Source organism: Halorubrum trueperi (genome assembly GCF_042662525.1).
Taxonomy (GTDB): Archaea; Halobacteriota; Halobacteria; order Halobacteriales; family Haloferacaceae; genus Halorubrum; species Halorubrum trueperi.
Map to the genome: position 1 here is coordinate 72067 of NZ_JBHSXI010000023.1, position 55647 is coordinate 127713.

The window sequence follows — 55647 nt, forward strand, 5'->3', positions numbered from 1 at the left end:
CGCGAGGCGGGCGCAGGCGACACAAGCAGGGAGGGACCGGAGGTCCCTCTTGAAGCCGGCGCGAAGCGCCGGCGACACCGCAACGAGGGAGCGAACGGAGTGAGCGAACGAGTGAGGAGTGCAGCGAGCGTGCGCCCGCCTCGCCGGCTGGGGCTTTGTAAGTGTTCGCCGAGCCAGCAACGATCACTTATAAACAATCAACGCCAGAACCACAGCAGTTCACCGCGCCAGCAACGATATATAAACTGCCGACAGCAACACCACTCGATCACGTATAAACGATCTCACTCGCGACGTACTATACCCACTCCCGCTATCGATCGAGAAGTAGTCTTCAGCGACCTGCCGTATCATTCTGCGTCGTGTCTCAAGGGACCCTCGCGGGTCTCGTCGATCGTGAGGTTTCAGACGTCCCTTTTATAGCTCGTCGACCGCGTCGAGCGCCGCCTCGATGTCGGGGACGTCGAACCACTCGCGGCCCGTGTAGGCGTTCGTGCCGGCGGCGTACATCTCGGAAACGGCGTCGACGACTACCTGGGGAAGCTGGTCGGGGTCGCGATCGCAGAGTTCCCGCCAGTCGTCGATCTCGCGGCTCGCGACCGCCGACTTCGCCTCCTTCACGGACTCGACCCACGCGGGGTCGTTCGCCTTGTACCACTGGCGCACGACCTCCTTCGAGACCCCGCGTCCGCCGTACGAAAAGCGGTTCTCGTCGAACGTGCCGACCACGTCGGCGACGCGGAGTTCACCGTCGGCGTACAGACACTCGATCTTCCCGTCTTCGTGGTCGAAGCCGACCGCGTCAGCGCGCTCGGTGACGACGCGGTTCACGTCAATCGCGAGCGATTCGAGGGCGTCGACGTCGGCGGCACCCGCGATTCGGTCGGCCTCGTCGCGGGTCAGATAGCGGTCCTGCTCCTCGTACTTCGTCGAGAACTCCACGACAGGCTGGGGTAGATCGATCGGCCCGTCGGGCCACTCCTCGGCGTCGATACCGGGGTCGTCGTCCAGCCCGAAATCGCTCGGCTCCGCGCGCCGTCGAAGGCTGGAGCCGATCGGGACGCGGTTGCGGAAGACTATCTCCAGCGGGACGAGGAAGTGGTCGCCGCCGGCGGCGTGGAAGGCGTCGTAGTCGTAGCCCGCCTCGGGACCTTCGTACGGCAGATCGGGGACCTGCGTCAGGTCGATAGCCATCTCCGTCGGCGGGGCGGTCGCGTCGGAGAGCGGGACGACCTCATCGCCGTCCTCCGCGGCCGGATCGCGGATCCCCCGGTAGTGGGTTGGAACCCCGTCCGCTTCCAGCAGTTCGAAGTTGAACGCGCCCATCGTACAGAGGCTCGCGCCCTTGCGCGGGATCGCGTCGGGCATCTGCCCCCAGTCGAACACCGAGTAGGCGTCGGTGAAAACGAACCGGCCGCGACCGAGCGCGTCGGCGGTCGCGGGCGTGTCGACGCGGAACTCCTTGACGCTCGTCATACTGCATTCGGCGTCCGCCTCCCCCATGAATCTTTCACTTACGTGGTCACCTTCGAAGTTCGATCGAATGAACGATCCACGTTCGTGGCTATGCTTGTCGGAGCGATCCGCCGCTTCCGCCGGCGCGACCGCATCGAAAGGACCACACCCGTCGCGGCGTACGCTTCCGGTATGCACGAGGAGCGAGAGGTCGTCGTTCTCCGGTACGGTCACCGGCCGGGCCGCGACGACCGCATGACGACGCACGTCGGGCTCACGGCGCGCGCACTCGGCGCGGACCGGGTGATCTTCCCCGACAACGCCGGGCAGTCCGCGGAGACTGTGCGGGACATCACCGACCGCTTCGGCGGCCCATTCGCGGTCGAGCTCCGCGCGGATCAGAAGGCGATCGTCCGGAACTGGGACGGAGTCGTCGTCCACCTCACGATGTACGGCGAGCGCGTCCAGGACGTCGAAGGCGACGTGCGCGAAGACGTCCGCGCCGGCAACGAGGACCTCCTCGTCGTCGTCGGCGGCGAGAAGGTGCCGTGGGCGCTGTACGAGCGCGCCGACTACAACGTGGGCGTGACGAACCAGCCGCACTCGGAGGTCGCCGGTCTCGCCGTCTTCCTGGACCGGCTCTTCGACGGCGAGGAACTGGAACGCGAGTGGACCGACGCCGATCGACGTGTCGTCCCCGAAGCGACCGGGAAAACCGTCGTCGACGCGGACGGAGATGCCGGCGTCGTCGACGCAGACGGTGATGCCGGCTCAGTCCATGCGGACGAGTCGGTGGACTGACTCGTCTATTCGTCCCAGCGCTCGTCCCGACGCTCAACCCGGTCGACGATCTCCGGCGTCCCGCCGAGGATGCCGCGCAGCCCCGTCATCGGCTCCCCGACCTTCACGCCGTCCTCCGTGATGCGGAACTCGCGGATGGTCCGCTCGAAGTCGCTCGTCCGCTTTTTGAGCACACCGATCGCCTTCCGCAGTTCGCCCTGCACCTCGAGGTGGCGCAGGAAGACGATGTTGTCGGCGAGGTAACTGATGTTCTCCACCGTCGCCTGAAACTCCCCCGTGATGTTCTGCGTCTCGTCGATGAAGATCGCCGTCACGCCCATGTTCTTGAGGTAGCGGCCCAGCGCGTGCATCTGCTGCAGCATCATTCCCCCCTCGCCGCGGAGCGTCAGCCGGTAGCCCGCGATCCCGTCGACCATGACGATGTCCGCGCCCCGGTCTTCGACCTCCTCGCGGACCGTCCGGGCGAACTCCTGTGGCGACCGCTCCAACGCCTCGACCTCGTTCACCTGCAGCGTCCCCTTCTCGATCATCTCGTCGACCGGGATGTTGACCGCTCGGGAGCGCGTGAGGAACGTCTCTTCAGTCTCCTCGAAGAGGTAGATGACGGAGCGCTCGCCGCGATCGGCGGCCTCCTTCATGAACTGCGTGCTCAGCGTGGTCTTCCCGACTCCCGTCGGCCCGCTGACGATGCTCACCGTCCCGCGTTCGAGCCCGCCGCTGAGGAGCGCGTCGACCTCGGGAACGCCCGACGAGATCTGCTCAGAGACGAACTCGCCCGTGTGCTTGCCGGGCTGAAGCGCCGGGGAGACCTCGATTCCCGCGTCCGTGATTCGGTAGGCGTGATCGCCGCCCTGGGTCGACGACCCGCGGAACTTCGGGACGTCGATCGTCTTCCCGTACTCTTCGACTCCGAGACGGATCGTCCCGTCGGTGATGAACTCGAGATCGTCCGTCGGCAGCGATTCGGTGTTCTGAACGGTGAACACCACCGTGGCGTCCCGATCTTTCAGAAACCGCATGAATCCGACGACCTGCTTGCGGAACTGGTAGTCGTCGGCCATCAGGAAGCGAAGTTGGGTCAGCGGGTCGACGACGACGCGGTCCGGCTCGACGGCCGTGACGCCCTCGATGATCCGCTCGGTGAGCGATTCCTGTTCGACTTCCGACGGCGAGAACACCTCGTACGACCGGTGTTCGGTGAACACGTCCGCGATCGGGCTCAGATCGAGAAACTCGATCGCGCCCGTGTCTAAGCCGAGCGCAGCCGCGTTCGCCTTGAGGTCTCGCACGTCTTCCTCCAGATTAATGAAAAGCGCCGTCTCGCCCTCGTCGACGCCCTGCTGGAGGAAGTGAAGGCTCAGGATCGTCTTCCCGCTGCCGGCCTGTCCCCGGATCATGTAGCTCCGCTCCGGAATCAGCCCGCCCGACAGAATCTCGTCGAGCCCCGATATCCCGGTGGAGGCGCGTTCGGCGAGTGGCGATGACATGGGGTTCCACTCGGTCACGGAACGGTAATAAGGATTGTTGACACCCTCGTTCGCCGTGGAGTGGTCTACCTTCACGAAGCCGACAACCGTTCTATTCCCGACATCCACAACCCTTAGTGCCAGTGGGCTCTCCTTTCGGTAGATGGGTCCAGGTCCCGATGGGACGGCCGGTGACGCGCCCACCGAGGAGATCACCGGCACTCCCGCCGCCGGCGACGTCGACGACTCGGCACCCGGAGGACCACCTGAACCCGACGACGACGCCCGTGTGCTGCTGTTCATGCGCCCCGGACGAAACCGCGAACTGTTGGTCGAAACCCTGCGAGAGCGGTACGCGGTCGAGACGACCACCGACGTCGAGGCGCTCGAAACGACGTTCGACTGCTGTGTCTTCGACGCCCACGAGTTCAACCGGGTCGCCGGGACGATCCAGTCGAGACGGGAACTGTCGGCTCCCGTCTTCATCCCGTTCGTCCTGCTCGTGAGCGACGAGGCGGTCGGAATGGCGGCCGGGAACGCGTGGGAGTACGTCGACGACATCATCGAACTGCCGGTGCGTAAGGCGGCGCTCAGGTCCCGGATCGCGAACCTCGTCGAGCGTCGACGGACGTCTCTCCGGCTCGCCGAACGCGAGCGGAGGCTCGCGGACACCGTGGAGGACCTCCGACTCAAAGAACAGGCGATGGATCAGGCCCCGGTCGGTATCACGATCGCGGAGTCCGGCGACGACGACAACCCGCTGGTGTACACGAACGACGGGTTCGAGGAGCTCACCGGCTACGGATCGGACGCGTTCGGCACGGACTGTCGGTTCCTCCAAGGCGACGAGACGGACTCGGAGACGAGAGCGGCGCTCCGCAGCGCGATCGACGCCGAGGAACCGATCTCCGTCGATATCCTGAACTACCGGCGGAACGGTCAGACGTTCTGGAACCGCCTCACGGTCGCGCCGCTCCGGGACGAAAACGGGTCCGTCACCAACTACGTCGGGTTCCAGACGGACATCACCGACCGGAAGATCCGCGAGCGACGGCTGGAGGTGATGAGCCGCGTCCTCAACCACAACCTCCGGAACAAGATGAACCTCATCGAGGGGTACACAGCGATGCTCCGGGAGGAGTTACGCGGACACGACGTGGAGGACGAACCGATCCACCACGCGCTCGGCGTGATCGAGGAGACGGCGACCGATCTGATGGGAATCGCGGACGCGGTGCGCAAGATCGACCACACGCTCGCCGAGCCCTCGACGGAGCTCGACATCGATCTGTCCGAACGGCTCCCAGAGCTGGTGAGCCGGATGACCGATCGTTACCCGGCGGCGACGTTCGAGCTGTCGCTTCCCGATCCCGACTCGCCGGATCCGCTGATGGTTCGCGTCGTCGGACTGGTGACCGCGGTCGAGGAGGCCGTCGAGAACGCCGTCAAGCATAACGAGGACCCGGACCCCACCGTGAAGATCCGCGTCGAACGGCGCGGTTCCGACTGGATCGAGATCGAGATCGAAGACGATGGTCCCGGAATCCCGGACCACGAAACCCGCGTGCTCGAACACGGCGAGACCTCGCTGACGCACGCCGATCGGCTCGGGATCTGGCTCATGTACTGGGTCGTCAACAAGGCCGGCGGGGAGTTCTCGGTGTCGACGGGCGACGCCGGAACCACGCTCCGGCTGACCGTTCCGATCGCCCCCTGAAACGGCCGCGCAGAGCGGTTGAAGGTGACACGGTGCGCCCGTCGCCCCCGCCGCCTCGTCTCCCGCGTCTCCTCCGTCTCCTCCGTCTCCCCCGCCGCCTCGTCTCCCGCCGTCTCCCCCGCCGCCTCCTTTCCTCCGTTTCCTCCGCGGTCTCGCCAGACGCTTCGCCTCCTCCGCCGATCAGAGCGCTCGTTTCGATCGAAGTCGAGCGAGCCTGATCCGAGCCTCCTGCCGGCTCGTTCCTCGGACGCGACCGGTCTCGCCGTCGGCCATCGAGACGAGCGAAAGCCGGTCCAGAAGCGGCGGCCAGTCGGCCGCGCCGGCGGCGTCGCTGGCGAACGCGACCGCGTTCCCGAGGCCGCGGCGCTCGGCGCTTCCGACTCCCGCGACCGCGGCGTCCGCGGCTCGACGGCCGCTGGCGACGGCGAGCCGATCGCCGACCGCGGCGGGGATCCACGCGGGGAGCAGCAGGGCCCAGAGCAGTACTCCGCCGAGCGTGTACGCCCACGACGGGATCCGATCGCGGTCCGGCTCGTAGCCGTGGATCCGGTTGACGCGTCGGTCCGCAGCGGTCCGCTCGTCGCGCCGGCCGACCAACAGCGTCGCGAGCAGCGCCACGGTCTCGACGATCGCCAACGTCGGGAGGACGGCCGTCACGAGGAGCGCCTCGCGGGTTCGGACGCGAACGAGCGCGTGCCTGAGCGCAGCGTCTCGGTCGTCCTTCGGAAGCGAGAGCAGCCGCGTCGAAACGACGAGCCTGGAGCCGCGGTAGCCGTCCGCGACGGCCGCGTTTGCGGCGTCCGCGCGAACGACGGTGACCGCCGGCGCGTCGACGCCGACCTCGTCGGAGAGGACTGCGACGCGATCGGCGACGAAGTCGGCGGGTCGGTCGGCCAGTTCGGCCTCGGGGAGCCGCGCGATTCGACGGTCGATGAGGGGCGGTCCGGCGAGGGCGGACCCGCCGAGGCCGACCACGGCCGCGGCGACGAGTCCGCCGACCGCGCCCGGACCGACGACGTCGACTCCGGCGGGACCGAGGAAGGCGGCGAGGGGGACGAGCGGGAGGGCGGCGAGTAGGACCGGAACCGAGAGGAGCGCGAGGGCTCCGAGCGCTCGCCGTCCCCGCCGACCGCCGGTCATGGCCATACGCACGAGTGGTGACACACGCGACCTAAAGCTTTGCCGGAGCCGAGCGTGACGAGTCGATCGATCGGTGATGGGTGACGAATCTGCCGTCCGGCGACGACGAATCTGCCGGCGGTGACGACGCGGCGTTCCGGTTTGTAGGTGACTGCGCGGCGCTCGCGTCGGAACGTCGGCGGCGGATCGTGGGGCTTTCGGAGCTTTTAACCCGATTCCACTACCAATTTTAGGTAATGGCTTTTGAGGATCTACTGAACGACCCCGTCATCCAGAAGTACCTCCACGAGCTGGTGGGGCCGACGGGGATGCCGGTCGCGGCCGCGCCGCCCGACGGCGAGGTTACCGACGAGGAGTTGGCGGAAGAGCTCGGGTTGGAGCTCAACGACGTCCGACGCGCGCTGTTCATCCTGTACGAGAACGACCTCGCTACCTACCGACGGGTGCGCGACGAGGACTCGGGGTGGCTCACGTACCTCTGGACGTTCCACTACGACAACATCCCGGAGAACCTCGAAGAGGAGATGTACCGGCTGCTCGATGCCTTGGAGGAGCGCGAGGAGTACGAGCGCACCCACGAGTTCTACCTCTGTGAGGTGTGTTCGATCCGCTTCGAGTTCGGCGAGGCGATGGACTTCGGCTTCGAGTGTCCCGAGTGCGGGTCACCGGTCGAAGCGATGGACAACGACCGGCTCCGCGAGGCGATGGGCCGTCGCGTCAGGGAACTTCGCGACGAACTCAACGTGGACGTGACGGGCTGATGGTCGTCCTCGCAACCAAGTGTTACGTGGACGGCGACGCTCGCGAACGCGCGCTGGACGGGATGACCTCCCTCGTCGGCAACGACGTCGGCGAACTCGCGGTCGACTGGCAGGTCGGCGTTCGCGACGACGACTTCGTGCAGGTGGACGTGACCGGCGAGGACGCCGAAGTCGCCCGCAACGTCCTCGCGGAGACGTGGGGAGAAATCGTCGCTCACGACGAGGGGCTCGTCGCCGGCGAGACGTACGTCGGCACCCTCAAATCGTGGGACGATGACGGGTTCGTCCTCGACGCCGGCGTCGACGTGCGGATTCCGGCAGACGAGATCGGCCTCGGAAGGGGTTCTCCAGCGCAGGTCGTCGAGCGCTTCGGGCTGGTCCAGCACCTCTCCATACGGTTCGTCTACGGCGGTGACCTGGGCGATCCGGACGCGGAGCCGAGCCGGCTGTCGGACGCCGAGCGCGACCGCCTGTACGACTGGCAGCGAGGAAACGGGCGGGTCAACGTCAACTCGGCGACCCGCGGTGAGGTTCGCGCGACCGTGAACCGCGCGGGCCACGCCCAAGACATCGTTACCGTCGAGCGGCTGGGGCTCCTCGAACAGAGCATCGTCTGCACCGAGAACACCGATCCGCCGGGGCTGCTGGCCGCCATCGGCTCGTACCTTCCGGCCGAGATGCGCTGTGTCGTCTGAAGTGTGGTGACCCCGTGAATCGACGCCTCGCCTTCGCGACGGCTCTCGTCTTGCTCCTGGTCGTGAGCGCCGGCTGTCTCACGTACGTCACCGACGGGGGCGAGGTCGCGAACGAGACGCTCGACGCCGACCCACCCCGCGAGTACGGCTTCGAGACCGACCGCGACGCAGCGTTCGACCTGTCGACCGGGACGCAGTACACCGCGGTGTACGACGTCTCCGAGATAGACGAGCTTCGGTTATACAGACAGACACCGTACGCGGGCGACCAGCCCCTCGAATTCGAGGCGTTCCGCTACCAGTACCCCGGCGGTGAGGTGATAAACGGCAGCGAGTTCCGCGCCCGTGGCGGCGAGGTCGACCGGACCCCGGACGAGACGTGGATCCGCTTCGCCGACGACATGGACGGCGGGAAGGTCGCCTTCTCGGCCGCCGGATCGCCGCGACGGTTCACGACCCTCACGTACGTCGAGGGGTCGTACGCGGTGACGCTGCCGCCCGGATTCAGCACCGACTTCCCGATCGTCGGGCACGTCTCCCCGCGCGACTACGAGATCGAGACGGTCGAGGACCGCGATCGGATCACCTGGGACTCGGTGACGGGCGGGGCCGTCGTGGTCCAGTCGTACCGCGAGACGGACCTCCTCGTCTTCGGCGTGATCCTCCTCGTCGCCGTGATCGCCGCGGCCGTCGGGACCGCCTACTTCCGGCGACAGCTGGTGGAGCTCCGTGAACGTCGTCGGGAGATGGGGCTCGACGTGTCCGACGACGAGTAGCCGAATTCGAGGCGACGGGCCGGTGCCGAATTCGGGACGTCGGACCGACGTCGAGTTGGTCGTCTCGGAGCGGGCCACCGACTGGGGTCCTTTTTCAGTGCGCGCCGCCTTGGACGGGTATGAACGCAGCCATCGTCACCGTCGGGGACGAGCTCCTCGTCGGCGACACCGAGAACACGAACGCGACGTGGCTCTGCGGCCGCCTCACGGCCCGCGGGGTGACCGTCCGTCGGGTGACCGTCGTCCCGGACGAGGTCGCGGAGATCGCTCGCGTCGTCAACGAGTACCACGCCGAGTACGACACTGTGATCGTCACGGGCGGGCTCGGACCGACCCACGACGACGTGACCATGGAGGCCGTCGCGGCCGCGTTCGGTCGCGACCTCGCCGCGAACGAGCAGGCAGCCGAGTGGCTCGCTGAGCGGGGGTACAGCGCGGACAACCTCACCGCGGAGACGACGCACCTCCCTGCGGACTGCCGACCGCTCGCCAACGAGACCGGCGTCGCGCCCGGTGCAGTCGTCGAGTCGGTGTACGTCCTCCCCGGAGTGCCGACGGAGATGAAATCGATGTTCGAATCGATCGCCGACGAGTTCGAAGGGACGCCCACCCACACCGTTACGGTCGACGTCGACGAGCCGGAGAGCGCACTCCTCGATCGTTTCGCGGCCCTTCAGGAGTCGTTCGACGTGAGCGTCGGCTCATACCCCGGCGAGAGCGTCCGCGTCAAAATCACCGCGACGATCCCCGAAGAGGCCGAACGCGCGGCCGAGTGGGTCAGGGAGCGGTCGGAGCTTGTCGGAGCGGACCGAGTCGATCGGGGAGAAGAGCGCTAGCGGTAGAGGTACGCGAGCCACACGGCGGTGACGCCGAGGCTCGCGACGAGCACGGCGGTCGCTGTCGCGTCGATCGGGAGCGGCTCGGTCACGGCGGCTTCGAGGATCATGGTTTCGGGTTACTCTGGGGGCGTCTTAAGTATTGATCTTCGAGCGATTCAACCCCGACCCGCTCGCCGAGTGCGTCGGTCGCCGAACGCGTCTCGCTTAAGGCTCCGGCGACGAACGTCGGGACATGCACGTCGGATTCGTGATGAACCCGGTCGCCGGGATGGGCGGCCGCGTCGGACTCAAGGGAACCGACGGGAAAGTCGCGGAGGCGGTCGCCCTCGGTGCGGAGCCCCGAGCGCCGGACCGGGCGCGTCGAGCGCTTGAGCGACTCGCGACGGTCGCACCAGAGACGGCTATCTCCACCGCAGCCGATCCGATGGGCGAGCGGCTCGTCCGGGAGGCCGGATTCGACCCGGTCCGCGTCGTCGACCCGTTCGGGACCGACGAGAGTGAGAACGTCGGCCGCGAATGCGCCGGCAATCCCTCCGAGCCGACCAAAACGACCGCCGAACACACCGCTCGCGTCGTGGAGGCGTTCGTCGGAGGTGAGGAAGGCGACAAACGCGACGAAGGCGGGGGAGGCGGCAGAGGCAGCGTGCGTGACGGAGACGGCGACACGGACGCCGTGCCTGTCGCTCCCGTCGACCTCGTCATGTTCGTCGGCGGGGACGGGACCGCGACGGACGTGGCGGCGGCGCTCGAACGGACGGGATCCGCGGTTCCGATGCTCGGAGTTCCGGCCGGGGTGAAGGTCTACTCGTCGGTGTTCGGCGTCTCACCGGAGGACGCGGCCGAGATTGCGTCGACGTTCTCGCGGACCGAACGGCGGGAAGTGATGGACATCGACGAGGACGCATACCGGGAGGGCGAGGTCCGTCCCGAACTGCGGGCGGTCGCGCACGTCCCCGTCGCCGACGACCTCCAGTCGTCGAAACAGACCGCCAGCGGGACCGTCGAGTCGCTGGCCGAGGGCGTTGCCGAGGAGATCCTATCCCGCGAGGGCGAGGGCGTCACCTACGTGCTCGGCCCGGGATCGACGGTCGGCGCGATCAAGGCGGAACTCGGGTTCCGACCGTCGCCGATCGGCATCGACGTCTGGCGCGACGGCGAGGTCGTGGTACGGGACGGAACCGAAGACGAGATCCTCGCCGCGCTCGGCGAGGAGAACGTGATCGTCGTCTCCCCGATCGGCGGGCAGGGATTCGTCTTCGGGCGCGGGAACCCGCAGTTGTCGCCCGCGGTGATCCGGCGCTGTGACCTCCACATCGTCGCCTCGCGGGCGAAGCTCGACGACGTGCGCGCGCTCCGCGTCGACACCGACGACCCCGACCTCGACGCCGACCTCGGGGGCTGGGTCCGCGTTCGCGTCGGGAAGTTCGAGACGCGGATGATGAAAATCGTTTGAGGTTCGAATCCCTAAGTCGAGCCGCAGCGCTCACGTTCTGTTCACGACAGCAATGCGGGGGAAGGGATTCGAACCCTCGAACCTCTACAGGAGCGGATCTTAAGTCCGCCGCTTTTGGCCAGGCTCAGCCACCCCCGCGCGGATTCGGATACCGGCGGTAGGGTCAAACCCCTTTCGGATGCCGCGGCCGCGGCGCTCTCGAACGACCCTCGCGGCCCGTTACCAGTCGACCGAGAGCGTACCGTCGCCGTGGGGGTCCGGCGCGATCTCCTCGTCGGTGCGGCGGTCGATCACGTGGATCACGCCGGCGTCCTTCTTGGCGGGACACACCTCCGCCGCCCGAACGTTCTCCTCCAAGTCCTCCTCGTCGATGTAGTACGAGCGCGGCTTCGCCATGCCGCTCCGAACGTCCATCACCCAGTTATCGCCGACCTCGGCGCACTTGCCCGCCCCGAAGCACTTGTTCGCCTCGAAGACGATCTTGTACGGCTTCTCCTCGATCGGCGGGCCCTCGCCGCCGATGTCGCTCGCGCGCACGACCTCGTCGCGATCGGTCTCCGCCTCGTCGCTCATACGCGCCATCGACGCCGGTCGGACTTTCGTCTGTCGGTCGTTCTCGGTGCGTGCTGTTCCTCCCGGCAGACAGGGGGCTCCCCCTACTCCTCCTCGACGTGCTCCGCGAGCAGTCGCTCCGCGTGCTCGTCGGAGTCGGCGAGCTTCCATCGAACCTTGTCAGCGTCCCCGTACGCCAACACCTCCTTCAGTTCGTCGCGGAGGATTCCCGTTCCGAACCCAACCGTTTCACCGTCGTTGTCGCCCAGTTCGTACAGCGCGTGGCGGCGCGGCGCGCTCGCAACCGTCGAGCGGTCGAGGTCGCGCCAGCGTTTCGCGAGGCTCATCGGGTTCGGGCCGTCGAAGTCGACCGCGAGATCATCGGTGTGCGTCGAGCCCGTCTTCGGGCCCCGAGACGATCTCGAAGCTGCCCTCCGTCCAGCCGTCCTCGACGAAGACGAACACGCGACCGCCGGCGATCTCGGGATCCGCGATCACCTCGTTGCGCTGGCCGGTCCGCCCGACGATCACGCCCGGGAACACCTCGTCGCGCTCGCCGTCCTCGACGATGACGCGGCCGACGCCGGAGTCCTCTAGAATCGCGTCGTCGGTGTTGTAGTCGTTGACGTACGTCATCACGCCCTCCGTCTCGGTCGGATCGGTGACGAGCACGTGCGTCTCCTTGCCGGGCCCGGCGGTCACCGACCCCTCGACGGCGTCCGGAACGCCGCGGTAGAGGGTGGTCCGCCCGTCGAGGTACTCGACGACCACGCCCTCCTCGCGGAGGTCGATCCCGATCGACGTCGGCGGAACGTCGCTGCGCGACGGTGCTGACATACGCGTCGTTCCGGGCGCGCGCCTCAAAAGGGGCGCGCTCGCGGTCGGGCGGGGTCGAGAGGGATCGAGAGGGATCGGGAGAGATCGAGCTGTGACATGCGCCGTCTCGCGCTGCATCCCGAGAGACTCGCCGTGATCGCTACCTCTTTGTCCGCGCTCGCGAGCCGTGAGTGCATGGAGGGACGGGCAGCCGCGCTCGGCGCAGGAACGGTGTTGAACGCGCTCGCGACCGGAACCGGTGCGGCCTTCGCCATCGACGTCGAGACGCGCGCGACCGTGACGCTCGACTCCGACGTCGCGGTCGTCGACGGGGTGATCGCCGAGGACGCCGACGCCGACGCCGAGCTGATCGAGCGCTGCGTCGCGCTCGCCACGGACCGCTGGGGCGACGGCGAGGGCGGCGACGTCCGGACCGACAGCGACGTACCGCTCGCGGCGGGCCTGAAGAGCTCCAGTGCGGCCGCTAACGCGACCGTGCTCGCGACCTGCGACGCACTGGGGTTGACGGTGGGAGACGACGACGCGGACCCGTCCGTCGACGTCACCCGCCTCGACGCCTGTCGGCTCGGCGTCCGGGCGGCCCGCGAGGCCGGGGTGACGGTCACCGGCGCGTTCGACGACGCCACCGCCTCGATGCTCGGCGGGGTTACCGTCACCGACAACGAGAACGACGAGCTCCGGGCGCGGGAGGCCGTCGACTGGGACGTCCTCGTGTGGACCCCGCCCGAGCGCGCCTACAGCGCCGACGCGGACGTGGCCCGTTGCGAGGCGGTCGCGCCGATGGCTGACCTCGTCGCGGATCTCGCGCTCGACGGCCGATACGCGGAGGCGATGACGGTCAACGGACTCGCGTTCTCGGCCGCGCTCGGCTTCGACGCCGACCCGGCGGTCGAGGCGATGACCCGCGCGACCGGCGTATCGCTGTCGGGCACCGGACCGAGCGTCGTCGCCGTCGCGGACCCTGACGACGCCGAGGCCGACCTCGACGCGGTCGCCGACGCGTGGAGCGATCGCCCGGGAACGCTGCGGCACACGACCACCAGAAACGACGGCGCGGCCGTCCAGTGACCTATCACGTGATTATCAATGAGTGACACACCGAACTCCGAGGACCGAAGCCTCGACGAACTGCGACGCGAGATCGAGGACATCGACCGCGAGATCGTCGAACTGATCGCCCGCCGGACCTACGTCGCCGACACGGTGGCGGCCGTGAAAGACGACCGCGACCTCCCGACGACCGACGAGGGCCAAGAGGAGCGCGTGATGGAGCGCGCCGGCGACAACGCCGAGCGTTTCGACGTCGACGCCAACCTCGTGAAGGCCATCTTCCGCCTGCTGATAGAACTGAACAAGGTGGAGCAGCGAGAAAACCGATAACGAAAGTGGGTTGGGGCAGATTTGAACTGCCGGCCTCCTCCATGTCAAGGAGGTGTCATAACCGGACTAGACTACCAACCCGATTGGGCTTACTGACGCATTTCGTGGTATCCGGGGGATATAATTGAACCTTTCGCTTCGGACGCCGTCGTCGGGACGCGGTCCGTCGATCGGGAAGCCGATCGAACGACCGTCGTGTGAGCCGATATTTGCGCCCGTGACGGGATACCCGCCCTCCGAGTGCAGCCCATTTTCGACCGATTTTACCCGGTCGACGAGAGCGTCCTCGTATGGTCGACCTCTCCGCCCGCGCCGACAGACTCGACGCGTATCTCGACGAACGCGGGCTCGAATCGGTGTGGTTCGCCAAGCCGAACGGATTCGCGTGGATCACCGGCGGCGATAACGTCGTCGACTCCGACGCCGCTATCGGCGTCGCCGCCGCGGGGTACGACGGCGAGTTCCGCGTGATCACGGACAATATCGAGGCGGGGCGGCTCGCAGACGAGGAACTACCCGACGCGGTCTCCGTCGAGTCGTTCCCGTGGCACGCCCGTTCGCTGGCCGAAGCGGTCGCCGAGCGCTCGCCCGCGCCCGCCGCCGCCGACTTCGACGTTCCGGGGTTCGAGCGCGTCGAGGGGGGCCGACTCCGACAGCCGCTCACCGAGGAGGACGTCGAGCGCTACCGCGATCTCGGCCGCGAAGTCGCCGCCGCCGTCGAGACCGTCTGCCGGAATATCGAACCTGAGGACCCCGAATACGAGGTCGCCGCCGGGATCGACATCTCGCTCGCCTCCCGCGACGTCGACACCCCCGTCGTGCTCGTCGGCGGGGCGGAGCGAGCACAGCGGTACCGTCACTACACCCCGAGCGACGCGGCGCTCGGCGACTATGCGCTGGTCTCCGTCACCGCCGAGCGCGCGGGCCTGTACGCCTCCATGACCCGGACCGTCGCCTTCGACGCCCCCGACTGGTTGGAGGAGCGCCACCGGGCGGCAGCCCGCGTGGAGGCGACCGCGATCGCGGCGACCGAGGCCGCGGCCGCGAGCGATCTCACGGACGGTGCCGGCTCCGACGCCGCGGACGCCGCAAACGCCGCGGACGCCGCCGCTCCAGACACGGCCGGCGACGTGTTCGACGCGATCCGGTCGGCGTACGACGCCGTCGGCTTCGCGGGCGAGTGGCGGAACCACCATCAGGGCGGCGCGGCGGGCTTCGCGGGTCGCGAGTGGATCGCGACCCCGGAGAGCGACGAACCGGTCCGGTCGCCGATGGCCTACGCCTGGAACCCAACCGTACAGGGGGCGAAAAGCGAGGACACTCACCTCGTTGCATCCGACCGGACCGAAACGCTCACGAAGACCGGGCAGTGGCCGACCCACGAGGTGGAGCCCGTCGACCTCGATGGAATCTCGACGGAACCCCGGGAGCTGATCGCGCCGGTCATCCGTTGAGATCGGCGGCCGAGCGCGCGCCGTCTCCCCTCAGTAGACGTACTCGCTCTCGTCGATGCCGACGTAGTCTCGTTTCACGCGCTGCTTGTTCCACTTGTAACCGATCATGAGCTTCACCGACTCCCAGCCCGAGCGATACGGCTGCGAGAGGAGCCCGTCTCCCGCCTCCGCGGCGAGCATCGCGTCGGCCGCGCCGATGATCCGGTTCCAGTCGTCGGGGTCGTAGTCGGCGACCATGTCCGCCATCGTTACGTTGCGGACGACCTCGTCGCCGATCGCCTCCTTCCAGCGTCGGTTGTAGGGGGCGAGGTCCCCGGCGGCGGCCAGTTCCCCTGCGATCGCACCGGTGCGGACCGCGACGTGGTCGCCGCCCTCGTGAAAAGCGGAGGTCGTCCCCATCGCGCCGCCGACGACGGCGATCCCCGCCTCGGTCGGCGAGTCGATCGGGCGCGTCGAGGAGATGGGGTACGTCTCAGTGCCGTTGCGCTTGCCTGCGTCCTCGACGAGCGGGAAGTCCTCCTCGACATCGTACTCGTCGCCGTACTGCCACTCCAAGAGGCGGCGGACGTACTCGCCGCCCTGCGGAATCGATTCGTCGTCCGCGTCGAGCAGCGCGTACGCGTCCCGGTCGAACTCGTCGATGTCGAGGCCGATGGGCATCGTTAGCCCGATCCGACAGACGCGGTCGGCGTTCGGGAAGATCCACGGGTACGCGGTCTCGCCCGGCATCACGCCCCACCAGAAGACGATGGCGTCGTTCACGTCCTCGTACACGGCCTCCGGAACGCGCCGGTACTCCTGGTAGGCGATGTGGTTGGCCGTGCGGGAGGCGAGCCGGTCTGAGGCGGCCGCGTCCTCGGGGAGGTACCCGTCGAGCACGCGGTTCGTTACGGTGCGCTGCGGGCCGTCGGCGAGCACGACGAAGTCCGTCCCGATCGACTCGCCGGACGCGAGTTCGAGGGTGTGGCGGGGATCGGCGGCGTCGTTTCCGGAGGACGGATCGATCGAGAGGTCGGTATCGACGCCGCGGACGGACTCCCCGACGCGGTACTCCGCGCCGGCCGCCTCGGCGCGGTCGCGGAGCCAGTCGTCGAACCGAGCGCGGTGGAAGGTGTAGCCGAACCCGTCGTACGAGGAGTCGATCCCGGTGGAAGTGAGCGTCGCGGCCTCGTCCGGGCCGCGGAACTCCGCTCGATTCAGCTCCCGCTGGACCACCCCCTCGTCGAACTCGTCAGGATGTATCCCCATGATGTCGACCCAGTAGTCGAGGATCCCCGCGGCGTCGGTCGAGTCGGGACCGAGCCGATCCCGGTCCGCCCGAGGGACACCTCGTTCGAGGACGAGAGCGTCAGCGCCGTCGGTCGCGGCCGCGTGCGCTGCGGAGGCACCGGCCGGTCCACCCCCCACGATCGCGACGTCTACGCGTTCCATACCTCGTGAGGTAACCGTCCAGCTATTAAATTCACGGTCCCCCGCCGAACGGAACGCCGCGGTCGCGGTCGCGGCGGCCGTCGTCGTCGCGGGGTCAACTCCATCGCCGTCGCGTGGTCAACTCCATCGCCGTCGCGGGGTCAACTCCATCGCCGTCGCGGGGTCGGCTCCGTTGATCGCAGCGAAATCGTTCAGGGACGTTAATAATGGACTCAGCGCCGGAGAGACACGCTTTTACGCCGCAACGGAATTTCTCCGATACAATGGCACGCGAGACATGGGCGACGCGGGCGGGGTTCATCCTCGCCGCGGTCGGCAGCGCCGTCGGACTCGGGAACATCTGGCGTTTTCCGTTCATCACCGGACAGGAAGGCGGTGGGGCGTTCCTCCTCGTCTACCTGCTGTTCGTCGCGCTGATCGGCTTCCCGGCGATCCTCGTCGAGTTCGTGATCGGGCGGTACACCAACCTGAATCCGGTCGGCGCGATACGGGAGCTCGGCAGCGGAGCGTGGAACTATCTCGGCTGGCTGTTCGTCGTCACCGGCTTCGTCATCCTCTCGTACTACAGCGTCGTCGCCGGCTGGTTCCTTCGGTACACCCTGATCGGCGTTACTGACGGCTACGCGCTGGCGGGCCCGGAGGAGGCGAACGCGCTCTTCGGTACGGTCGCCACCGGGATCGATTCGCTCCTCTTCCACGCCGTGTTCATGGCGCTCGTCATCGGCATCATCGCTGCCGGCGTGCGGAAGGGAATCGAGATCGGCGTGAAGGTGATGGTGCCGGCCATCATCGTCCTGCTGCTAGGGCTGGCGGCGTACGGGTTCACCCTCGACGCCTCGACGGCGGCGTACGGCTACTACCTCTCGCCCGACTTCGGCTACCTCGCGGCGAACTGGACGAGTATCCTGCCGGCCGCCGCCGGTCAGGCGTTCTTCACCCTCTCGCTGGGGATGGGCGTGATGATCACCTACGCCTCTTACCTCGGTGAGGATCGAAACCTCGCCGCTGACGCGGGCGTGATCGTTACGCTCGACACGCTTATCGCCGTGATCGTCGGTTTCGTCGTCTTTCCGTTCCTCTTCGCGGCCGGGATTGAACCCGGTTCGGGCGGACCGGGCGGCATCTTCGTGAGCCTCACGACCGCGTTCGCGGACATTCCCGGCGGCCGACTCCTCGGGATCGTCTTCTTCGGGATGGTCGGTATCGCGGCGCTCTCGTCGGCGATCAGCATCCTCGAAGTGCTGGTTTCCTACCTGATAGACGAGCTCGATGTCGCGCGCGTTCCCGCGTCCGCGGGACTGGGCGTGGCCGTCTTCCTGCTCGGCGTCCCGGTCACGATCGACCTGATATTCCTCGACCTCTTCGACCTGCTGGCGGACGGCGTCCTGCTCGTGTTGGGCTCGCTGCTGCTCGCGCTGTTCGTCGGCTGGGTGATTCCCGACATCGCTCGCGACGAACTCGAAACGGGGATCGGGAACCTCGGCGGATTCGGCGATGCGTGGGTGTGGATCGTCCGGGTCCCGATCGTACTCGTCGTGCTCGTCTCGCTGTACCTCGGGATCGTCGACTACGTCGATTTCCTCACCGGCGACCTCGCCGAGTGGCTGGCGGCGCGATAGTCCGTCTCCACGGATCGATTTTTTCCTGAGCGTCGACCGGCTTCGGCGTTCGCAGAACGCAAATCCCTGCGAACGAGCCTGCCGCGGCGCGACGATGCCGCCGTTCTTCGGTGCGCGCTCAGAATGCGTCGAACACCGCGTCGACGACGACACCGATCGCCTCGGAAATCACGGCCCTAATCCGCGCCACCGGGCCGGACGATGCCGTTCCCTCATCTGTCCCGTCGTCGGGATTCCGGTCCTCGGCGTTCGCTGCGGGTCGTGTCGATTCCGGCGGGTCGTCGTCCGAAGGCGTGTGTCTGTTCATCACAGAGAATGGTGTTCAGCTGTATCGGAGCGTGTTCAGCTGTATCGGAGGGCGTTCAGGCGTATCGGCGAGCGTTCAGACGTGCTCCTCGTACGGCTGCACGACAACGATGCCGTCGGGACCGTCGAACTGCATCTGGTAGCGCTCGCCGGACTCTTGGCCGATCATGTCCGAGAGGCTGCGATTGACCTCGACGGCGGGAGTGGTTCCGCTCCACGCGACGGTGGCGCTCGGGTCCGTTGAGACCGGCGGTTCGAGGACGATCGGATCGCCGTGCGTGGTGAGCGCGACGTAGCCCGGCCCTTCGAGGTAGACGTTGCTGAATCCGCCGGCGAGCGCGCCGGCGAGGCTGTCGATCGTGCTGATCTCGTAGGAGAGCGATTCCTGAAACGCGAGCACGTCCTCGCCGTTGACCGTGATCGACTCGTTCGCGTCGAGTTCGACGACCTGTACCTTCTTTCCGTCGTCGGCGAGGTACGCGTGTCCCTGCCCTTCGACCGACATGATCGGCGTTCCCTCTCCGGTCGTGGCCTCCTTGAGGAATCCCTTGATCCCGCCCTCGGCCGAGGCCTTCCCGGTGAACGAGAGGTCGCCGGTGTACGCGATCATCGAGCCGGCCTTCGCCATCACGGCACCGTCGACGTCGACGTCGAGGGTGTAGCTGTTCTCGCGCTGGAACGGATCGTCGCTCGCGGTCGGTGCGTTCTCGGAGGTGAACTGATCGAGATTCATGTGCGGGGACCGAACCTGTCGGTTCGGCTGGGCGGTGATTCCGCGCGATCGAATATGAATGTGCGGGTCGAAGAACCGGCCGGGCAGATGGTCGCCGCCTCGGACGGTGGGGCTGTGTTGAATTTCTCTTTTCCAGAGGTATTTTCGTCCAAAACAGCCGATCGCTGAAAAGTGCCTCTTGAGCGAGAGAGGGAGTAGGGATCGCAGACCACCGCCGTCGACGTAGTATATAACTGAATGAGCGCGGCAGCGACGGCTGCTTATAAATGAACGTGCGGTACTGTGGCGTGCCTCCGAGCGGCCGGTAGGCCCGAGGAGCCCGCGAGGTCGCCGGCGGCGAAGCCACCGGCTGCCAGAGAATCTTCGATTCTCGCTGGACGCGGCGAACGGAGTGAGCCGCAGCGAGGCGCGAAGCGCCTCTGGCAGCGAGAGACACAGTCCCTCGGGCAACCGGGCTTCGCCCGGTGACAGCCGGACGTAGTCCGGCGACGAGGCTGGGGAGGCGTGAGGTGCGGTGTTGGGTCTTTGGAAGTGTTCACCGCGCCAGCAACCACTTATAAACAATCAACACCCGAGACACGGCAATTCACCGCGCCAACAACGATATATAAACAGTCGTCAGCAACACCACTCTTTCCCATATAAATGCCCATTCCACCGTAATGATACACCTATTCCCGATCTCTATCGCATTTTTGGATGAGTGTCGAACCGGTATCAAACGTGCTCGCTCACTGCGTTCGCTGCGCGCGACTGATAGGGTTCAAGTACGACCAGTGATCTCTCTCACTACGTTCGAGAGATGTACCGTCCGGGATCCCCGCGAGCAACGCGAGCGGGGGTTCGGACGGTGCACGACGAAAAGGAGTGCACCGTCCGGGAAATGAACCAAAATCAGACGTGCTCGCTCACTGCGTTCGCTGCGCGCGACTGATAGGGTTCAATCCCGTCCGATGAGTTCTCTCACTGCGTTCGAGAAATGCACCGTCCGGGATCCCCGCGAGCAACGCGAGCGGGGGTTCGGACGGTGCACGACGAAGAGGAGTGCACCGTCCGGGAATTGAACCCGGGCTATTAGCTTGGGAAGCTAATGTCCTACCACTGGACCAACGGTGCTCGAATCAGGGTATCCGACCGTCCCACTTCAACGTAGCGTTTCCGGTGCCGGGAGCCACACGCTTATCTCGCTACCGGGGAACCCGCAGTCATGCCGACGTCACCGACTCGAACGACCGAATCGGCCGACTCGAAGGCGGTCGAGCGGGTGCGCGAGCGACGCGACGCGCTCGCCCCAGCGATCGCCCGCACGTGGACCGACGACGAACCGTGGCGCTTCCTCACTGATCTCACCGCGCTCGGGAGCCGCATGGCCGGCGGTGAGGGAGAGCGAAGAGCCGCCGAGATCGTCGCCGACGCGTTCGAACGAGCGGGACTGTCCGATGTCGAGGCTGACCCGTTCGAGATCGACGCGTGGGAGCGCGGCAGCGCCGACCTCCGCCTCACGGTTCCGGGACGGGACGGCGAGACCGCGATCCGCGAGTTCGACGCGATCGCGCTCCCGTACTCGCCCGGCGAGTCCGTCGCCGGCGAACTCGTCGACGTCGGGTACGGAACCCCAGCGGAGATCGACGACCGGGACGTCGAGGGCCGGATCGCGGTCGCCTCCACGACCACCCCGCCGGGCGGTCGGTTCGTCCACCGGATGGAGAAGTTCGGGTACGCGATCGAGGCGGGGGCCGTCGGGTTCGTCTTCGTCAACCACCTCGACGGCCAACTCCCACCGACCGGATCGCTGACGTTCGGGGAGGAAGCCGAGTCGGTCGCCGTCGGCGTCTCGAAGGAGACCGGCGCGTGGCTCCGCGAGTACGCGGTCGGCGGCCGCGCCGACGGCGATCTGTCGGTCGGGACAGACGGTGACCGCCCGGCCGATACCGACGCGGTCGACGCCGAACTGACCGTCGAGGCGTCGACCGGCCCCGGCGAGAGTCGGAACGTCGTCGGCCGCGCGGGACCGGACACGGACGAGCGACTGCTCCTGCTCGCGCACTACGACGCCCACGACATCGCTGAGGGCGCTCTCGACAACGGCTGCGGGATCGCGACGGTCGCGACCGCGGCGGGGATCCTGACCGAGGCCGACCTGCCGATCGGGGTCGACGTGGTCGCGGTCGGGGCGGAGGAGGTCGGACTCCTCGGCTCGGAGCACCTCGCCGACCGGCTCGATCTCGACCGAGTCCGGGCCGTGGTCAACGTCGACGGCGCGGGGCGGCATCGCGACCTCGTCGCGCTCACGCACGCCTCGGCGGCCGCCGAGTCGGTCGCCGACGCGGTGTCGACCGCCGTCCGCCAACCGATCGCGGTGACTCCGGAGCTGCACCCGTTCTCCGATCAGTGGCCCTTCGTCCGACGAGGCGTGCCAGCGCTGCAGCTCCACAGCGACTCCGGCGACCGCGGGCGCGGCTGGGGACACACGCACGCGGACACCCGGGACAAGGTCGACGATCGGAACGTCCGCGAACACGCCATTCTCACCGCGCTGCTGCTCGCCGAGTTCGCGGCCTCGGAGCGAGCAGTTCCCCGGCTGGACCGCGAGGACCTCGCCGCGGAGTTCCGTGAGGCCGACTTCGAACCGGGGATGCGGGCAGCCGGGCTGTGGCCCGACGACTGGGCGTAACGAACGAGAGGTCCCGTGATCGACGCGAAGCGCGACGCTATCCGCCGCTTCCGTGAGGAATCGGCGGCGTCGTTCGCTTGTGCGCCGTGGCGCGGTGACGCGAGAGCAGATCGACTATCGTCTCGTCGTCGACGTCGTCCAGGTCCTCGATCCTGGCAGCGATCGCTTCGGGGCCGAATCCACGGTCGACGCCGAGCCGCAACACGCGATCGATCGTCTCGTAGGGCGCGCCGAGGTCGTCCTCGTCGCGCTGTCCCGGGAGGAACCCCGCGGTCGGCGGTTTCTCGACGACGAACTCGGGGACGTCGAGCTCGGCCGCGAGCGCTCGAACGTCCGTCTTGTACAGGTGACCGAGGGGAAACAGATCGGCGGCACCGTCTCCGTGCTTCGTGACGTAGCCGAGCAGCAGCTCGGTCCGGTTGGCCGTCCCGCAGACGAGTCGCTCCATCGCGTTCGCGGCGAGGTACGCCGTCGTCATCCGCAGACGGGCGATCGCGTTGCCGGACCGGACCGGCTCGTCGTGGAGGTCGAACCGGTCCGGCGTGACCGCCCCGAACTGCGCGAACAGCCGCTGGAGGTGGACCGTGTCGTGGTCGATACCGAGCGCGTCGGCGAGCGCCTCCGCGTCCCGAGCGTGCGGTGCCCCAATCTTGTTGCACGGCAGGATCAGCCCGTACACCCGATCCGCGCCGAGCGCCTCGACGGCGAGCGCCGCGGTCACGGTGGAGTCCAGCCCGCCGCTCATGTTGACGACGACCCCGTCGGCGTTGGCTGCGGTCACCTCGTCCGCGAGGAACGACCGGACCCGCTCTCGTTCCGCTCCCGGATCGAGGGCGTCGGACGGTTGAGTTTCCCGCCGCGGCGGTTCCGACGGTGCGTCGGCGTCGGCCGCGGCCGTCGCGCGCTCGTCCAAGGCGTTCGGCCCGAACGCCGGCGGCACCCGATCACCCATCGGCTCTCCCCTCGCTCGGCGGGCCCGAATCGAATTCGGGTACCGTCGGACTCGGATCGAACTCGGGTACCGTCGGACTCGGATCGAACTCGGGTACCGTCGGACTCGGATCGAACTCGGGTACCGTCGGACCCGACTCGATCGACGACCTGCTGGGACGGAACGTGGTTCCGAAGCGGACCGGTCGGGGCTGACCGTCGGTTCGGTTGTTCATGTTCGGTCGCCGCTTCCCGACGAGTGAATAAATATCTGCGGTGTGCGATATTTAAGGTATTACCCATTTACAAACATGTGGTTCCAATTACTAAAGTGAAAACACTACGAACGAACGGTGAATATGACTTATGGGCCAAATTATAAATGTTTATCTCGGATAGGAGCCATTCAGCTGGTATCACACATATTTGGAATATTATTTGTTGAATATCTACCTTTGCGGAATAGACAACATTATTTGATAGTATAAGGGGCGTTATGGACAACGTTTATCCATACACGATTGCTGGTCGTTCGTATGTCGACGCTACAGCTCAGTTCGAGTCAGACGCGAGTGCTCACGTCGCTCGTGAATCTCGCCGAGAACGCGGAGCGGCCGGTGTCCGGGCGGGAGATCGCCGAGGCGATCGACCGCAACGCCGGCACGATTCGGAACCAGATGCAGAGTCTCCGGAACCTTCGGTTGGTGGAGGGCGTGGCCGGACCGAACGGCGGGTACGTTCCGACCGACGAGGCGTACGAGACGCTCGGTGTCGAACGGATGGACGACGCGGAGCGCACTCCGGTCGAACGCGAGGGCGACCCCATCGAGGGGGTGAACGTCGAGGAGATCGATCTCTCCAGCGTCGCAAACCCCGAACTCTGCCGCGCCGAGCTGGTGATCCGCGGACCGGTCACCGATTTCGAGCCCGGCGATCGCGTGGACGTCGGGCCAACTCCCGCGACGGGGCTCCGCCTCTCGGGCGTCGTCGACGCGACGAACGTCGACGGAAACACCCTCATCGTGCGCATCGACGGGATGGAGACGCTGTCGGCGGAGGCGGCCACGTAGTCGCGGGGGCCGCCCGCCACGGCCGATCCCCACTCACTTGTACCCGGCCAGGGACTCACTCGCGGTCGGCGCTCGCTCCGATCCGGTCTCGTATCGCGCCCGTCGCTGCGGCCGCGTGGCGAGCGTCGCGGTGACGCTCACCGAACGCAACTCGCGCGCTCTCGGCCGCCTCCGCGTCGACGTCGAACGTCGGGCCGTCGTACGCCACGTCCCACAGCACCAGCGGCTCCGGCGGCGCGGGGCCGACGCCCAACTCCCCGGGAACGGAGTCGGCGGCGAGGAGGCGATCGGCGAACGACGGCTCCGCGGTCCCGCGTCCGATGGCCCGAACCGCGGCGACGAGTCGGCGGACGAGCGCCCGCGGGAACCCCCCGGCGGACACTTCGATGACGAGAACGTCGCCGTCTCGGGTCGCCGTCGCGTGTAGATTTCGAACCGTGCCGGTCGCGTCGCTCGTGAGGTTGTGAAAGTCGTGCTCGCCGGAGAACTGCGCGAGGACGTCGCGGACGCGGTCGTCGTCGAGGGCGCGGTCGTCGTCGAGGGCGCGGTCGTCGTAGTGGCATTCGGATGCGTCCGCGGTCTCACGTACAGAATTCGACCCGGTCTCGGGCGCATAGAGGTGGTACCGGTACGTCCGGCGGACCGCGTGGTGGGTCGGGTGAAAACCGTCGGCGACGTCGGCGGCGGCCCAGACTCGGATCGAGCCGGGGAGGTGCCCGTTAAACGCCCGCGGGGTGAGCCAGTCGGGCGATTCGAACGCGATCGTCTGTGCCACCGCGGAGACCCCGGCGTCCGTGCGACCCGCTGCTGCGTACCCCGGCGGTGTCGCGTGCGTCGGGCCGTCACCGCGGTCGACGATCCCGTGCTTTGCGAGCGCACGAAGCAGCGTCCCCTCGACGGTCGTCGCGTGGGGCTGACGCTGGAACCCCGCGTACTCGCGACCGTCGTACGCGACGCGGAACGCCCGAGCCCCCGTCGCAGAGGCGTCGGTCACTCCCCGTCGCCGGCTGGCGGTTCGTCGGCGGGTTTGGGCTCGTCCGATTCCGCCCGGTCCGGCTCCGCCTCGACAGATTCCGCCCGGTCCGGCTCCGCGTCGTCCGACTCCGCGATCGGCACGGTGACGACCGGGACGGGCGAGACGCGGACCACCTTCTCCGTGACGCTCCCGAGAAGCATGCGACGGATGCCGCTCCGGGTGTGGCTCGGCATCACGACGATGTCGGCCCCGGTATCGGTGATCGCGTTCCGGATGACGTCGAGGGGTTGGCCGCGGACGACGTTGCCGACGACGTCGACGCCGGCCGCCTCGAGCTCCGCCGTCACCGTCTCCACTCGCTTCTCGGCCGCGTCCTCGACCCGCTCCGCGAACGCGCCGGCCTGCGGACCGCGGAGCGTCTGCGCCACCGTGTCGATAGCGGAGACGACGTAGACGGTTGCGCCGTACCGTTCCGCGAGGCTGCTCGCGTGCGGGACCGCGTCGTTCGCCTCGCCGCCGGGCGCGACGGGGAGGAGGATGGCGTCGTACATGCGACGTACTGCTCCCGCCGGGTGCAAAACGATACCGGCCGCCGGCCGGGCGCGATTGACGTTCGCCGGACGCGACTCGCTCCGTCGGCTACAGCCCGAGCGAGTCGAGCAGGTCGAAGCCGTAGCCGGCGTAGCCGACTGCCTTGAATCCGAGGTATATCCCGACGATCGCAATCACGCCCGGAAGCTCCGGCGGGGCTGGGATGGGGACGCGGAGAAACGCGAACAGCGCGCCGACCGTCACGCCGACGACCAGCGCGGCGACGGTCAGGACGGGCGTCGAACTCATCCCCCGCCTCGGCGTCGGCTATTCATAAGCGCCACGTTCGCGCCCCGCCGACGTTCGGGAGCGGTCGGTCCCGACGCCGCGGATGGGTAGGGTTTTCCGACCGGCAATCCTGTTCGCGGGTATGGGACGAACGGTTCACAACCCCGACAACCCGCAGATAACGCTTCACACGAACCACGGCGACGTGCTGGTCGAGCTGTTCGCCGACCGCGCGCCGAAGACGGTCGAGAACTTCCTCGGGCTCGCGCGTCACGATCCCGCCGCCGACGCAGAACCCGCCCGCGATACCAACACGTGGGAGGATCCCGAATCGGGCGAGACGCGCGGTGACTCGCTGTACGAGGGCAACGTCTTCCACCGCATCATCGACGACTTCATGATCCAAGGCGGCGACCCGCAACAGAACGGCCGCGGCGGCCCCGGCTACCAGTTCGACGACGAGTTCCACGACGACCTCACGCACGACGGCCCGGGCATCCTCTCGATGGCGAACTCCGGCCCGAACACGAACGGCTCGCAGTTCTTCATCACGCTGGACGCGACCCCGCACCTCGACGGCAAGCACGCCGTCTTCGGGCAGGTCGTCGACGGGATGGACGTGGTCGAGGAGATCGGTTCGGTGCCGACCGGCCGCCGCGACGAACCCCGCGATGCGGTCGAGATCGAACGCATCACCGTCGACGAGTAGACCGCGCATTCGCAGCGCGTTGCCTCCGCCCGGGAGCGACGATCGCCGTCGAAGTCTAGCGCTTATCGAAGTTACGAGGGTGAACTACCCTCCAGGACGGAGAGGACGTCACACCGACGACGCCGTTGAAACGCTCCCCGTGAGACATGTTCAGCTTCCGGCGCGGAGGTCACCGACGGTGAGGACGCGGGTGCCGATCGGTCGTTTCACGAACTCGTCGACCTCGCGACCGAGCAGTTCGCTGACGCCGCGCTGTGCCGATACGTCGAGCAGCCGCTGGTCGATCCGCCCGTCGACGACGACCGTGTGCGGCGCGGTCTCGGCCCCCTCGATCGCGTCGAACGCGTCGGCCGCGTCGACCTCCGCGAGCACGCCGCGGTCGTCACCGAGGAGCCGAGCGAGGCCGCTCTCGGCGTCGACGACCTCCTGGACGTGCTCCTCGATGGAGCGCGGCTCGTCGTCGATCGGCGGACCGTCTGAGGGTCCGCCTCCCACGTCGACACCGCCTCGCTCGCTCCCGTCGGGCCCCTCGTCGGCGTCCTCCTCCTCCTGACCGTCGGTCTCCTCGCCGGCGGCTGGCTCGTCGGCGTCCTCTTCCTCCCGACCGTCGGCCTCCTCGCCGCCAACCGTCTCGTCGGCCTCGATCGGCGCGGACGCAGGCGCGTCCTCGATCGCTTCCACGAGGCCGCTAGCCGCCGCACCGCGGTCCGCCCCGGCGACGACGCCGTTCGCGTCGTTCCCGGTGTCTCCGTCGTCGGTGTCATCCGCGTTGCCGGCGGTGGTGGCTCCGACGGTGTCGGCCGCGTCGTCGGCGTCGCTTCCGTCGTCGACTTCCCGACCGTCGTCGACTCCCGGGCCGTCGTCGTCACCGTCGTCGACGACGGGGGTCGACCCGAAGTCCCCGGACTGGTCGGCTCGCGGTTCCGACTCGGCCGCTGCTCGGAGGTTTGGCTCGTCGGCGAGGGTGCTGTACGGCACTTTGCCGCGGAGCGCCTCGAAGACGGCGTTGCGGTCGAGGTCCTCGACGGACTCGCCGGGCGGCGCGAACGCGACGTAGTCGACGTCGCCGACCTGCGCGAGCTCGCGGAGGATCAGCTCGCCGCCGCGATCGCCGTCGAGGAAGGCCGTCACGGTGCGGTCGGCGGTGAGACCGGCGACAGCCTCGGGGACGTTCGTCCCCTCGACCGCGACCGCGTTCTTGATCCCGCAGTCGAGCAGCGTGAGGACGTCCGCGCGGCCTTCGACGACGATGACCGCGTCGGAGTCGCCTACCCGGGGGCCGGCCGGGAGCCCCTCGTACTCGACGATTCCCTCGACGCGGGCGGCCTCGCGAACCTCCGCGAGGATGTCGTCGCTCGCGAGGCGCGTCTCCTCGAAGCCGCCGGCGATCAGCTCCTTGGCCCGCTCGACGACCTCGCGGCGCTTTGCCGCCCGCACGTCCTCGATGCTCGTCACCTCCACCGAGGCGTGGCAGGGACCGATTCGATCGATCGTTTCGAGAGCGGCCGCGAGGATGGCCGTCTCGACCTTGTCGAGGCTCGACGCGACGGTGACCTCGCCGAACGACTGGCCGTTTTCGGATTCGACGGCGACGTCGATCCGACCGACTCGCGACGACTCCTGGAGGTCCCGTAAGTCGAGCTCCTCGCCGAGGAGCCCCTCGGTTTGGCCGAACACCGCGCCGACCACGTCGCTCCGCTCGACGACGCCGTCGGCCGCGATGGTGGCGTGAATCAGGTATTTCTCTGTGTCCTTCATGATGGGTGAATGGTGATGATCGGGCGGCGTCGGCCGCCCGGGCATCGTTGTACCCGTCGGCGAAAATAGTTATCGCACCCGTCTCCGTCGCCGCCCTTTGAAGAAAATATTTCTGCGATATTTCGTATCGAACTCGATCGATAGTATTTACCCGATCAGTTCGGTTATATGTCGACATGAGACGATCCCGAAGCGATCTCGTGTGGATTCCGACGTTCGCGCTCCTCGTCGCGTTTGCGGTGCCGTGGCCGCTGTGGGGCGTCGATACGGTCGTCGCCGGTCTTCCGGTGTGGATCTGGTGGCACGTGGCGTGGCTCGCGTCGTGTTCGGTCCTGTTTTCCCTGTTCGTCCGGAGCGGGGCGTGGGAGCGGGGGATGGGGATCCGCACCGCGGAACGGACCGAGTCACCCGCCACGACCGGAGGTGAACGACGGTGACCCTCGGCCTTTCGCTCGGGATCGTCGTCGGCTACCTCCTCCTCGCGCTCGTCGTCGGCCTCGTCGCGTACCGCGTCTCGGAGACGACCGCGGAGGACTACTACCTCGCGAGCCGGTCCATCGGGACGGCCGTGCTGTTGTTCACGACGTTCGCCACGCTGCTTTCGGCGTTCACCTTCTTCGGCGGCCCGAATCTCGCGTTCGCCGCCGGGCCGGAGTGGCTGATCGTGATGGGGGCGCTCGACGGGGTGCTGTTCGCGGTGCTGTGGTACGCGATCGGCTACAAGCAGTGGCTGATAGGCGACCGGCACGGGTACGTCACGCTCGGGGAGATGCTCGGCGACCGGTTCGGTTCGGTCGGGCTCCGCGCGCTCGTCGCCGGGGTGAGCCTCCTGTGGCTGTTCCCGTACGTCATGCTCCAGCAGATGGGCGCGGGCGAGGCGCTCGTCGGACTCACCGGCGGCGCGGTCCCCTACTGGGGCGGCGCGGCGCTCGTCACCGCGTTCATGATCCTCTACGTCGTTCTCGCCGGGATGCGCGGCGTCGCGTGGACTGACACGATCCAGGGGCTGTTCATGCTCTCCGTCGTCTGGATCGCGGCCGTGTGGGTCGTATCTGCTGTCGGCGGCGTCGGCGCAGCGACGAGCGCGATGCTCGACGCCCGGCCCGAGTTCGGAAGCTTCGGCGGCGGGCTCTACACGCCCGGGTTCATCGTCTCCACCGCGATCACGATCGCGTTCGGCGTGACGATGTTCCCGCAGATCAACCAGCGCTTCTTCGTCGCGAAGTCGGGCGAGACGCTGAAGCGGTCGTTCGTGCTGTGGCCGGTGTTAGTCCTCCTCCTCTTCCTCCCCGCGTTCATGCTCGGCGCGTGGGCGGTCGGGATGCCGATTGACGTGCCCGAGGGCGCGAACGTGTTCCCCGTCGTGTTGAACGAGTACACGCCGACGTGGTTCGCCGCCCTCCTGATCGCGGGCGCGATGGCCGCGATGATGTCCTCCTCGGACTCGATGCTCCTGTCCGGATCGTCGTATTTCACCCGCGACCTCTACCGACCCGTGATCAATGCCGACGCCTCCGCGCGCCGCGAGGCGTGGATCGCCCGGATCGGCGTCGCCGCGTTCGCGATCCTCGCGTTCGTCGCGAGCCTGTTCCGACCGGGCACCCTGATCGAGGTCGGCGACACCGCCTTCTCCGGGTTTGCACTGCTCGCGCTCCCCGTCATCTGCGCGCTCTACTGGGATCGGACGACCCGCACCGGGATGATCGTCGGCGTGTCCGTCCCGCAGGTCGCGTACCTCGCGGTCGTGCTGTCTGCGGTCGTTCCCTTCGTCCCGACGCTCCCACGAACCGTCGGCGGCGGGTGGGACGTGGCGCTCGGGCTGATGGCCCTCTCGGCGGCGCTCACCGTCGGCGTCTCGCTGCTCACCGCGCCGACGGAAGAGAGCGACGCGTCGCGGTTCGCCGTCGCCGGGGACTGATCTCGCGTCGGGTTTGGGTGATCTCTCGCCGGGTTGGGATGATCTCGCGTCGACACCGGCCGATTCCGCGTCGACACCGGCCGATTCCGCGTCGACACCGGCCGATTCCGCGTCGACACCGGCCGATTCCGCGTCGACACCGGCCGATTCCGCGTCGACACCGGCCGATTCCGCGTCAGTTTCGAATCGCCGTCGTCACCGACGGTTCGCGAGGAACTCCTCGACCGCTTCGGCGGTCGGGAGCGCCGTCATCCCGCCGCGTTCCCGCACCGAGAGCGCGGCCGTCGCGTTCGCGAACGCGACAGCGGCGTCGAGGTCGGTCGTCACCGTCGAGAGTCGAGAGAGGAGTCCGGACGTGAACGCGTCCCCCGCGCCGGTCGCGTCGACGGCGTCGACCGGGAAGCCGCCGTGCCGCGCCTCGCGCTCGCCCCACGGCGCAGCCGCCGTGCTGGCGACGAGCGCTCCGTCGGCACCGAGGGTCACCGCGACCGTGTGCGGACCGAGCGACAACAGGTCCCGTGCCAGATCGGCCCCTTCGAGCGAGGAGAGCCCCGCCGCCTCGACGTCCTCGTCGCTACAGAAGACCACGTCGCTGTCGGCGACAATTGAGCGGATCGCGTCGCGGACCGCCTCGCGCTCGTCAGCCGGGACGAGGTCGGGTCGGTAGTTGACGTCGAAGGAGACCGCACACCCGCGATCGCCGGCTCGCTCGGCCAGCTCGCGCATCGCAGCTCGGCCCGACGGGTGCGTCAGCGCGACGCCGCCGAGGTGGACCCACGAGCGCGACTCCAGCGCGGCGGTCGGGACCGACGCCGGATCGAAGCCGAAAGTGACCGCACGCGAGCCGTAGAACCGGAATCGGCGACCGTCGACGCCCGGGGGCGAGACCACCGCGAGCGTCGTGTTTCCGTCGATGCGCTCGATCAGGGTCCCCGAGACCCCTTCGTTCGCGAGCGTCTCCCGCAGGAAGTCGCCGAAGGGGTCGTCTCCGAGTCGCGTCCACAGCGCTGGTTCCGCGCCGAGTCGCGAGAGCCCGACCGCGACGTTGGCCGGCGCGCCGCCCGGGCGGTGCGTGAACCCCTCGACGTCGACGAGCGTCTCGCCGGGTCCGGGGAGCATGTCGACGAGCGTCTCGCCGGCGACGATGATCGCCGACATCCTACTCCCCGTCCGTCCCGTCAGCGTCTTCGCTGTCCTCGCCTTCCGCCGCCTCCGCCGCCGCGACCTCCTCGGCGACCGCTTCGAACGCCGCGAGGATGACCCGGCGACAGGCCTGTCCCTCGGTCGTCCAGTGGTGGGCGTAATCGAGCATGTCGTCGTAGATGTCGGGCTTGCAGCCGGCCGCCTGTGGGTGGCCACCGCCGTTCACCTTTCCGGCGACTTCGTGCGCGTGTTGGAAGTCCTCGGAGCCGCGGATCGACGCGGAGCCCGCGGGCTTCACGATGACGGCCGCGTCCGCGCCCGCCTCGCGGAGGGCCTCCGCGACCTCGTTCTGCGAGCACCGACCGTACGTCACCGCGACCGTCCAGTCCGCGATCTCGTGCGTGACCGCGCGGTCGACGGCGGCGTCGATCCGAGCCTCCTTCTCGACGCGGCGGTCCGCGACGTACCGCAGGACCGTCTCGGGGAGGTCGGCCCCGTACGCGCCGACGACCGTCGCGTACTCCTCGCTGCCGGCCCAGTAGGAGTAGTCGGCGAGGTCGTCGGAGCGGGGGTCCTCCTTCAGCCAGAGGTCGTGATCGCGGGTCACGGCCGCCAGCTCGGCCCAGCGATCGTCGAAGTCGTGATCGAGCGATCGGAGGGTCACGTCCGCGGTGCACTCCTCGTCGGACTCGCCGACCACGAGATCGACGCCGAGTTCGCGGACCGCCGCCGCGGTCGACTCGTCCCACTGGTGGTGGTCGAACCACCGGATCGAGGCGGTCGACTCCGCGAGGGCCGTGAGCGGCTCGGCGATCCACTCGAAGTCGTCGGGACAGAGGTCACAGACGAACAGGTCGACGTCGTCGTCCGCGTACGCGAGGACGCGTTCGAGCGACGTGTCGATCGAGTACGGTCCCGCGGCGACCAGCCCGACGGGAGAGCGGGTGTGGGCGTCCTCGGTCGGATCTGCGTCGTCCTCCGCCTCGACATCCGCCGCCTCGACATCCGCCGCTTCGGCGTTCTCCGTTCCGGCGTCCGTCTCGTCACCGAGCCGCGCGGCGATGGCCGCTTCGAAGTCCTCGATGTCGAGGGCGGCGTCGTACGTCTCTCGGATCATCGCCGCGCAGGCGAGGCCGTCCGCGTCGCCGTCGGCGATCACGACCGCTTCGCTGCCCTCGATCGCCTCCTTCGCTCGCCGCTCGGCTCGCTCCTCGTCCAGCGAGTCCGGGTAGAAGAAGCCCTTGCCCGGCAGTCGCGTGTACCGCGAGCGGGGAACGTCAGCCTCGTCGATGAGATCGTCGTCCATACCGTCGACCCGAGCGGGAGCGTGAAAACTCCGCCGCTCTCGGGCGGCTCGGGTCCCAAGCCGGCGGGTCGTTCGGCTCTTGTTCGCTCGGTCGCCCGGTCGAGATCCGGACCGCCTATCCCTCAAATGGTCGTTCGACGCGGGTCCTCGTCGGTGAGCTGGCGGACGGTCAGGACGGGAACCGGACACGTTCGGACGACGCGTTCCGCGACCGACCCGATGAGGAATCGGTTCTCCCCGTGTCGCCCGCGCGTCCCCATCGCGACGACGTCGGCGTCGACGTCGCGGGCGTATCCGGAGATCTCCGCGGCCGGCCGTCCCTCGCGGACCTCGGCGGTGACGTCGAGGGTCGGGTCGCGGGCCGTCGCGGCGTCGGTCACCGCGTCGAGCGCATCCTCCCCGTGGGCGTCGAGCGCGTCACGGAGGTCGTCGCGCACCTCGTCTGGCGTGGACTCGACCTCGCCGCTGTCGACGACGTAGACGGCGTGTACCTCGGCCTCGAACCGAGCGGCGACGTCGACCGCGACGTCGACGGCCCGCCGGACGCTGTCGGAGCCGTCCGTCGCGATCACGATCGTGTCGAACATAGCCGGTCGTTCGCCGCAACGACACCTAAAACCCCGCGGTCGGTTCCAGCGACGGCGTATATAACTGGGCGACTGCGACGGCGACGATTCCGTATAAATGGACGAGCAGTGCTGTGCGGTACGCTGGCGTCGCCGGCGGCGAGCCGCTGGCTGCCAGGGAACCTTCGATTCTCGCCGGACGCTCCGAGCGAATTTATAAGGCGCGAAGCGGCAGCGAGACGCGCCGGCGACGCCGACAGCGTGACTCAGTTATACGCAGTCGTCGCTCTCGCACCCGCTTTCTTAAATACCACGTCGCCGGCGGCGGTCCGCAGGACCCTCGGAACCGATCAAAGAGCAGACGTGGAGACGGTGTTTCAGGGTAGGATTTCAGATCACGACTCGTCTGAACAAGCCGATTTTAGCCGAACCGCTCGTCTCATTTATCAGCGTTCCATCGGCAAGCTACGAGCCGTGGGTGTAGCCGCGGTCCGGAAGCGAGTCGCCGTCGGCGGTCACCCCGTCAGCGGTGTCCGCGACCGTTCCCACGCGGGTCAATCCGCCGGGACACGCCGCGCGAGCGCGGTCCAGTTTCGGCTCGGGTATCGCACATACAAGTTCGAAGTCCTCGCCGAAGTGCGCGGTCAGTTCGAACCGCTCCCCCGGATCGTCGGCGAGCGCCTCGACCGCAGGGTGTACGGGGACCGCGTCGCGGTCGAGTGCGAAGCCGACGTCGCTCGCCTCCGCGAGCTGGTGAAGCGACCGAGCGAGGCCGTCGGACGAGTCCATCATCGCGGTCGCGCGACCCGCGAGCACGAGCCCGTCCGCGACGCGCGGCGTGAATCTGAATAGGTCGTTGGCGCGCTCGATGTCCCGTCCACGCTTTCCGCCTTCCCGCCCGCGCTCCCCGGCTCCCGCCTCGTCGTCTCTCCCGCGCTCGAACAGCCGAAGCGCCGCCGCCGATCGCCCCCACTCGCCGGTGACACAGAGCGCGTCGCCGGGCGACGCCCCGGAACGGGTCACGACCCCTTCGTCGGTGACGTCGCCGATGGCGGTCGAGGCGGTCGTGAACTCCGTGTGGGTGTCGAGGTCGCCACCGACGTACTCGGCGTCGACCGCCTCGCAGACGTCGACTGCGCCGGCGACGAACCGGTCGAGGTCGTTGCCGTCGAACGACGCGTCGGCGTAGACGGCGACGGCCGCGGTCGCGTCCGCACCCATCGCCGCGACGTCCGAAAGCGACGCCGCGACGGCGCGCCATCCGGCCGTGTACCGCGTCGTCCCGACCGGGAAGTCCGTTCGCTCGTGGAGCATGTCCGTCGTGATGACGGTGTCACCGACGACCGCGGCGTCGTCTCCCGCGTGCGGCAGATCGGCCGCGAGCGTTCGAAGCGCGTCTCGCTCGTTCACAGTGTCGACCGCACGTGCCGGAACGGATTATAAGGGATCGATCCGACGCGGATCGGTGATGATATGACCCACGACAACACGACCCATTTAACCGAATAAAATACATTAACGAATATTATCATTATCAATCATTATGTTTATTACCACCCATCCGGACGTATCGATCGCGATGTCAGTACCCGTACGAGGACACGCCGCAGCACGACGCACCGACCGCACTATCACCAAACGACCGCCGCAACCGCCCACACGACTCGATGACGACACCTAACGACACGACCGACCGCACCGACGACGCGACGAACCGATCGACCGATCACGAGAAGATCGACCGCGAAACGACCCGCCGTGAACCGACGCGGGCCGCCGACGATTCTCCTCGACCGATCCCCGGTCGCATTCCCGTCACCGAAGAAGCGGGTGCGCCGCTCGTCCCGCGCACGACGACCGAACCGACGAAGACGGCGACAGCGCCGGCGACGACGACCGGGACGGGGACGACCGAGACGGGGACGACCGGGACGGAGACGACCGGGACTTCGACGGCGACGGCGACGACCGAACCGGCGACGAACCGGGGCGGGGTCCACCGGCGTCCGAGCCGGCCGCCGACGGACGCCGATCGAGACGCGCCGCTCGTTCCCGACCTGCGTCCGGCGCGGCGACCGCGGACCGACGGGGGCTTGCAATGAACGCGATTCGCACCGGTCGCCGCCCCGCCGCGACGCTCGTTCCGATGTCGGGGACCGGCGACGGTCCGCGACCCGATCAGACGACATTCACGCGACGCGCGATCGACCGATCCGACGACGACACCATCGCTGAGTGACACCTATGCATCCGACAGAACTCGACGACGACACGCTGACGAGAGACATCGACAACGCGGCCGGCCGGAAGCTCCGCGAGCTGTTCGCCGAGCAGGACTACACGTTCGCGCCCGGGATCTATCACGCGCTCGACGCTCGCCTCGCGGAGATGGCGGGCGTCGACGCCGCCTACATGAGCGGCTACTCGACCGTTCTCGGTCAGTTCGGATTCCCCGACCTGGAGATGGTCACGATGACCGAAATGGTCGAGAACGCCAAGCGAATGGTCGAGGCGACGAACCTTCCGGTCGTTGCCGACTGCGACACCGGCTACGGCGGCGTCCACAACGTCCGCCGCGCAGTCCGCGAGTACGAGAAGGCGGGCGTCGCCGCGGTCCACATCGAGGACCAGACCTCGCCGAAGCGCTGCGGCCACATCGCGGGCAAGCAGATCGTCTCCCGCGAGCAGGCGCGCTCGCGGTTCGAGGCCGCCGTCGACGCCAAGCAAAGCGAGGACACGGTCATTATCGCTCGCACCGACGCGTACGGCTCCGCGAACGGCGACTGGGAGGAGCACCTCGAACGCGGCCGGATCTACGCCGACGCCGGCGTCGACCTCGTCTGGCCCGAGATGCCCGACCCGTCCCGCGAGGACGCGGTTCGCTACGCCGAGGAGATCCACGAGACGCACCCGGACCTGGACCTCGCGTTCAACTACTCCTCGTCGTTCGCGTGGAGCGAGCAGGAGGACCCGCTCACCTTCGAGGGGCTCGGTGACCTCGGCTACCAGTACATCTTCATCACGCTGTACGGGCTGCACTCGGGAGCGCACGCCGCCTACGAGGACTTCGCGAACATCGCCGAGAACGACGAGCGGGCCCAGTTCGACCTAGAGGACCAGTACCTCGACCACGAGACGAAGAGCCACCACGAGCTCTCCTTCGTCCCGCGGTATCAGGATATCGAGTCTCGGTTCGACCCGGAAGCGAAGGCTCGACAGGAGGAGTCCGCCGGGTTCACCGAGGACCAGAGCGATCCGATCACGGCCTCGGAGGAGTCCGACGAGGAGGCCGAGCGGGTCGCCGCCGCGGAGAGCGACGACGACTGATCGCGGGACGGCTCGGCGACGAAATCGATCAGAACGCCGGTCCCGTCCGAACGCAGTGCGCCTTTTTCTTCGTGACGGCGGACCGGTGCTTCGGAGTTCGAGCGATCGACGACTGGGACTCTCGATCGCGTCTCAGGCCGGGAGCGTGTCGATCCCGTTGATCTCGACGTAGCCGTACCCACACTCCGGACAGCGCCACTTCGTCTTCTCGCCGAGGTGGAGCGTCATCGCCGCGGTCCGGTAGAACGACTGGGCCTCCCCGCACTTCGGGCAGTCCACGTCCTTTTCGAGCGCCATGTTCGGCGATCCGTCCGGCGCGGGTTTGAAGCTACTGATCCGGTGGCTGTGCGGTCCCGGTGCGAGCCGGTGGGAAACTCCGCCCTTGCGGCGGGAGATCCCCCACGATCGCACTGATATCGTCGATGTCGGCGGAAACGCGTCCGCGAACACCCCGGCGGAAACGCGTCCGCGATCAGTCGTCGCCGGGGATGCCGGCCGCAGGGCCGCCTCCGACCGCGTCCGCCGGCTGCGTGATCGATTTATAAAACATGATCAGCATCGCGACGATGAGCGCGCCGCCCCAGAGGAATCCGGTCGGCATCAGGAAGGCGAGCCCGAACCCTTCGCCGAGCCAGACGATACCGGGAATCCCCCACTGTCCGGCGATGAAGAGCACGGTCACGACGGTCCGTAGGGTTCCGGTGACGCCGAGGGCCGGCACCGCGAACCCCATCACGATCGCGAGGATCGACAGAACGCCGAGGTGGGCGTGGCCGCCGATCATCCACGGCGGGACGGCGCTGCCGCCGGACAAGATCACGAACTGATGCAACCCGACCGCCATCATGACCGCGAGTCCGAGGAAGCCGGACCCCTTAAGCGCTCGTGTCATAGATTCATCACCACTGATCTGGTCGCTGTGTGATAAGGATTGCTGTCGAATTCGTCATACGATCGTCGGGGAGGGGATGGATGTGACCGCCGGAAGGGTGGACGGAACTCCGCACCCGCTGAGGGCACGTGAGCCGGCCCCTAGAAGATGTTCGCCTGTTCGTACACCGAAATCCCGGAGTCGGTGATCTCGTACGGTTTCGTCTCTCGGGAGTGGTTCGCGTCGCGGATCTTCAGAATCTCGACGGCAAGACGCGTCTCGCGGAAGTCGGAGTCGCGGACGTACCGGAGCACGAACACCGCGTCGGTGAGGTACTCGACGATGCCGTGGCGGGACGCGTACGGGTTCCCCTCGCTGGCCTCGGAGGTGAGGAGCGTCGTCACGCCCGCCTCCTTCAGGGACCGTGTGAACCCGAACACCTCGGAGCGCCGCTTCGCCGGGTGGTCGTACATCATCTCCAACAGCGAGACGGAGTCGAGTACCAGCCGATCCGCGTCGTACTCGGCGATGAGCCGCGTGAGGTCGTTTCGTATCGACGCGAGCGAGTTCGCCATCTCGATCGGGTCGATCGCGACGACGGCGAGTCGGCCCTCGTCCGCGTACTCGCGGAACGGCCAACCTCTCTCCTCAGCGGTCGAGACGATCGACTCGCGGGTCTGTTCGAGCGTGATGTACACGCCCTTCCCGTCGGATTCGAGGGTCTCGTTGAGAAACTGCAGCGAGAACGTCGTCTTTCCCGTCCCGGCTCCGCCGATGACGGAGAGCAGCGACCGGCTCGGGACGCCGCCGAGGATCATCTCGTCGAGCCCCTCTATCCCGACGTCGGTCCGGTCGATCGACGACTCGAACTCGTCGGGGTCGACGTCGAACCCGGTGGAGCCGGCGCTACCCTCCCGACCGGCCGCGCCTTCCGAGGGAGGGCTGCCGCGGCGCTCACCGCCCTCCTCCGAGCCGAAGTCGGCGAATCCGAAGTCGTCGTCCCGAGACGGTTCCGTCCCCCTGTACCCGCCGAAGGGGTCGCTGGGCTCGCCGCCCGACGACGACCCGGGGGCTGGGCGTTGGCGACGCTTGGCAGGCTCGTCTGGTCCGTTTCCGACCCCCCCGACGAACGGGTCGTCCTCGCCGAACGATCTGCGGTCGTCGCCGCCAGGGCTGGAGTCGTCGGCCTCGGCGCGTGCTCCGTCGCGGCCGTCGTCGCCGCCGCCGTCGCGGTCATCGTCACCGTCGCGCTCATCGTTGTTGCGGTCGTCGCCGCCACCGTCGCGGTCGTCGTTGTTACGGTCGTCGTCGAGTTCTTCTTTCCGCCCGCTGTTGTCGTCAGCCTCCCCGTTGGCGTCGCTCTCGCCGCCGGCCTCTCCGTCGGAGTCCTCGTCGAGATCCCGCAGTGCGCGCTCGAACCAGTCGTCCTCTTCGCTCATCGTTCCAGCCGGCCGTGGGGGGTCGACATGTGACGGGCAACGCGGGCGTGCGGCTTGAAACTTTCCGGAATTCGAGGCGGGCACGATGGGGGTTCGGCGGCCCGGTCCGGAAGTCGGGCCCGATGTCCGCAGCCTTTTGTCCGGGGGCGCGAATCGGTGGCGCATGGACCTGGGAATCGTGGCGCGAAAGGGGAGCGAGCGAGCGGTGGCCGTCGCCGCGGAGCTCCGCGACGCCGTCGTCGAAGCCGGGGAGTCGGTCTGGGTCGACGCCGAAACCGCGAGCGCGCTCGGCGAGGAATCGCTCGGACGAGGGGTCGAGGCGCTCGTCGACTGCGACCTCGGCGTCGCCGTCGGCGGCGACGGGACGTTCCTCTTCGTCGCGCGCAACGCGGGCGGCACGCCGATCGTGGGCGTCAACCTCGGCGAGGTGGGATTTCTCAACGCCGTCCCGCCCGAGGAGGCGACCGACGCAGTTCTCGCCGAGGTGGACGCGTTCGAACGCGGGGAGATGGACGTCCGCGAAGTGCCGCGGCTCGCCGCACGATCCGACGGGTGGGCGTCCGTCCCCGCCGCGAACGAGATCGTGATCCAGGGCGGCCGCCGCGGTCCGGGCGGCGGGATCGACTACGAGGTCCGGATCGACGGGAACCGGTACTCGAACGGGCACGCCGACGGCGTCCTCGTCGCCACGCCGACCGGTTCGACCGCGTACAACCTCTCCGAGCGCGGGCCGCTCGTTCACCCCGGCGTGAGCGGCCTCGTCGTCAACGAGATGGTCGCCGCGGAGGGGATGCCGCCGCTCGTTGTCGACGTCGATTCGACGGTCACCGTGGCGGTTGATGGCCCCGGCGAGGCGATCGTGGTCAGCGACGGCCGGAACGCGACGACGCTCTCCGCGCCGGTCGAGGTAACCGTCGAGCGAACGACCCCGCCGATGCGGATCGCCGGACCGCCCTCGAACTTCTTCGAGGCGCTCGGGAAGCTCTCCTAAGACGAATCGACGTCGCCTCCCTCGATCGACTCGGACCGACTCGTTCTGCCCCGTTCCGACACCGCGTCGCGTGTGGATGATCCCACGAAGTTTCGACACCGCGCCGCACGCAGACGATCCGCGAAGGGACGACCCACAAAGCGTTTATTACCCGAGCGAAGACGACGGTTCGTGAATCGATGGTCCGTCGCCGCCGGGTACGCCCTCGCCGGGATCGCGCTCGCGGCGCTCGTGACCGTCGCGTGGGTCGCGTCCCCCGACGCCGCGCTCGCGCCGCTGACGTGGCTCGCGGACCATCCCGTTCGATTTGGCGTGGCGCTGCTCGCGCTGACGGCGGTCCGGCCCTTCCTCGCGTGGCCGACCACGCTCCTTTCCGCCGCCGTCGGCTTCGGCTACGGCTGGGCCGGCGTGCCCGTCGGCGTCGCGCTGGTGACGCTGACCGCGCTTCCACCGTACGCCCTGGCTCGCTCGGGTCGAACGCGAGCGCGTGCAGACTTCGGCGTGGCGGACCGGCTTTGCGGCGCTGGCGAGCGGCTGGCCGACGCGGCGGGCGGCATTCGAGCGGTCGCGGCGACGCGGCTGCTCCCGCTCCCGTCGGACGCGGTCTCGCTCGTCGCCGGAGGATCGGGGATCCGCCTCCGGCCGTTCCTCGTCGGAACCGCCGTCGGCGAACTGCCGTGGGTGATCCTCGGTATCGCTGTCGGCGCTTCGCTCGACCGGCTCGCCGGCGGCGACCTCGCCGCGGTCGATCCGACGGTACTCGCCGGGATGGCCGGGGCCGGGGCGCTGCTGCTCGCCGGACCGTTCTATCGTACGTTTGTCGGTGAGAAACCCGCGTCGACGGCGTGACCGTCGCGACTGCGGGCGGGACGAATCGACCGCCCGAACGCAGCGTGCTGCGTCGGAACGGTCGAACCATCGCGTGCCTCTGCTCGGGAACCGGTTGCAAACGTGCATTCCCCTCCGGTCCCCAGATCCCGGGACCGCTCCCAGCCCTTACCCCGAAGCCGCGATCGCGAGGCCGGCCGGACGGTTCCGACCGGTGCGGCTTCAACGGAGGACCGGAGGGGGCTCATCACCGTTCGGAGCGCCGTCGCCCCGGTTAGGTCTCGTCTTCGTCGTTGCCTCCGTCGTCACTGCTCTCTCCGTCGTCGCCGGCTTCCTCGTATGAGACCTCGATTCCGCTCGGTACGGGCCGGAGGAGGTAGGAGCCGGTACCCCGGCGGACGGGGGCGAAGTCGGCGGTGAAACTCGTTCGCGTGTTCTCGCGAACCTCGAACTGCTGGTTGAACGTGAGCGGTGCGTTCCCGGGACGGTCGACGGTCGCCTCGTCGCCGCCGGAGAGCGTTCCGTCGACGTTCGAGACGTCCAGCTGGAGGAACCGGTAGGAACCGACCTCCAGCTCGCGCTCGTCGATCAGCTGCGTCTCTCCGTCCTGTAGCCGGACGAGATTCGCCTCCTGCGGCTCGTCGAACTCGAGGTATTCGCGGCCGGCGGGCTCGTCTCCCGCGTCTTCGTCGTCGTCTGCGGTCGTGTTGTCGCCGCTGCCGTCACCGTCGGCTGTCGCGTTGTCGCCGCTGCCGTCACCGTCGGCCGTCGAGTTACCCGCTTCGGCGTCGGTTCCGTCCTCGTCGTCAGTTCGGTTCCCGTCGGCTCCGCTCTCGGCTCCCTCTGGACCGAGCCAGATCCCGTCGATGGTGACGACGAGCGACTCGAAATCGCCGATATCGGCCGGCTGGTCGGTCACGCTGGTCGCGAGCGTCCCGGTCGCAGTGCCGACGCAGCCGGCGAGGCCGACGGTCGCGAGCGCGGCGGTGCCGGTCGCCCACAGGTAGCTTCGCCTGTCGAGTGCGGCGAGGTCGGTGGATCGGTCGGACACGTTATTCGCTCCCCTCCTCGTCGGTCGCGCCGCCGGCGACATCGCTCACGACCTCACCGAGACCGTCGACATCGCCCGAGATGAAGTCGGTGACGCTCCCGAGGATCTCACCGACGAAGTCCGGCACCTGGTCCGGAAGATCGCTCGGCGGTCCGGCCTCTGCGTTCCCCGGTGCGTCGCCCGCAGCGGGCGCGGCGGCGACGGCACCGGCCGCCGCGGCGCTCCCGATCAATACCGTCGAGGCGAGTGCCACGATCAGCGTCGTCCGGTTCACGTTCATTACGATTTCTGCTCGGGGCGCTACAACCTTCAATACCACAAGCCGTTCAGCCGATTTTACCCGATTAAAGCCGAGTTAACCGCCAGAAGGCGTGCGGATCACCGGCTCGTGAAGAACACCGTCTGTATTCGACAGTTATCGGGGAACGACCGTTCCCGAGGGTCGATCAGAACGTAGCAACGGGGTCAATTCGATACTGTGATGTCACTCGTCGGTCGTCCCGCCGCGCTTCGCGAGCCGCCGCGCGGCGTCGCTCAGCCCCCCCGTGGAACGGCTATCAATCTCAGCGGTCTCCGAAGCGTTGCCGTCGCTGTCGCCGGCGTCCCCCTCGTCGGCGTCGCTGGTACCCGCCACCGCTGGATCCGTCTCGATGCCGACCTCCGCCGGTTCTGCGTCCGGCGGATAGCTCCGCTCGGCGGGGGGAACGAACGCGGTCTCGACGGCGCGAACGACCTCCCGAACGGTGGCCTCGTCCAACCGATCCGCGTACGCCTCGCGGATCAAGTCGGGAACCGCGTACGCGTAGTGGCCGCGGCCGGCGTGACGGATGAGCCCCGCGCGCCGAATCGGTCGATGACGGCTGTAGGCGTGCCCGGAGTCGCCGTCGCCGCCGGCGTCGATGTGGGCCGCGACGGGGTCGCTGACGCCCTCGCGACGGTAGTGGCGGAGCATTCCGCGGGAAAGCTCGGGAAGCGCCCCGATCCGGTCACGTAGCTCCTCGATGACCGCCTCGCGGGTGCCGAGTTCGACCGCGTCGTCGAATCGGAGCGCGCTCTCCGCGACGTCCGCCCGCGTCACGGGATCGACGTCGTCGTCGGGCGGCGCGGCGGGTGCCGTATCGGAGGTTGCGACGTCGATCTCGGATCCGTCGTCGACCTCGACTTCGCGGGTGGTGGTGTTCGTGGTGTTCGTGGCGGGGTCGGTGGTGGTGTCCGCGGTGGAGTCGACAGCGGAGTCACCGGTGGAGTCGACAGCGGAGTCGCCGGCGAGATCGGCATCGTCACCGGCGTTACCGTCGGTCGCGCCATCACCGGGATCCGACCCGTCGCCGTCGGTCGCGGCGACGGCCTCGTCGTAGCTTGCGAGGTCGACCTGATCGCGTCGAGCGGCGGACGCGACGGATCTCCCGTCGCCGCCGCGGTACGGGGCCTCAGCCTTCCCGAGCAGCGCCTGCGCGAACTGGTCGGCCATGTTGCTCAGGTCGCGAGCGTCCTCCAACTCGTGTTCGAGCTGGGTGATCCGCTGATTCTTCTTGTCGATCTCCTGTCTGAGATCGGCCAGCTCGGACTCGCGGCGTGCCTCCTCGTCGGAGATGGACTGGAGCTCGCCCACGAGGTCGCTGGAGACCGACTTGAGTTCCGGGCGCTCGAAGTCGTCGAGTCCGGGCGTCGCCCCCGCGTCGAACGTCTGCTTGCGGTGGAACTGGATCCGGCGGATCGACTCGTCCCAGTCGGTCATCAGAAAGGCCTCGCCGTCGCCGAGGTCCTCGACTGCGCTCGCGTACTTCGAGCCGAGGATCCGACCGACGACCTTCGTGTCGTTGTCCCAGGTGAGTCGGTGCCAGCAGAGCCAGTCGCACTGGGTGATGAAGTCCTTTTTCACGTCGGCCGGGCGCTGGCTGATCCCGACGATGCCGAGGCCGTGTTTCCGCCCGCGCTTGCCGACCTTGATCAGCATCTTCCCGGTCTCGTCCATCCCGCCGCCCTCCGGGATGTACTCGTGACACTCCTCGACGACGAGCAGGAAGGGCTTTTTCAGTCGCTTCTCCTTGGCGAACAGCTGCTTGACGACCGCGAGGAGCAGCTCGTTGGCGACGGACTCCTCCAGGTAGCCGGAGACGTCGAGGATGATCGGGACGTTCTGCTCCAAGGCGAGGTTCGCGAGCTTCTCGGCGTGCTCGGGGGAGACGACGATGTCGCACTCGTCGTCGGCTCCGGCGTGGAGAATTTCGTACTCTTCTTTTAACCCGTAGTACTCGCCGTCCGTGTCGACGATCATCACGGGAAATCCGTTGTCGAGAAGATTCTCGATGACGACGGACGCCGTGTTGCTCTTTCCGGACCCGCTTTTTCCCGTGATAAACGATCGGCCGGTGAGCACGTCGACGACCGGGAGCTCAACCGGCGACCCCGGCTCCGCCGTCGCGTCGCCCCCGATCCCCTCGCTGACGTCCGCGACGTGGATCGCCTCCTGCTCGGTCATACTCGTGACAGGCACCGCCCGCCTCATAAACCATCGGCTCGGGCGACGACGCAGTTAGTACAGCAAGAGTGGTGAGCGATTACGGGAGTGGGTATCGCAGACCGCCGCTGGCAACGAGGTATTTAAACAGGCGAGCGTGACGGCGACGACTGCTTATAAATGACCGAGGCGGTGGCGTCGCCGGCGCTCTGCGCCGGCTGCAAGCGAGAGCTTCGCTCTCGCCCTGCGCCTCTGAGCGCTCGCTTTTAAGCGAGCGCGAAGAGCCCGCGAGGGAGCCCGCGGCCGCTTATAAGCGTCCGCGACGAGGTTGGGGAGGTGTGAGGTGCGGTTGTGGGGCTGTTCGGGGTGGGACTCGAAGGGGCAGCCACGAGGCGGGCGCAGGCGTTCACGAGAGCAAAGCTCTCGTGAGCCAATCAGAACGCAAAGCGTTCTGATGACGACGTAAGCACTGAAGGAGCGAGCAGTGCGAGCGACTGAAGCGCACAACGAGCGTGCGCTCGCCTCGTGGCTGGGGCTTTGGAAGTGTTCACTGCGCCAGCAACGATCACTTATAAGCAATCACCGCTAGAGACACAACGATTCACCGCGCCAGCAACGACTTATAAACAGCCGACGGCAACACCACTCGTTCACTTACAAATGTCCACTCCAACACAATGAGATCCCTACTTCCGCTCTCAATCAAGAAGCAACCTTCAGCGAGTGGCTGTTTCATGCTGTGCTGTGTCTGAGGAAAGGGATCTCAAAACAAAGCCAACGTCGAAACAGAACGGTCGTCCGCGAGGACGCGGCCGACCTAGTGCTCGCCGCCCGTCCCGCGCCGGTCGGAGTCGAGGTCGATGTCGAGGTCCTCCAGCAGTTCCTCGGCCTCCTCGCGCTTCTCCTGGTGGTCTTCGAGGAACTCGCGCATCAGCTCCGCGGCCTGCTCCTTGCAGCCGCCACAGAGGCGCTCGCCGTTGACGCACTCGGAGTAGACGGTCTTGGTGAGCTCGTCGTCGTCGCCCGCGAGCAGGTAGGCGTACAGTTCGTAGACGGGGCACTCGTCGGCCTCGCCGCCGAGTTCGCGCTGCTCCTCCGCGGTGTCTCGCCCGCCCGTGGTCGCCGCCCGGACCTTGTCATAGCCGTCCTGAGGGTCGTCCAGAAGCGAGATGTGGCTGGCGGGGACCGACGAGGACATCTTCCCGCCGGTGAGCCCGGTCATAAAGCGGTGATAGATCGAGGAAGGCTGCCGGAAGCCGAACCCGTCGTGGTCGATTTCGACCTCCCGCGCCAGCGACTCGGCCTCCTCACGGGTGAGGTCGAAGGCGTCGACGTGAGCCTCGAAGACGCGCTTCTCGCCGTCGACCGCCTCGATCAGCGCCTCGAACGCCTCCTCGGTGGCGTTGCGGTCGAAGAAGCGCACGCGGGGCCGGAGGGGTTCTTTCCCGCCCGCGCGGAGCTTGTCGAGCGCGGTCGACTTGGCGGCAGCGAGGTCGACGGTCTCCGAGTCGATTTCGGGCGGCTCGTAGTCGTTGAGCCACTCGGCGGCATTCTCGCATCGCACGTCGGTCTCCGGGTCGTCGGCGGTCGGTGCGAGCGCGTCGTAGGCGGCCCGCACCAGCTGTCGTTCGTCGTCGTCGAGCTCGAAGCTCGCGAACGCGTCGGTCACCTTGAAGTAGCGCACGCGGGTCGCCAGGTCGCGGGTGAGCCGGACGTGCGGGTCCTGATCCGGACCGACTGGGATCACCGTGGGCTTCGGCTCGTCGACGAGCTGCGGGTAGAGGATGTCCGCGGTCTGGGTGATCACGCTCTGCATGTGCGAGATGTTCGTCTCGCCGTCGAAGCCGTAAATCGCCTCGAACTCCGAGAAGTTCGCCTTCGAGCCGAGCTCGAAGCCGAGGTCCTGCACCGCGCGGTTGTCGGACTGGCGGTAGAGTTCGCCCTCTTCGGCGTCGAATCCGAGCGCGAGGAGGGACAGGAGGTAGTTCCGCGCGTGCTCGTCGATCGCGTCCCACGACATCCCCCGCGCGGAGTGGGCCTCGAGGTCGGCGATCAACCCGAACGCGTCACCGCCCTGCGCTTGGTGCCAGATGATCTCGTCGAAGACGAGCTTGTGACCGATGTGCGGATCGCCGGTGGGCATGAACCCCGACAGCGCCGCGAACGGCTCGCCGTTCGCCATCGCCTCGGCGACAGCGTCGTACTCGCGGTGCCCGAAGATGACGCCGCGGCGCATCAGGTAGTGGGGGTCGGCCACGTCGCCGACGACGTCGTCGAACGCCTCGATGCCGAACTCCTCGAAGAGGTCCGCGTAATCGCCGACCGACGCCGACCCCCACGGATCGAGCGCGACGTCCTCGGTCGCTCCGTCCGCGCCTTTCGTCCCGCCGTCGGCACGCCCGGTGCCGCCGGTCCCGTCCGGAGAGTCTCCCGCCTCCGCGTCCGACGGCCCCGTTTCGTCAGGGATGTCCTCGTTCATACGTTCCCTCCCGTCGGTCGACGCAAAAACCGTTCGCTTGCGCGGGAGCGGTTGGCACGGGCTCCGCTCCGCGATGAGCTAATTGCGGTGTCGCGCCCCCGGCGTCCGATTCGGGCGTCGAATTCGGGCGTCGATTCGGACGTCCACGCGCTCACGCTTTGTTTTGAATCAGTTACGTCGATGTCGGCGTCACGCAGGGATCTCGATGGCGGCGTTACGCGGGGATGGCGGCGTCACGCAGGGATCTCGATGGCGGCGTTACGCGGGGATGGCGGCGTTACGCTGGGACGTCGGCGAGCTGGCGGGCGAGTGCCTCCGCGATCGAGACGTCGGCCTCCTCGACGAAGCGAGCGACCTCCTCGCCGTCGGCGTCCTCGACGACGACCGTCGGGATGCGGTCGATCTCGTACTCGTCAACAAGCGGTCCCTCCTTCCCGTCGGGGCCCTTGGTGACCGGGTAGTCCGCGATTCGATCGTCGGGGACTCCCGCTGCGGCCAGCGCCGCCCCGAACGCGGGGAGCTGTCGCTGGCAGTCGCCGCACCAGTCGCCGCCCCACACCTTGAATCGGTAGTCGTCAGCCTCCAGCGCGTCCAGCACCGCGTCGTCGACCGCGTCGCTATCGGCGTCGGGGCCGGGCGAGAGCGTTTCGAGCGTCATGAACGGTCGTACGTCGTCGACGCTTGTAAACGGTCCGTCGGTGGCAACGTCGACGTGCCGGAGATAACACGCCGCGTCCGTGGCAACGCAGCGTGCGACGAACCGCCACCCGCAGCGGTTGCCGCAGTCCGTCGGGCATTTGAGTGCCGGTCTCCTTCGTCTGGCTAATGGACGACGACGTTCTGGACGTGCTCGGTTCGCCGCTCGTACGCGTCGACTCGCCGCCGGAGACGACGGTTGCAGCGAAGATCGAGTCGCGCAATCCGGGCGGCTCCGCGAAGGATCGACCGGCACTGTACATGGTCGAAGCGGCCGAGAAGGCCGGCGAGCTGGAACCCGGCGACGGGCTCGTCGAGCCAACCTCCGGCAATACGGGGATCGGGCTGGCAGTGGTCGGCGCGGTGAAGGGGTACGACGTGACGCTCGTCATGCCCGACGGGAAGTCGATCGAGCGCCGGCGGCTCATGCGCGCGTACGGCGCGACCGTCGAGCTCGTCGACGGCGACATCTCCGCCGCGAAGGACCGGGCCGACGAACTCGAACGCGAGGACGGGCTCGTCCAGCTCCGTCAGTTCGAGAACCCCGCGAATCCCCGCGCTCACTACGAGACGACCGCTTCTGAGATCCTCGAACAGGTCGGCGACCGCACCGTCGACGCGGTCGTCGCCGGCGTCGGCACCGGCGGCACTCTCACCGGAATCGGGCGGCGGCTCCGCGAGGCGTTCCCCGACGTTCGTATCGACGCGGTCGAGCCCAGCGACAACGCCGTCCTCTCCGGCGGTGACCCCGGCGTCGACGAGTTCCAGGGAATGGGCCCCGGATTCGTCTCGCCGAATCTCGACACGAGCCTCATCGACGGCGTCCAGACGGTCGACATCGAGGAGGCGGAGGCCGAGTGCCGCCGTCTCGCGCGCGAGGAAGGGATCCTCGTCGGACAATCCTCTGGGGCATCGAACCTCGCCGCGAAGCACGCCGCCGCCGAGCTCAGAGAGTCGGGCGAGTTCGCCGGCGACGAACCCCTGGTGGTCACCGTATTCTGGGACAGCGGCGAGCGGTATCTCTCCGCGGGCACGTTCGACGAGTGAGTGCGGAGGGCACCAGAGATGGCTGATTTTCGCGCTCGACTTCGGCTTACGCCTCGTCGAACACCGATAGACTCGCTGCGCTCGTCTATCCAGTACGACTTCGCTCCGCTCAGTCGAACACCGAAAATATCTGACTTTCGAGCTCGACTTCGGCTTACGCCTCGTCGAACACCGATAGACTCGCTGCGCTCGTCTATCCAGTACGACTTCGCTCCGCTCAGTCGAACAACTCCTCGCCGTCGACCATGTGCTCCTCGACGACGTCCATGTCGAGCGTGACGCCGAGTCCCGGCTTCTCCGGGACCGCGATGTAGCCGTCCTCGATGACGTCTTCCTCGACGAGGTCCTCCCACCAGCCGAGCTCGTAGGAGTGGTACTCGATCGCCAGCGAGTTCGGGATCGCCGCGCCGACGTGGGTCGCCGCCATCGTCGCGATCGGGGACGCGACGTTGTGCATAGCGACCGGGACGTAGTACTGGTTCGCGACGTCCGCGATCTTCCGGGTTTCGCGCATTCCGCCGACCTTCGGCAGGTCGGGCGCGACGATGTCGACCGCTTGGTTCTCGATGAGCCGGCGAAGCTCAGTGACGCGGTACCGGTTCTCGCCGACCGCGATCGACGTGGTCGTGCTCTTCGTGACCTCCTCCTGCACCTCGAGGTTCTCCGGCGGCACGGGATCTTCGAGCCACCACACGTCGTACTCCTCGATGGCGTCCGCGAGGCGCTTCGCGGAGCCGCCCGAGAACGTCCAGTGGCAGTCGAACGCGACGTCGGCTTTGTCTTTCACGCGCTCCGTGACTCTCTCGACGATCTCCGCCTTGTGACGGATCTCACCGGGACGGAGGTGACGGTTCGCGCGGTCCTTCTCGAAGCCGGAGGGAACGTCGAGGTCGAACTTCAGGGCGTCGTACCCGAGTTCGTCGACGACGCGCTCGGCCTCGTCGGCGCACGCCTCGGGATCGGCCTCCTCCTCGGTGTGACAGTCGCAGTAGACCCGCATTCGGTCGCGGTACTTCCCGCCGAGTAACTGGTACGCGGGAACGTCGAGGACCTTGCCGGCGAGGTCGTGAAGGGCGACCTCGATCCCGGAGATCGCGGTGACGGTGACGCCCTCGACGGACCCCTCGCCGGACATCTTCTGGATGAGGTGCTCGTACAACCGATCGATGTCGAGCGGGTTCTCGCCGATGACGAACGGCTTCATTCGCTCGATCAGCTCGGGCACGCCGGCCCCCCAGTACGCCTCGCCGGTGCCGACGACGCCCGCGTCGGTGTACACGCGGACGAGCGTCCACGGGAAGTTCCCGTCCACCATCGTCGTCTGGACGTCCGTGATCTCGACGTCCCGATCGCCGCCGCGCGAGCCAGTCGCACCCATCGTCTCCGCGGAGAGTTCCCGCATCGTGTACTCCGCGTTCGGGTCGTGAAGCGACTCGTAGTTTCGACTCATGTTCGACGATTCATTCGAAACAGGGTAAACGTTTATGTTTGGAAACGGACCAGGTCCGCGGCGAATACGGACCGCATCGGTCGTGCGGGAATAGGGAGCTTTTCAATGGCGTGTCCGCAATACCGGTTATGGTCGAAATCACCGATTCGCTCGCGTGTCTGTTCACCGGAGAGGTCGAGGAGCGCGACGACGAACACGTCGTCACCGTTCCCGCCTCTGAGATCGAACACGGCACGGTCGACAGCGACGAGTCGTACCGAGTCGCGCTGATACGGCGCAAGACCGACGAGACGCAAGACGCGCAGGCGTCTGCGACGGCGGGATCCGGGGATCAGTCCCACGCTCGTGCAGTCGCCGGTAACGGCGCTGGGAGCAGGGGAGGGAGCGGATCCGCGTCGGTGTCGGCCTCGCCGGCCGACGCCGCGCCCTCCGGTCCCCCGGTCTCCGAGGGCGACGTTCGCGAGGTGACGATCGAGACGCTCGGCGACAAGGGCGACGGGATCGCGAAGATCGAGCGCGGCTACGTCGTCATCGTCCCCGACTCGGAACCGGGTGACGAGCCGACCGTGGAGATCACGAGCGTCCGCGAGAACGTCTCGTTCGCGGACGTCATCGAAGAGTAGGGTTCGACGTTCGGGATCTGCCGCCGCCTCGGTCGCTCCGGGGGGTCACTCCGAGGGATCGCTCCGGGGGGTCACTCCGGGGGATCGCTCCGCGAAAACTGTCGCCGGAGGTGTGCCGGCGAGAAGAACGATGTCGGCCGGTCCATGTGGACGCCGATCTCGCCCGACAGCGCCCGTAACCCGAACCGCTGGATCGGCTCCGGTAGCGAGTAGCACCGTCGGATCGCGCTTCCGAGACGGATCTCCGTCCCGATCGCGTCCCGCCACCTCGACTCGTACTCCGCGAGCGTCGACGGGTCCGCCGGGTCGATGACGGCAGCGGCCGCGTCTGCAGCGGTCATCCCGTAGCAGATCCCGCCGCCGGTGAACGGTTTCGTCTGCGCGGCGGCGTCGCCGATCAGGAACGCGCGATCGGTAGTCACCCGGTCCGGTGGACCGATCGGGATCGCCCCGGAACAGAACCGGTCGGTGGTCACGTCGTACCCGTCGGTGAGTCGGTCGAACATTTCGGAAACGTCGTCGCCGGGCGGCGCGGCGAGCCCGTACTCCACGCCCGCCTCGCCTCTGGGGATTCGCCACGCGAAGAACGTCGGTGCCGTGAGGTGGACGTCGACCATGTCCCCGTCGTCTGGCGCGTCGTCGAACGCGAGCACGCCGTGGAGCAGTTCCTCCGGTTCGGGGAGATCGAGCGATCGCCGCACGCGAGAGGTCGGACCGTCGCAACCAGCGATCATCCGCGCCTCGAAGCGCTCGGTGCCGGCTCCGTCCCCGACCGACCCCCCGTCGCCGGCAACGCTTGCCTCGACGACGACGCGGTCGTCGCGCTCCTCGACGGCGACGACCGTGTGTCCCTCCCGCACGTCCGCGCCGGCGGCGCGGGCCGCATCGGCGAGCGTCCGGTCGAGCTCGACGCGGTCGATCACGTTCGACACGGGGTCTCTCTTATAAAACGGATACGGCGTCGAGTCCGGCCCGCCGACGTGAAATCGCGCGCCGTAGACGCGGTTCTGGAGGAGCCGCTCCCGGGCGTCGTCGGGGACGTACGCCCAGATGTCGTCAGAGACGTGCCCGGAGCAGGCCAGCGGCTCGCCGATCGTGCCCTTCTCGAGAACGACGACGTCGCGACCGGCCGCGGCCGCCCGCCGGGCGAACCGCGATCCCGGTGGACCCGCCCCCACGACGACGAAATCGTGCATGGCCGGAAGGTCGTGACGAAGGCACATAACTGCGACGAGGCTCAGTCCAGCCGCGCGAGCAGGTTGAGGACGTACGCGGTTCGCAGCATACCGGCCGACGCGCCGCGGTCGAACACCAGCTCGTCGTGGTCGAGCACGTGCGAGAGCACGTCCGCCGATGCGTGTTCCGGGGCCGCCGCGATGCCCGTATCGTGTTCGGCGATCCACTCCATCACCCGAAGGTCTGACTTGCTGTCGCCCATCACCAGCAGGAACGGATTTCGGACGCCGAGCACGTCGAGCGCCGCCTCGACGCCGGCGACCTTGTCCAGTTCCAGCGAGCTGATCTCCGCGGCGTCGCCGCGGTAGTAGCCGACGTCTATCCGATCGAACAGCGTCGCGATCGGCTCCGGGACGTCGGCGGCGTCGACCCCGTCAGCGCCCGACGGCGCGTCGACTCCGTCGGCTGCTGCCTCGGAGTCGGAACCACGATCGACCGCGGTCGCTTCGATCACCTCCCGGATCTCGGGATCGGCCGCCGCGTAGTGAGCCCTCGCCAACGCGGCGCTGCGATCGGGGGAGATGACGGTGTCGGCGTCGGACTCCTCTCCATCCTCTCCGGCGACCGCCTCCGCGGCCCCTTCGGTGACCGCCTCCGCGGCCCGCCTCGCGACCACCACGCCGAGGAGGTCGATCAGGTGGACGAGGCCGTCGTCGATAACGGCCTCCGCGTCCGCGCCGCCGGTCTCGAAGTTCGGCTTCAGCGTGACGTTGAACTCGTTTCCCTGAAGGTGACAGCCGCGCCGGACGTTCTCGGGTGCCTCTGGGAGCGCCCGCGATCGGACGTCGTCGAAGACGCTCCGAACCGGATCGTCGAGGTCCTCGTAGAGCAGTCGCTTCGTCCGGGAGCCGTGACCGGGCGTGAACACGCCGTTGCCGGCTTCGTAGACGATCGAAAAGGAGCCGGAGTGGACGAGCTCGTTGCCGAGCCCCTGGATCATGAACCCCTTCACGTTCTCCAACGTCTGGCCGGTGCAGATTACGATCGGCACGCCGGACTCGTGGAGCGTCGTCAGCACGTGAAGCGTCTCTCTGGGGATCTCGTTGTCGGTTCCGCCGGCGGATCGCAGCGTCTCGTCGACGTCCAGTACTAGGGCGTTCACGGCACGGCCGTACCTGGCGTGCAGGTCCAGCGCGGTGAACGCGGACTCCCGATCGGCGTGGGCCGCGACCTCCGCGAAGGTACCGCCGGCCGGAAGCGCCTCCCGAATCTCGCCTTTCAGCAGGTCGAGCTCGTCGCTCGCGTCCTCCCAGTGTTCCAGCGCCACGCGCGAATCCACCGGCGGAAAGAGGTCCACGAACGACTGGTGCTCGCGCAGGGACTCGACGTCGAACTCGTCGTACAACCGATAGAGGAGATCGTGCCGCTCCATGCGCGTCCATCCGACCCGAGGTGCGTAAAACGTGCCGGCTTGCGGCGGAGTGGCGGTCGCTCACGGCATCCCTACTCCGACTCGCGCCGCGCCGCCAGCCACTCCAGAGCCGAATCGAGGTCGGTCTCCGGCGGCGAACACGTCCGCCCCTCGCAGACGTAGACCGTCGGCTCGCCGTCGACGACATCCCGGCCGGCCCATATCGGCGGGGTCTCGTCCAGTCCGAGGTCGTCGAGCCACGCACCCACTTTCTCGTCTGTCGGCGGCCGAGGAGCGATGAGCGCGCCCGGGAGGTACCGCTCGCCGAGCGTTTCCTGCCACTCGTCCGGAATCCCGTCGGCGGCGATCGTCACCTCGATCCCGCCCGACGCGACGCGTTCGGACGCCCTGACGAGCGAGACGTGCTCCAGCGGACTCGCGCGGATCCGGTCACTGTGGGTCGTCACGACCGTCTCTGCGACCTCGGCGAACCGGCGATCCGTCCGGAACCCGTCGAGGAGCGCCAGCGTCTCAGCAGCCACGCCGAGGCTCGACGGCGTCGACCGGTCGGTGAACTCCTGTGGCCGTGCGAAGAGGGCGTCGTCACCGGTATGATCACTCGCGATTTCCTCCGGCTCCCGGGTGAAGTAGATGGTTCCGTCGTCGGCGTCGTGGAACTCTGCGACGATCGACTCGGCCAACTCCAGCGCGAACCCGAGCGGTTCCGGGTCTCCGGTGGCCGCGTAGACGTCGAGCGCGCCGCGCGCGAGGAACGCGTAGTCGTCGAGGTAGCCCGGCCCGCGGACGTCGCCGTCGAGCCACCGTCGCGCGAGGCCGCCGGTCGCTTCGTCGTACAGGCGCTCGCGGCAGAACGCGAGCGCGTCGCTCGCGATCTCGGCGTACGGCTCGCCGAGCGTTCGTCCCGCGCTCGCGAACGCCGAGATCGCTCGGCCGTTCCACGAGGCGAGTACCTTCTCGTCGCGAGCCGGGCGCGGCCGGGATTCGCGCGCCTCGAAGAGAGCGACCCGGGCCTCGGTCAGGATCTCGCGGATCTCGTCGGCCGGCAGATCGCGTTCGTCGGCGAGCTCTGCGACCGACGCCGACACCGTCGGGACGGTCGTCCCGCGTTCGAAGTTGCCGCCCGAACGGATCCCGTACCGCTCCTTCGCGAGCGACGACGCGGGTTCGTCGAGAACGGCGTCGACCTCGTCGGGCGTCCAGACGTAGAACGCCCCCTCGACGGCTTCGGTCTCCGCGTCGGAGTTCCCACTGAGACCGCTACTCTCTTTCCCCCGTCCCACAGGAAAGCGGCTCCGCGCGTCGAGCGTGCTGAAGAAGCCACCGTCCTCGTGGCGGAGCTCGCGGTCGGCGAAGCCGAGCGACTCGCTCGCGACGCGGGCGTACGACGGGTCACCGGTGAGGCGGTAGCCGTCGAGGTAGACCATCGGGAGCTCCGCGTTGTCGTACAGCATCTTCTCGAAGTGGGGCACCGTCCACCGTCGGTCGACCGCGTACCGGTGGAACCCCCCGCCGATCTGGTCGTACACCCCCCCGGCGGCCATCCCGTCCAGCGTGCCCGTCGCGGCGGTGAGCGCCGCGTCTCGGCCGTTCCTTGCGTACGCGCGCATCAAGAGGTCGATCCGTCCCGGCATCGGGAACTTCGCGCCGCCGCTTCCGAACCCGCCGTACTCGTCGTCGTAGCCGCGGATCGCCGCGGCCGCGGCCTCGCCGAGGAGGTCGTCTTCGAGGTGGACCTCCCCGAGGGGGTTCGAGTCCCCCGCGGAGTCCGGCGTCGGTGCCGATTCCAGCTCGTCGCGCGCGCTCGTCGTCCACTGTTCGGCCCGCCGCTTCATCTCCTCGCGCTGCTCGGGGTCCCCCCACGAGTCCGCGATCCGTTCACAGAGATCGCGGAATCCGGGCTGGTTCCGACGCGGTTCCGGGGGGAAGTAGGTCCCGACGTAGAACGGCTTCCCCTCGGGCGTACACCACGCCGAGAGCGGCCAGCCACCGCCGCCGGTGACGAGCTGAGAGACGGTCATAAAGGCGCTGTCGACGTCCGGGCGCTCCTCTCGATCGACCTTGATCGAGACGAACGACTCGTTGAGCACCGCCGCGACCGACTCGTCCTCGAAGCTCTCCTCGGCCATCACGTGACACCAGTGGCACGATGAGTAGCCGATCGAGACGAAGACCGGGACGTCATGCTCGCGTGCGCGCTCGAACGCCTCGTCGCTCCAGGGCTGCCAATTGACGGGGTTTTCGGCGTGCTGCTGGAGGTACGGGCTCGCCTCGCTCGCGAGGCGATTCCGCTCCGTCGGCTGTGACATACGCCCGGTTCGCCCCGGCGAGCCAAAAACCCGTCACACGAGCGACGGCGCGTACCCCCGAGCTGTCGAAATCGGATGTCCACGAACGTGCCTATTTCCGTTCCATCAGAGGGTAACGCTTACACTACCGTGCAGTCATCCGTCGATCATGACGGAGACCGTACTCCTCGTCGGCGGCGGCGGACG

At 67.9% G+C, this 55647-nt stretch carries 54 protein-coding genes and 3 tRNA genes (1 of these 57 only partly in view); 24 read left to right on the forward strand and 33 right to left on the reverse strand.

Translation table 11 applies throughout. The features are described 5' to 3' along the window. Positions 1–417: 417 nt before the first annotated feature. On the reverse strand, positions 418–1476 hold the full coding sequence (locus ACFQEY_RS15550) for a phosphoribosylaminoimidazolesuccinocarboxamide synthase (RefSeq protein WP_379770316.1): 1059 nt from the start codon (positions 1474–1476) through the stop codon (positions 418–420). 171 nt (positions 1477–1647) lie between these two features. Here ACFQEY_RS15550 and ACFQEY_RS15555 point away from each other — a divergent pair, with 171 nt between their 5' ends. After that, entirely contained in the window at positions 1648–2256 is a 609-nt protein-coding gene (locus tag ACFQEY_RS15555; RefSeq protein ID WP_379770318.1) for a tRNA (cytidine(56)-2'-O)-methyltransferase, read from the forward strand. A gap of 5 nt (positions 2257–2261) precedes the next feature. Here ACFQEY_RS15555 and ACFQEY_RS15560 read toward each other — a convergent pair whose 3' ends face one another. Further along, positions 2262–3743, reverse strand: coding sequence for an ATPase domain-containing protein (locus ACFQEY_RS15560; protein WP_379770321.1), 1482 nt, complete (start codon positions 3741–3743; stop codon positions 2262–2264). A gap of 142 nt (positions 3744–3885) precedes the next feature. Between ACFQEY_RS15560 and ACFQEY_RS15565 the strand changes: the two genes are divergently transcribed. Then, entirely contained in the window at positions 3886–5439 is a 1554-nt protein-coding gene (locus ACFQEY_RS15565; RefSeq protein WP_379770323.1) for a PAS domain-containing protein, read from the forward strand. 180 nt (positions 5440–5619) lie between these two features. Here ACFQEY_RS15565 and ACFQEY_RS15570 read toward each other — a convergent pair whose 3' ends face one another. Beyond that, complete coding sequence (locus ACFQEY_RS15570; protein ID WP_379770325.1) at positions 5620–6585, reverse strand: hypothetical protein; 966 nt, start codon at positions 6583–6585, stop codon at positions 5620–5622. 230 nt (positions 6586–6815) lie between these two features. Here ACFQEY_RS15570 and ACFQEY_RS15575 point away from each other — a divergent pair, with 230 nt between their 5' ends. The 5 genes from ACFQEY_RS15575 (at position 6816) to ACFQEY_RS15595 (ending at position 11103) form a co-directional block, all read left to right on the forward strand. After that, the gene (locus ACFQEY_RS15575) at positions 6816–7340 is read left to right on the forward strand and encodes a transcription factor (protein WP_379770327.1); all 525 of its coding nucleotides are present in this window, start codon (positions 6816–6818) and stop codon (positions 7338–7340) included. After that, on the forward strand, positions 7340–8035 hold the full coding sequence (locus ACFQEY_RS15580) for a DUF2110 family protein (protein WP_379770329.1): 696 nt from the start codon (positions 7340–7342) through the stop codon (positions 8033–8035). Before ACFQEY_RS15575 ends, ACFQEY_RS15580 begins: the two co-directional genes overlap by 1 nt. 14 nt (positions 8036–8049) lie before the next feature. Further along, positions 8050–8811, forward strand: coding sequence for a DUF5803 family protein (locus tag ACFQEY_RS15585; protein ID WP_379770331.1), 762 nt, complete (start codon positions 8050–8052; stop codon positions 8809–8811). A gap of 119 nt (positions 8812–8930) precedes the next feature. After that, positions 8931–9647 carry a competence/damage-inducible protein A gene (locus tag ACFQEY_RS15590; RefSeq protein WP_379770334.1) on the forward strand — a complete coding sequence of 239 codons (717 nt, stop codon included), beginning with the start codon at positions 8931–8933 and terminating at the stop codon, positions 9645–9647. A 235-nt stretch (positions 9648–9882) separates the two neighbouring features. Continuing rightward, positions 9883–11103, forward strand: coding sequence for an ATP-NAD kinase family protein (locus ACFQEY_RS15595; protein WP_379770336.1), 1221 nt, complete (start codon positions 9883–9885; stop codon positions 11101–11103). Between the two features lie 53 nt (positions 11104–11156). Here the strand turns inward: ACFQEY_RS15595 and ACFQEY_RS15600 are convergent. From ACFQEY_RS15600 to ACFQEY_RS15615, 4 genes are all read right to left on the reverse strand, one after another. Beyond that, a tRNA-Leu gene (locus ACFQEY_RS15600) sits at positions 11157–11241 on the reverse strand. Positions 11242–11322: 81 nt separating this feature from the next. Beyond that, positions 11323–11676: a ferredoxin gene (locus ACFQEY_RS15605; protein WP_379770338.1), complete on the reverse strand. Its 354-nt coding sequence runs from the start codon at positions 11674–11676 to the stop codon at positions 11323–11325. A gap of 83 nt (positions 11677–11759) precedes the next feature. Continuing rightward, entirely contained in the window at positions 11760–12002 is a 243-nt protein-coding gene (locus ACFQEY_RS15610) for a DUF7508 domain-containing protein (protein ID WP_379770340.1), read from the reverse strand. A gap of 31 nt (positions 12003–12033) precedes the next feature. Then, the gene (locus tag ACFQEY_RS15615) at positions 12034–12492 is read right to left on the reverse strand and encodes a DUF5796 family protein (RefSeq protein WP_379770343.1); all 459 of its coding nucleotides are present in this window, start codon (positions 12490–12492) and stop codon (positions 12034–12036) included. A gap of 174 nt (positions 12493–12666) precedes the next feature. On the opposite strand from ACFQEY_RS15615, the gene ACFQEY_RS15620 reads away from it, so the two are divergent. Both ACFQEY_RS15620 and ACFQEY_RS15625 read left to right on the forward strand, forming a co-directional pair. Then, positions 12667–13560 (forward strand): shikimate kinase, encoded by an 894-nt coding sequence (locus ACFQEY_RS15620; protein ID WP_379770345.1) that lies wholly within the window; start codon positions 12667–12669, stop codon positions 13558–13560. A gap of 18 nt (positions 13561–13578) precedes the next feature. Next, a complete protein-coding gene (locus tag ACFQEY_RS15625; RefSeq protein WP_379770348.1) occupies positions 13579–13872 on the forward strand; it encodes a chorismate mutase in 294 nt (97 codons plus the stop codon). 6 nt (positions 13873–13878) lie between these two features. Here the strand turns inward: ACFQEY_RS15625 and ACFQEY_RS15630 are convergent. After that, positions 13879–13953: transfer RNA gene (locus ACFQEY_RS15630), tRNA-Val, on the reverse strand. Positions 13954–14162: 209 nt separating this feature from the next. Between ACFQEY_RS15630 and ACFQEY_RS15635 the strand changes: the two genes are divergently transcribed. Beyond that, the gene (locus ACFQEY_RS15635) at positions 14163–15326 is read left to right on the forward strand and encodes a M24 family metallopeptidase (protein ID WP_379770350.1); all 1164 of its coding nucleotides are present in this window, start codon (positions 14163–14165) and stop codon (positions 15324–15326) included. Between the two features lie 30 nt (positions 15327–15356). Here ACFQEY_RS15635 and ACFQEY_RS15640 read toward each other — a convergent pair whose 3' ends face one another. Continuing rightward, positions 15357–16757 (reverse strand): NAD(P)/FAD-dependent oxidoreductase, encoded by a 1401-nt coding sequence (locus ACFQEY_RS15640; protein WP_379770352.1) that lies wholly within the window; start codon positions 16755–16757, stop codon positions 15357–15359. Between the two features lie 263 nt (positions 16758–17020). Between ACFQEY_RS15640 and ACFQEY_RS15645 the strand changes: the two genes are divergently transcribed. Then, positions 17021–18376 carry a sodium-dependent transporter gene (locus ACFQEY_RS15645; protein WP_379770354.1) on the forward strand — a complete coding sequence of 452 codons (1356 nt, stop codon included), beginning with the start codon at positions 17021–17023 and terminating at the stop codon, positions 18374–18376. 118 nt (positions 18377–18494) lie between these two features. On the opposite strand, the gene ACFQEY_RS15650 is transcribed toward ACFQEY_RS15645, so the two are convergent. The 3 genes from ACFQEY_RS15650 to ACFQEY_RS15660 all read right to left on the reverse strand — a co-directional run bounded on the left by ACFQEY_RS15650 (position 18495) and on the right by ACFQEY_RS15660 (position 20531). After that, positions 18495–18683 carry a hypothetical protein gene (locus ACFQEY_RS15650; protein ID WP_379770357.1) on the reverse strand — a complete coding sequence of 63 codons (189 nt, stop codon included), beginning with the start codon at positions 18681–18683 and terminating at the stop codon, positions 18495–18497. A 75-nt stretch (positions 18684–18758) separates the two neighbouring features. Then, positions 18759–19415, reverse strand: a complete 657-nt coding sequence (locus ACFQEY_RS15655) for an AIM24 family protein (protein ID WP_379770359.1) — start codon at positions 19413–19415, stop codon at positions 18759–18761. Between the two features lie 1045 nt (positions 19416–20460). Then, positions 20461–20531 (reverse strand) — tRNA-Gly (locus ACFQEY_RS15660). Between the two features lie 91 nt (positions 20532–20622). Here ACFQEY_RS15660 and ACFQEY_RS15665 point away from each other — a divergent pair. Then, positions 20623–22089: a M28 family peptidase gene (locus tag ACFQEY_RS15665; RefSeq protein WP_379770361.1), complete on the forward strand. Its 1467-nt coding sequence runs from the start codon at positions 20623–20625 to the stop codon at positions 22087–22089. A 37-nt stretch (positions 22090–22126) separates the two neighbouring features. On the opposite strand, the gene ACFQEY_RS15670 is transcribed toward ACFQEY_RS15665, so the two are convergent. Further along, positions 22127–23041, reverse strand: coding sequence for an NAD+ synthase (locus ACFQEY_RS15670; protein WP_379770363.1), 915 nt, complete (start codon positions 23039–23041; stop codon positions 22127–22129). A 514-nt stretch (positions 23042–23555) separates the two neighbouring features. On the opposite strand from ACFQEY_RS15670, the gene ACFQEY_RS15675 reads away from it, so the two are divergent. Further along, positions 23556–24089, forward strand: coding sequence for an Rrf2 family transcriptional regulator (locus ACFQEY_RS15675; RefSeq protein ID WP_379770365.1), 534 nt, complete (start codon positions 23556–23558; stop codon positions 24087–24089). Positions 24090–24144: 55 nt separating this feature from the next. On the opposite strand, the gene truA is transcribed toward ACFQEY_RS15675, so the two are convergent. The 3 genes from truA to ACFQEY_RS15690 all read right to left on the reverse strand — a co-directional run bounded on the left by truA (position 24145) and on the right by ACFQEY_RS15690 (position 25905). Continuing rightward, entirely contained in the window at positions 24145–25083 is a 939-nt protein-coding gene (truA, locus tag ACFQEY_RS15680; protein WP_379770368.1) for a tRNA pseudouridine(38-40) synthase TruA, read from the reverse strand. Continuing rightward, positions 25080–25616 carry a universal stress protein gene (locus ACFQEY_RS15685; protein ID WP_379770371.1) on the reverse strand — a complete coding sequence of 179 codons (537 nt, stop codon included), beginning with the start codon at positions 25614–25616 and terminating at the stop codon, positions 25080–25082. Before ACFQEY_RS15685 ends, truA begins: the two co-directional genes overlap by 4 nt. An 88-nt stretch (positions 25617–25704) precedes the next feature. Next, the gene (locus ACFQEY_RS15690; protein ID WP_379770374.1) at positions 25705–25905 is read right to left on the reverse strand and encodes a XapX domain-containing protein; all 201 of its coding nucleotides are present in this window, start codon (positions 25903–25905) and stop codon (positions 25705–25707) included. A 121-nt stretch (positions 25906–26026) separates the two neighbouring features. Between ACFQEY_RS15690 and ACFQEY_RS15695 the strand changes: the two genes are divergently transcribed. Then, positions 26027–26593 carry a peptidylprolyl isomerase gene (locus ACFQEY_RS15695; RefSeq protein WP_379770376.1) on the forward strand — a complete coding sequence of 189 codons (567 nt, stop codon included), beginning with the start codon at positions 26027–26029 and terminating at the stop codon, positions 26591–26593. Between the two features lie 150 nt (positions 26594–26743). Here ACFQEY_RS15695 and dnaG read toward each other — a convergent pair whose 3' ends face one another. Continuing rightward, the gene (dnaG, locus tag ACFQEY_RS15700) at positions 26744–28351 is read right to left on the reverse strand and encodes a DNA primase DnaG (protein ID WP_379770378.1); all 1608 of its coding nucleotides are present in this window, start codon (positions 28349–28351) and stop codon (positions 26744–26746) included. A 176-nt stretch (positions 28352–28527) separates the two neighbouring features. Here dnaG and ACFQEY_RS15705 point away from each other — a divergent pair, with 176 nt between their 5' ends. Both ACFQEY_RS15705 and ACFQEY_RS15710 read left to right on the forward strand, forming a co-directional pair. Continuing rightward, positions 28528–28788 carry a DUF3311 domain-containing protein gene (locus ACFQEY_RS15705; protein ID WP_379770380.1) on the forward strand — a complete coding sequence of 87 codons (261 nt, stop codon included), beginning with the start codon at positions 28528–28530 and terminating at the stop codon, positions 28786–28788. After that, a complete protein-coding gene (locus ACFQEY_RS15710) occupies positions 28785–30269 on the forward strand; it encodes a sodium:solute symporter family protein (protein WP_379770382.1) in 1485 nt (494 codons plus the stop codon). Before ACFQEY_RS15705 ends, ACFQEY_RS15710 begins: the two co-directional genes overlap by 4 nt. A gap of 195 nt (positions 30270–30464) precedes the next feature. Here the strand turns inward: ACFQEY_RS15710 and ACFQEY_RS15715 are convergent, their stop codons facing one another. From ACFQEY_RS15715 to thiL, 4 genes are all read right to left on the reverse strand, one after another. Further along, complete coding sequence (locus tag ACFQEY_RS15715) at positions 30465–31427, reverse strand: carbohydrate kinase family protein (protein ID WP_379770384.1); 963 nt, start codon at positions 31425–31427, stop codon at positions 30465–30467. 1 nt (position 31428) lies between these two features. Then, positions 31429–32718, reverse strand: a complete 1290-nt coding sequence (locus ACFQEY_RS15720; RefSeq protein WP_379770386.1) for a DHH family phosphoesterase — start codon at positions 32716–32718, stop codon at positions 31429–31431. Positions 32719–32840: 122 nt separating this feature from the next. Next, positions 32841–33305: a universal stress protein gene (locus tag ACFQEY_RS15725; RefSeq protein ID WP_379770388.1), complete on the reverse strand. Its 465-nt coding sequence runs from the start codon at positions 33303–33305 to the stop codon at positions 32841–32843. A gap of 444 nt (positions 33306–33749) precedes the next feature. Beyond that, positions 33750–34694 carry a thiamine-phosphate kinase gene (gene thiL / locus ACFQEY_RS15730; protein WP_379770391.1) on the reverse strand — a complete coding sequence of 315 codons (945 nt, stop codon included), beginning with the start codon at positions 34692–34694 and terminating at the stop codon, positions 33750–33752. A gap of 257 nt (positions 34695–34951) precedes the next feature. Between thiL and ACFQEY_RS15735 the strand changes: the two genes are divergently transcribed. The 3 genes from ACFQEY_RS15735 to aceA are packed head-to-tail and all read left to right on the forward strand — an operon-like array spanning position 34952 to position 36611. After that, entirely contained in the window at positions 34952–35386 is a 435-nt protein-coding gene (locus tag ACFQEY_RS15735; RefSeq protein WP_379770393.1) for a hypothetical protein, read from the forward strand. After that, a complete protein-coding gene (locus ACFQEY_RS15740) occupies positions 35383–35523 on the forward strand; it encodes a hypothetical protein (protein ID WP_379770396.1) in 141 nt (46 codons plus the stop codon). Before ACFQEY_RS15735 ends, ACFQEY_RS15740 begins: the two co-directional genes overlap by 4 nt. A gap of 5 nt (positions 35524–35528) precedes the next feature. Beyond that, positions 35529–36611 carry an isocitrate lyase gene (gene aceA, locus ACFQEY_RS15745; protein WP_379770398.1) on the forward strand — a complete coding sequence of 361 codons (1083 nt, stop codon included), beginning with the start codon at positions 35529–35531 and terminating at the stop codon, positions 36609–36611. Between the two features lie 132 nt (positions 36612–36743). On the opposite strand, the gene ACFQEY_RS15750 is transcribed toward aceA, so the two are convergent. The 3 genes from ACFQEY_RS15750 to ACFQEY_RS15760 all read right to left on the reverse strand — a co-directional run bounded on the left by ACFQEY_RS15750 (position 36744) and on the right by ACFQEY_RS15760 (position 38921). Continuing rightward, complete coding sequence (locus ACFQEY_RS15750; RefSeq protein ID WP_379770400.1) at positions 36744–36908, reverse strand: DUF7838 family putative zinc beta-ribbon protein; 165 nt, start codon at positions 36906–36908, stop codon at positions 36744–36746. A 175-nt stretch (positions 36909–37083) separates the two neighbouring features. Beyond that, a complete protein-coding gene (locus tag ACFQEY_RS15755) occupies positions 37084–37503 on the reverse strand; it encodes a DUF8059 family membrane protein (protein ID WP_379770402.1) in 420 nt (139 codons plus the stop codon). A gap of 140 nt (positions 37504–37643) precedes the next feature. After that, entirely contained in the window at positions 37644–38921 is a 1278-nt protein-coding gene (locus ACFQEY_RS15760; RefSeq protein WP_379770404.1) for a KaiC domain-containing protein, read from the reverse strand. Between the two features lie 163 nt (positions 38922–39084). On the opposite strand from ACFQEY_RS15760, the gene ACFQEY_RS15765 reads away from it, so the two are divergent. Together ACFQEY_RS15765 and ACFQEY_RS15770 are read left to right on the forward strand one after the other, a co-directional pair. After that, positions 39085–39912 carry an NAD(+)/NADH kinase gene (locus ACFQEY_RS15765; RefSeq protein ID WP_379770405.1) on the forward strand — a complete coding sequence of 276 codons (828 nt, stop codon included), beginning with the start codon at positions 39085–39087 and terminating at the stop codon, positions 39910–39912. A 171-nt stretch (positions 39913–40083) separates the two neighbouring features. Further along, entirely contained in the window at positions 40084–40761 is a 678-nt protein-coding gene (locus ACFQEY_RS15770) for a TVP38/TMEM64 family protein (protein WP_379770407.1), read from the forward strand. A gap of 253 nt (positions 40762–41014) precedes the next feature. On the opposite strand, the gene ACFQEY_RS15775 is transcribed toward ACFQEY_RS15770, so the two are convergent. The 5 genes from ACFQEY_RS15775 to ACFQEY_RS15795 form a co-directional block, all read right to left on the reverse strand. Further along, on the reverse strand, positions 41015–41791 hold the full coding sequence (locus tag ACFQEY_RS15775; protein ID WP_379770409.1) for a DUF4382 domain-containing protein: 777 nt from the start codon (positions 41789–41791) through the stop codon (positions 41015–41017). A gap of 1 nt (position 41792) precedes the next feature. Next, complete coding sequence (locus ACFQEY_RS15780; protein ID WP_379770411.1) at positions 41793–42071, reverse strand: hypothetical protein; 279 nt, start codon at positions 42069–42071, stop codon at positions 41793–41795. Between the two features lie 204 nt (positions 42072–42275). Beyond that, positions 42276–44273 carry a helicase HerA domain-containing protein gene (locus ACFQEY_RS15785; RefSeq protein WP_379770413.1) on the reverse strand — a complete coding sequence of 666 codons (1998 nt, stop codon included), beginning with the start codon at positions 44271–44273 and terminating at the stop codon, positions 42276–42278. Positions 44274–45069: 796 nt separating this feature from the next. Next, positions 45070–46731, reverse strand: a complete 1662-nt coding sequence (locus ACFQEY_RS15790; RefSeq protein ID WP_379770415.1) for a tryptophan--tRNA ligase — start codon at positions 46729–46731, stop codon at positions 45070–45072. A gap of 277 nt (positions 46732–47008) precedes the next feature. Then, positions 47009–47389, reverse strand: coding sequence for a TlpA family protein disulfide reductase (locus tag ACFQEY_RS15795; RefSeq protein WP_379770417.1), 381 nt, complete (start codon positions 47387–47389; stop codon positions 47009–47011). Between the two features lie 167 nt (positions 47390–47556). Between ACFQEY_RS15795 and ACFQEY_RS15800 the strand changes: the two genes are divergently transcribed. Then, complete coding sequence (locus ACFQEY_RS15800) at positions 47557–48474, forward strand: PLP-dependent cysteine synthase family protein (protein ID WP_379770420.1); 918 nt, start codon at positions 47557–47559, stop codon at positions 48472–48474. A gap of 217 nt (positions 48475–48691) precedes the next feature. On the opposite strand, the gene ACFQEY_RS15805 is transcribed toward ACFQEY_RS15800, so the two are convergent. Beyond that, positions 48692–49924: a mandelate racemase/muconate lactonizing enzyme family protein gene (locus ACFQEY_RS15805; RefSeq protein WP_379770422.1), complete on the reverse strand. Its 1233-nt coding sequence runs from the start codon at positions 49922–49924 to the stop codon at positions 48692–48694. 128 nt (positions 49925–50052) lie between these two features. Between ACFQEY_RS15805 and ACFQEY_RS15810 the strand changes: the two genes are divergently transcribed. Continuing rightward, positions 50053–50547: a TRAM domain-containing protein gene (locus tag ACFQEY_RS15810; RefSeq protein ID WP_379770424.1), complete on the forward strand. Its 495-nt coding sequence runs from the start codon at positions 50053–50055 to the stop codon at positions 50545–50547. A gap of 71 nt (positions 50548–50618) precedes the next feature. Here the strand turns inward: ACFQEY_RS15810 and ACFQEY_RS15815 are convergent, their stop codons facing one another. From ACFQEY_RS15815 to ACFQEY_RS15825, 3 genes are all read right to left on the reverse strand, one after another. After that, positions 50619–51743 (reverse strand): geranylgeranyl reductase family protein, encoded by a 1125-nt coding sequence (locus ACFQEY_RS15815; protein ID WP_379770426.1) that lies wholly within the window; start codon positions 51741–51743, stop codon positions 50619–50621. A 41-nt stretch (positions 51744–51784) separates the two neighbouring features. After that, positions 51785–53155 (reverse strand): HAD family hydrolase, encoded by a 1371-nt coding sequence (locus ACFQEY_RS15820; protein WP_379770429.1) that lies wholly within the window; start codon positions 53153–53155, stop codon positions 51785–51787. Between the two features lie 71 nt (positions 53156–53226). Beyond that, positions 53227–55461, reverse strand: a complete 2235-nt coding sequence (locus tag ACFQEY_RS15825) for a thioredoxin domain-containing protein (RefSeq protein ID WP_379770431.1) — start codon at positions 55459–55461, stop codon at positions 53227–53229. A gap of 148 nt (positions 55462–55609) precedes the next feature. Between ACFQEY_RS15825 and purD the strand changes: the two genes are divergently transcribed. Next, positions 55610–55647 carry the start of a phosphoribosylamine--glycine ligase gene (purD, locus tag ACFQEY_RS15830; RefSeq protein WP_379770433.1) on the forward strand. Its footprint extends 1336 nt past the window's final position, so only the first 38 of its 1374 coding nucleotides appear in the window; its start codon is at positions 55610–55612; its stop codon lies beyond the right edge, outside the window.

Coding starts and splice junctions, on each gene's coding strand:
- ACFQEY_RS15550 (WP_379770316.1), bottom strand. CDS start 1,476: ATGACGAGCGTCAAGGAGTTCCGCGTCGACACGCCCGCGACCGCCGAC.
- ACFQEY_RS15555 (WP_379770318.1), top strand. CDS start 1,648: ATGCACGAGGAGCGAGAGGTCGTCGTTCTCCGGTACGGTCACCGGCCG.
- ACFQEY_RS15560 (WP_379770321.1), bottom strand. CDS start 3,743: ATGTCATCGCCACTCGCCGAACGCGCCTCCACCGGGATATCGGGGCTC.
- ACFQEY_RS15565 (WP_379770323.1), top strand. CDS start 3,886: ATGGGTCCAGGTCCCGATGGGACGGCCGGTGACGCGCCCACCGAGGAG.
- ACFQEY_RS15570 (WP_379770325.1), bottom strand. CDS start 6,585: ATGGCCATGACCGGCGGTCGGCGGGGACGGCGAGCGCTCGGAGCCCTC.
- ACFQEY_RS15575 (WP_379770327.1), top strand. CDS start 6,816: ATGGCTTTTGAGGATCTACTGAACGACCCCGTCATCCAGAAGTACCTC.
- ACFQEY_RS15580 (WP_379770329.1), top strand. CDS start 7,340: ATGGTCGTCCTCGCAACCAAGTGTTACGTGGACGGCGACGCTCGCGAA.
- ACFQEY_RS15590 (WP_379770334.1), top strand. CDS start 8,931: ATGAACGCAGCCATCGTCACCGTCGGGGACGAGCTCCTCGTCGGCGAC.
- ACFQEY_RS15595 (WP_379770336.1), top strand. CDS start 9,883: ATGCACGTCGGATTCGTGATGAACCCGGTCGCCGGGATGGGCGGCCGC.
- ACFQEY_RS15605 (WP_379770338.1), bottom strand. CDS start 11,676: ATGAGCGACGAGGCGGAGACCGATCGCGACGAGGTCGTGCGCGCGAGC.
- ACFQEY_RS15610 (WP_379770340.1), bottom strand. CDS start 12,002: ATGAGCCTCGCGAAACGCTGGCGCGACCTCGACCGCTCGACGGTTGCG.
- ACFQEY_RS15615 (WP_379770343.1), bottom strand. CDS start 12,492: ATGTCAGCACCGTCGCGCAGCGACGTTCCGCCGACGTCGATCGGGATC.
- ACFQEY_RS15620 (WP_379770345.1), top strand. CDS start 12,667: ATGGAGGGACGGGCAGCCGCGCTCGGCGCAGGAACGGTGTTGAACGCG.
- ACFQEY_RS15625 (WP_379770348.1), top strand. CDS start 13,579: ATGAGTGACACACCGAACTCCGAGGACCGAAGCCTCGACGAACTGCGA.
- ACFQEY_RS15635 (WP_379770350.1), top strand. CDS start 14,163: ATGGTCGACCTCTCCGCCCGCGCCGACAGACTCGACGCGTATCTCGAC.
- ACFQEY_RS15640 (WP_379770352.1), bottom strand. CDS start 16,757: ATGGAACGCGTAGACGTCGCGATCGTGGGGGGTGGACCGGCCGGTGCC.
- ACFQEY_RS15645 (WP_379770354.1), top strand. CDS start 17,021: ATGGCACGCGAGACATGGGCGACGCGGGCGGGGTTCATCCTCGCCGCG.
- ACFQEY_RS15650 (WP_379770357.1), bottom strand. CDS start 18,683: ATGAACAGACACACGCCTTCGGACGACGACCCGCCGGAATCGACACGA.
- ACFQEY_RS15655 (WP_379770359.1), bottom strand. CDS start 19,415: ATGAATCTCGATCAGTTCACCTCCGAGAACGCACCGACCGCGAGCGAC.
- ACFQEY_RS15665 (WP_379770361.1), top strand. CDS start 20,623: ATGCCGACGTCACCGACTCGAACGACCGAATCGGCCGACTCGAAGGCG.
- ACFQEY_RS15670 (WP_379770363.1), bottom strand. CDS start 23,041: ATGGGTGATCGGGTGCCGCCGGCGTTCGGGCCGAACGCCTTGGACGAG.
- ACFQEY_RS15675 (WP_379770365.1), top strand. CDS start 23,556: ATGTCGACGCTACAGCTCAGTTCGAGTCAGACGCGAGTGCTCACGTCG.
- ACFQEY_RS15685 (WP_379770371.1), bottom strand. CDS start 25,616: ATGTACGACGCCATCCTCCTCCCCGTCGCGCCCGGCGGCGAGGCGAAC.
- ACFQEY_RS15690 (WP_379770374.1), bottom strand. CDS start 25,905: ATGAGTTCGACGCCCGTCCTGACCGTCGCCGCGCTGGTCGTCGGCGTG.
- ACFQEY_RS15695 (WP_379770376.1), top strand. CDS start 26,027: ATGGGACGAACGGTTCACAACCCCGACAACCCGCAGATAACGCTTCAC.
- dnaG (WP_379770378.1), bottom strand. CDS start 28,351: ATGAAGGACACAGAGAAATACCTGATTCACGCCACCATCGCGGCCGAC.
- ACFQEY_RS15705 (WP_379770380.1), top strand. CDS start 28,528: ATGAGACGATCCCGAAGCGATCTCGTGTGGATTCCGACGTTCGCGCTC.
- ACFQEY_RS15715 (WP_379770384.1), bottom strand. CDS start 31,427: ATGTCGGCGATCATCGTCGCCGGCGAGACGCTCGTCGACATGCTCCCC.
- ACFQEY_RS15720 (WP_379770386.1), bottom strand. CDS start 32,718: ATGGACGACGATCTCATCGACGAGGCTGACGTTCCCCGCTCGCGGTAC.
- ACFQEY_RS15725 (WP_379770388.1), bottom strand. CDS start 33,305: ATGTTCGACACGATCGTGATCGCGACGGACGGCTCCGACAGCGTCCGG.
- ACFQEY_RS15735 (WP_379770393.1), top strand. CDS start 34,952: ATGACGACACCTAACGACACGACCGACCGCACCGACGACGCGACGAAC.
- ACFQEY_RS15740 (WP_379770396.1), top strand. CDS start 35,383: ATGAACGCGATTCGCACCGGTCGCCGCCCCGCCGCGACGCTCGTTCCG.
- aceA (WP_379770398.1), top strand. CDS start 35,529: ATGCATCCGACAGAACTCGACGACGACACGCTGACGAGAGACATCGAC.
- ACFQEY_RS15750 (WP_379770400.1), bottom strand. CDS start 36,908: ATGGCGCTCGAAAAGGACGTGGACTGCCCGAAGTGCGGGGAGGCCCAG.
- ACFQEY_RS15755 (WP_379770402.1), bottom strand. CDS start 37,503: ATGACACGAGCGCTTAAGGGGTCCGGCTTCCTCGGACTCGCGGTCATG.
- ACFQEY_RS15760 (WP_379770404.1), bottom strand. CDS start 38,921: ATGAGCGAAGAGGACGACTGGTTCGAGCGCGCACTGCGGGATCTCGAC.
- ACFQEY_RS15765 (WP_379770405.1), top strand. CDS start 39,085: ATGGACCTGGGAATCGTGGCGCGAAAGGGGAGCGAGCGAGCGGTGGCC.
- ACFQEY_RS15780 (WP_379770411.1), bottom strand. CDS start 42,071: ATGAACGTGAACCGGACGACGCTGATCGTGGCACTCGCCTCGACGGTA.
- ACFQEY_RS15785 (WP_379770413.1), bottom strand. CDS start 44,273: ATGACCGAGCAGGAGGCGATCCACGTCGCGGACGTCAGCGAGGGGATC.
- ACFQEY_RS15790 (WP_379770415.1), bottom strand. CDS start 46,731: ATGAACGAGGACATCCCTGACGAAACGGGGCCGTCGGACGCGGAGGCG.
- ACFQEY_RS15795 (WP_379770417.1), bottom strand. CDS start 47,389: ATGACGCTCGAAACGCTCTCGCCCGGCCCCGACGCCGATAGCGACGCG.
- ACFQEY_RS15800 (WP_379770420.1), top strand. CDS start 47,557: ATGGACGACGACGTTCTGGACGTGCTCGGTTCGCCGCTCGTACGCGTC.
- ACFQEY_RS15805 (WP_379770422.1), bottom strand. CDS start 49,924: ATGAGTCGAAACTACGAGTCGCTTCACGACCCGAACGCGGAGTACACG.
- ACFQEY_RS15810 (WP_379770424.1), top strand. CDS start 50,053: ATGGTCGAAATCACCGATTCGCTCGCGTGTCTGTTCACCGGAGAGGTC.
- ACFQEY_RS15815 (WP_379770426.1), bottom strand. CDS start 51,743: ATGCACGATTTCGTCGTCGTGGGGGCGGGTCCACCGGGATCGCGGTTC.
- ACFQEY_RS15820 (WP_379770429.1), bottom strand. CDS start 53,155: ATGGAGCGGCACGATCTCCTCTATCGGTTGTACGACGAGTTCGACGTC.
- ACFQEY_RS15825 (WP_379770431.1), bottom strand. CDS start 55,461: ATGTCACAGCCGACGGAGCGGAATCGCCTCGCGAGCGAGGCGAGCCCG.